Below are 55,931 nucleotides of genomic sequence, written 5' to 3' on the forward strand. Positions count from 1 at the left end.
GTGGGCGTATAATTCATCAATGATGTCAGAGTGTTCCTCGCTGTTGCCCAGATCCGTCAACTCTTGTGGGTCACCCTCAAGATCAAAGAGCATTGGGCGAAAACCGCCTTCGGCATGGATCAATTTCCATCGCTCTGTGACCACCATAAACAGCCGGCAATTACGCGGTGCCAATCCGAGCTGAGTGGCTTTACCAGACGTCGAAAAGTCATATTCGCTGATCGCAAATTCGCGCCAATCCACGGTGTCGCCGCGCAGAAGCGGCAAAAGCGAACGGCCTTCGAGAATGTGGTCCGCCACTTCTCCGCCAGCCATCTCAACAAAGGTGGCGGCTAGGTCGATTTGTTCCACCAAGGCTTGTGATACCGTGCCGCGCGTGGCATCCGCAATCGGGCGTGGGTCCGCGATGATCAGCGGCACGCGCACAGAGGGATCGTGAAAGAAATCCTTTTCGCCCATCCAATGATCGCCCATGTAATCGCCGTGATCCGAGGTCAGCACAATCACCGTATTGTCCGACTGTCCGGTGGCATCCAGATGGTCCAAAAGCCGCCCCAAATGGTCGTCACATTGCTTGATCAGCCCCATATAGGCCGGGATCACCGTTTCGCGCACTTCGTCACGGGAAAAGGCACCCGACAGTTTGCCCGCCAGATAGGCGTCATAAATCGGGTGGGCCGTGTCACGCTCGGACTGGCTGCGGACCACCGGCTGAATGTCGTCTTTTGCGTACATATTGTGATAGGGGGCGGGCACGATATAGGGCCAATGCGGCTTGATATAACTGACATGCGCGCACCATGGTTTGTTTGGGGGTTGATCCGCTTTTTGCGCGTCGATGAAATCAATGGTGCGGTCGGTCAGCCACGGGGTTTCGCTGTCCTCTTCACGGACATTTGCGGGCTTATCCGCGTGCATCATCAAGAAGCCAGAGGCAATGTCGCCGCCGTCATCAATGCCCGCATTGGCATGATCGTGCCAAGGGTTGTGATCGGTGTAACCTTTTGATTTTAAATACTCGTTATAGGGGGAGCGCTTTTGGTCGTAAAACCCCTTCGGTCCCTCGGCCCACAGCCCATCATCGCGGATCCACACATCAAAACCGCATTCGCCAATACGCGTGCCAATCACGCTGTCGGGGGCCAGCCCCAGGCGTTCCATCCCTGCCGCATCCGCCTTCATATGGGTCTTGCCAATCAGCCAACAGTCCATGCCAGCGGCACGCAAATGATCACCCATGGTGTGTTCGCCAACCTTCAGGGGAAAGTTGTTAAACGCCGCCCCATGCGAGGACACATAGCGCCCGGTATAGGTGCTCATCCGGCTGGATCCACAGACAGGCGACTGGCAATAGGCGCGATCAAACCGCACGCCCCGCGCCGCCACCCGGTCAAAGTTTGGGGTTTCAAGCGTCTTGTGCCCGGCGCAGCTGAGGTAATCAAACCGCAGCTGATCATACATGATGAACAGGATGTTGGGGGCAGATCGGCGCATGTGCAGGCTTCCTCGTTTCAAGTGAAATGAGTGAAGCATGGCGCGGGGCACACGAAAAGCAGTTTTGGATCCAATCTGAAATTTTTTCTGAACAGCTCAAGACGCTCTTGATAAATCCCCTGACGTCGATCGGGATTTACGGGGTGCTAAGGTCGCATTCCGTGGCGGGCGCGAAAACGGGCCAGCTCGCGTTCGGTTGGGGCGTGGCCTGCAAACAGCTTGATATAGGCCGGGATGCGCGCGACCCGAAGCTTGGTGTCCTCTGTGACCTCCATCGAGATATAGCCAACCTGGGTGTAAAGGATCGCCATTGTGCGGATTTGGGCGTCTTCCGCAGGATAGCCAAACCGTTCAAACATCGCCTGAATGGCCGCTTTTCGCGTGGCATCTGCGGCGTCCACACGGGGTTGCAACTGCACATCATGACGCGCCCAATTGCGGATGGCATGATCCAGTTTGGCGTCAAAAAGGCCCGTGTCCAGCCAGCAATCCTGAAGGTTCAGCATCGCCTCGGTGATGGTCTCGCTGTAGGCTTGGGTTTGGGTGACGAGGTTGCCGGTGTTCTTGGCCTCCCACCGGGCAATCAGCGCCTCTAACAAGGCTTCGCGCCCGTCGAAATGATGGTAAAACCCGGTGCGCGTCAGCCCAAGGCGCTTGGCCAGCGGCATGACTTTCACCGCCTCAACCCCGCCCTCAATCAGCAAATCAAACGCCGCATCCAGCCAAAGATCCACGGATCCTTTTGGCTTGGCGCAGGGTTTTAACTGTTCTGTTTGCGACATCATAAGGGTGTTTTAGCGAACTTGACACAGGTGTCAAATGAAATGACGCTAGTGTCAATTCAAGCGAGTCGCACTTCAGGGAGATGAGGATGAGCCAACGCAGACGCCGGTCCAAAGGGAAAACCCGTGACGCAACACCCGGGCAAAATCCCCATCTGGAACGCCCCTATATTCAGCGTGGCATCCCCACCTATGACATTCTCAGCGAAGAGAACTTGGTCGAGATCGAGGCGACAGCGGATCGCATTCTGGCCGAAATTGGCATGGAGTTTCGCGAAGACCCAGAGGCTGTGCGCTTGTTTCGCGAGGCCGGGGCAGAGGTCACCGAACTGGGGTCCGATCGTTGGAACCTGAAATTTGCCCCCGGCATGATCCGAGGCATTTTGAAATCCGCCCCGTCTGAATTCACCCAACACGCGCGCAACCCCGCCAACAACGTGCAAATCGGTGGCAACAACGTGGTGTTTGCCCCCAGTTATGGCTCGCCCTTCGTGATGGATCTGGACCGGGGCCGGCGGTACGGCACGATGGAGGATTTTCAGAACTTCGTGAAACTGGCGCAATCGACCCCGTGGTTGCACCATTCCGGCGGCACGGTGTGTGAGCCAACAGATGTGGCGGTGAACAAACGCCACCTTGATATGGTGATGTCGCATATTCAGTACTCGGACCGACCCTTTTTGGGATCCGTCACGGCCCCCGAACGTGCAGCGGATAGTGTCGAGATGACCCGGATGCTGTTTGGCAAGGACTTCGTTGACCAAAACTGTGTGATCATGGGCAATTTCAACACAACTTCGCCTTTGGTTCTGGATGGAATCACCACCGGGGGCATCCGCGAATATGCGTCGGCCAACCAAGGTTCGATCCATTTGCCCTTCCTGTTGGGCGGGGCTGTGTCGCCGTTGACCATGGCGGGATCGGTGGCGCAATGTCTGGCGGAAAGCATGACCTCTTGTGCGCTGGCGCAATTGGTCCGGCCCGGCGCACCCGTGGTGCTTGCCTCATTCCAGTCGTCGATGGCGATGCGGTCGGGATCGCCCACATTTGGCACGCCGGAACCGGCGCTGGGCTCGCTTGTTTACGGGCAGCTTGCGCGCCGTTTGAACCTGCCGCTGCGCTGTGCGGGCAACTTCACCACCTCGAAGCTGCCGGATGCGCAGGCGATGTCACAGGCGATGATGTCGATGATGTCGGCGGTGCATTGTGGGGCCAATTTCCTTTTGCATTCCGCGGGGTTCCTCGATGGGCTTTTGTCGATGTCCTATGAGAAATTCATGCTGGATGTGGACGTTTGCGGCGCATTGCATGCCTATTTGGACGGGGTTCCGGTCAATGAGGACACGCTTGGGTATGACGCCTTGGCCGAAAAGGGCCCGGGCGAGCATTTGTTTGAAAGCGCGCACACCATGCGCCACTATAAAACCGCCTATTACGACAGTGCATTGGACGACAATCAGCCGTGGGAAACCTGGGACGAGGCGGGCTGTGTTGACATGTCCGCGCGCGCCAATGCAGCGTGGAAAAAGAGCTTGGCCGACTATCAGGCACCCGCCTTGGATGACGGCATTCGCGACGGCTTAAACGATTACATCAACGAGAAGAAAACCTCGATTGAAGACATGTGGTACTGAGGAGAAACGCAAAATGAGCCAGCCCAAAATGAGCCCGTCAAACGATCCCCTTTTGCAACCCTATCAGCTAAAGCATCTGACGCTGAAAAACCGCATTATGACCACCAGCCACGAACCGGCGTATCCCGAAGAGGGCATGCCCAAAGCGCGCTATCGTCTATATCACGCAGAGCGCGCCAAGGCGGGGGTGGCGATGACCATGACAGCCGGGTCGGCTGCCGTGTCAAAAGACAGCCCGCCGGTGTTCAACAACATTCTCGCCTATAAAGACGAGGTGGTGCCGTGGATCCGCGAGTTGACCGATGCGGTGCATGAACATGGCGCGGCCTGCATGATCCAGATGACCCATTTGGGGCGGCGCACCGGCTGGAACAAAGGCGATTGGTTGCCGCCGGTCTGTTCCACCCCGCACCGCGAACCGGCGCACCATGCGTTTCCGAAGCTGGCCGAAGACTGGGACATCGCGCGGGTGATTTCTGACTTTGCCGATGCGGCGGAGCGCATGAAAGCCGGTGGCATGGACGGGATCGAAATTATGACCCACGGGCATCTTCTTGATCAATTCATCTCGCCTTTGACCAACCATCTGGACGGGCCGTATGGTGGCGATCTGGCGGGCCGGATGAAGCTGACGATGGATATTATTGATGCGGTGCGTAAGCGGGTGGGCGACGCATTTGTGCTCGGCGTGCGCTTTGCCCCGGATGAGGCGGAAGAGGGGGGAATTGACCCCGACATGGGCATGGATATCGCCCGGATGTTTCGGGATTGCGGCCAAATTGACTATCTCAATATCAACCGGGGCCGCATCCACACCGACCCCGCGATGACCGATATGATCCCGGTTCAAGGCATGCGGTCCGCCCCGCATTTGGACTTTGCGGGCCGCGTGCGGGCCGAGATCGGAATGCCAACCTTTCACGCCTCGCGCATCCCCGATGTGGCGACCGCGCGGCACGCTGTGGCCTCGGGGCAGCTTGACATGGTTGGCATGACCCGCGCGCATATGGCGGACCCGCATGTGGTCAAGAAAATCATCGAAGGACGCGAGGATGATATCCGCCCCTGTGTTGGGGCAACCTATTGTCTGGACAGGATTTATCAGGCGGGTGAGGCGCTGTGCATTCACAACCCTTCGACGGGTCGCGAAGTCACTATGCCCCATGATATTCCACCCGCTGAGGTGAAGAAAAAGGTCGTGGTTGTGGGCGCTGGTCCCGGCGGGCTTGAGGCCGCGCGCGTGGCCGCCGAACGGGGCCATGAGGTGACGGTGTTTGAGGCGCAACCCGACCCCGGTGGGCAGGTTTTATTGTCCGCACAACTGCCGCGCCGTCGCGAGATGATCGGGATCATTGATTGGCGTATGGCGCAATGTGCGGCGCGCGATGTGACGTTCAAATTCAATACATGGGCCGAGGCCGAGGACATCACCGCGTTGCGCCCCGATATCGTGATTATTGCCTCCGGTGGCCTGCCCAATCTGACGCTCTTTGAAACCAAAGGCGAGATGGCGAATGTGGTCAGCGCGTGGGATATCATCTCGGGTGACGTGAAACCGGCAGACGACATTCTGATCTATGACGAAAGCGGCGATCACCCCGGCCTGATGGCGGCGGAAATCGCGGCCGAAGCCGGGGCAAAGGTCGAAGTGATGACCCCGGATCGCAGTTTCGCACCAGACATTATGGCGATGAACCTTGTGCCCTATATGCGTGCATTGCAGCCCAAAGGCGTGCGGTTCACGGTGGCGGAACGATTGAAAAATGTCGCAAAGGATGGCAACCGGATGGTGGTGACATTGGGCACCGACTATTCCGACCTCACCCGCGAGGCGCATTATGATCAGGTGGTGGTGAACTATGGCACCATGCCCAATTGCGACCTCTATTTTGATCTGAAAGAGCTGTCGGTGAACCGGGGCGAATTGGATCAGGCGGCGTTTATCGAAGGGCGTCCGCAAGCGGTGAACACCAACCCGGATGGGGCGTTTCAGCTGTTTCGGATTGGCGATGCCGTGACGTCGCGCAACACCCATGCGGCGATCTATGATGCGCTGCGCCTTGTAAAGGATCTGTGATGCGGATTGGCGTGATTGGATGCGGCACCATTGCCAGTGCTTTGGTGCCTCGTCTGGCCCGTGATGGACACGATATTGTGGTGTCAGAGCGCAGTCACGCGCACTCATCCGCCCTGTCTTTGGCGCATGAAAACGTGAGCGTGGCGGACAATCAAGGCGTCGTAGATCGGGCTGATCTGATCTTTGTTGCGGTGATGGCAGAGGCGGCTGAGGGTGTTTTAACGAACCTTGAGTTTCGTTCCGACCAATCGGTGATCAGCATGATGGCCGGGGCCAGTTTGGCGGATCTAAACCTGTGGGTTTCCCCGGCCAACGCCCCCGCCATTTTGCTTCCATTTCCAAATGTCGCCACCCCCGGTGCGCCGGTCATTGCGATGGGGGATGTGATGGCATTGCGCGGGATGTTGGAACCAGACAACCTAATCTACACCGTCAAAAATCAGGCGGAACTGGACGCCGCTTTGGCCGCGCAGGCTGTGTTGTCCCCCGCTGTTGCCATGGTTGAGGTTGCCAGCATGTGGCTGGGCGACCGGGTGGCAGATCCCGCCGCTGGCGAGGCTTTTCTGCGCGCGTTGGTCGGCAGCAATTTAATGGCGGGCCCCTGTGCGCCGCTATTGGATGCGCTAAATACCACCGGCGGCTACAACCAGCGTTTGCGCCAGCATATGCAGGGGGGTGGCACGCTTGACCACCTCACCGAGGGGCTGAACACGCTGGGGGGATCAATCAGGGGGTGAAGCCCGTGGATTTGTGATATAGATCTTGCGCAACCTATTCATAAGACCTGTTACAAATCCTGGGGGCTGACAATGAAATGGATCGCAGTAGAGGTGGAAGGCAATATCTTGCGCCTGTGGCCTGAGGGCGGCGATGAAATTCGGCGCGAGCTTGAGGCGGGCGTGACGCTTGCATCCTTAATTCCTGAAATTGAACATACGGTGTCGATCACGGCAGACACACAAATCTTGGCCTCTGGAATGTGTCACGAATTGTGCAGCGGCGCGGTGATGCCGGTGCCTTGCCGCCCGCCAAAAGCGCGTCATCTTGTGCCGAAAACGATGCAAATTGATCCGCGCGTTGCCCTTGTGCCCCCGGTGATGCAGGACCACCCCACAGGCGTGATGCACCACGAAGTGTCGCGCATCGCTGGGCTGATTGCCAAGGACCCCAACTTTGACGGCGTGGCCTGTCTTGTGGGCACCAACACTGTTTGGGCGCATATTAGTGCGGAAGAAATCGTCAGTTTTCAATCCGCCTCGACAGGTCAGATGATGCATGCGCTGTGCGGCGGGTGCTTGCGGGTGGGCGATGGGTTTGACGATGCCCTGTCTGATATGATGAGCCGCCCACAGGCGCTCTCTGCCCGCTTGGCCAGCCTGCAAGCCGCGCTTGATTTGGGGCGTCTTGGTGAAGACGATCTGACGGCGCAAATGTCTGGCCTTTTGGTCGGGGCCGAGCTTGCCGCGATGCGACCTTATTGGCTAGGGCAACGCGTGGCGGTGATTGGTGAGGCGGATGCGATTGCCCCCTATCAACACGGGTTAACCGCGCAGGGTGTGATGATTGAACCGATGTCCGGAGCGTCCCTTGCGCTTGCTGGTTTGGCAACATCACGGGCTGACGGCTAACGGCTGGACCTGCTGGGCATTTCCAGTAGGGTTGGCGCAGGACCTCACCCCCAGACAAAGGATGTTCCATGCCGCTGATCAATGAATTGCGCGCCGCCATTGGCACCAAACATGTGCTGCAAGATGACGACATGGCGCGGTGGCGTCATGACTGGATCGGCAAGTATGAAAACACCCCCCTTGCTGTGCTGCGACCAGCCAATACGGCAGAGGTTTCGGCCTGTGTGAAACTGGCCCATGACAGTGGCACGCCAGTGGTGCCTGTGTCGGGAAACACCGGTTTGGCGGGGGGCGCACATGCCCCGAAAGACAGCTTAATGCTGTCGCTTGATCGCATGAACAAGATTCGCGATATCCGCCCGGATGCGCGCCTTGCGATAGTCGAAGGCGGTGTGGTGCTTGAGACGTTACATGATGCGGTGGGCGCGCAAGGGCTGAGCTTTCCAATGACGTTTGGCGCCAAAGGGTCCGCAATGATTGCGGGTATGTTGTCCACCAATGCAGGCGGATCGAATGTGCTGAGATACGGCAACACGCGGGACCTGTGCTTGGGGATTGAGGTGGTTCTGCCGGACGGAGAAGTGCTTGATTTAATGAGTGAACTTCACAAAGACAACTCTGGCTACGACCTGCGCGACCTGTTCGTCGGGGCCGAGGGCACCTTGGGTATCATCACCGGGGCCGTGTTGAAATTGGTCCCCACGCCCGGTGCCTTTGCAACCGCGATGGTGGCGGTGCCAAACCTATCCGACGCGCTTTCACTGCTCAACAAATTGCAAAAGATCACCGGCGGCGCGGTCGAAGCGTTTGAATATATGCCCGCCGAATATATGGCCGGACTGCACAGGCTTTTCCCTGATACACGGCGCGTTTTTGACGAAGATTACGGGGTGAATATCCTGCTGGAAATCGGTGCCACGGCCCCGCGCGACGTGGCCGTTGGCGAGGATGGAGCCTTGCCAATTGTGAGCTACCTCGAAGAGGTGCTGGGTGACATGCTGGAACGTGAAACAGTGCTGGACGCGGTGATTGCCCAAAATGAAACCCAGCGCGCGGAAATGTGGGCCCGGCGCGAGGCGGCGGCAGAGGTTTCCCTGTCGCGCACGCCTGCGGTCAACAATGACATTGCCTTGCCGCTGGATAAAATTGATGTGTTTTTCACGCAAATGGCAGATGTGCTTAACGGGCTGGACGCAAAGGCCGAAACCCTGTCTGTTGCCCATCTGGGGGACGGGAACATCCATTATATGGTCTACCCGTCCGACGCCGCCCTTTGTGACGCGGTGATGGAGGTGGTCGAAGAAAACGTGCTGTCCCTTGGTGGGAGTTTTTCGGCCGAGCACGGCATTGGTCTGTCCAAGCTGCCGTCCATGAAACGCCGTAAGAACCCCGTGGCCCTGCGGGTGATGCGACAATTGAAGGCCGCAATGGATCCAAAGGGGATTATGAACCCGGGGAAGCTTATTCCATGAGGAAGAGCCGGGTGGCACAGGCGTCTGTGACTAGGATTTCTTGCCTTCGGCGAGGATATTTGGAACAAGAAAAAGGCGCTGCTTTTTATTTTTCCTTGCCTTAAATATCTCGGGGTGAGGCCCCTTGAAAAGGGGACGAGGGGCAGCGCCCCTTATCCCCCTCTGTTATCTAAGACCTCAGGCGTTAATAGCTATAATCAGCGTAGATCCGTTTCAGATCACCATTCCAGTCGCCGTGATAACGCTCCAAAAGCTCATCCGCCGGGGTTTTGCCCTCTTCCACACTGTCTTGCAGCGCATTGAGGAAGTGACGCTCATCTGGCACCATCCCGCCAATGCCGGGGCGGGCGCGGTTTTTCAGGCCAAGCTTGGCGATCTCAATGGTTTCGCGGGCCACATCAAGGATTTTCACGCCGTTTGCTTCGCCTTGAAGGGCATCAACGGACGCCGCAACACGCAAGGCTTCGCGGGTTTCCGCGTCCCATCCCTTGGCCAGATCCCACGCCGCATCCAGGCTTTCCTGGCAGTACATCAGACCCACCCAATAGGCCGGCAGGGCGCAAAGGCGCCGCCACGGGCCGCCATCCGCGCCGCGCATTTCCATATACTGCTTGATCCGCGCTTCGGGGAAGGCTGTTGTCAGGTGATCCGCCCAATCGGACAGGGTTGGTGTTTCACCGGGCAGGGCGGGCAATTTGCCTTGCATAAAGTCGCGAAAGGACATGCCCAGCGCGTTGATATATTCACCATTTCGATAGACAAAATACATCGGCACATCGAGCGCATATTGCACATAACGCTCAAACCCCATGCCCTCTTCAAACACAAACGGCAACATGCCGGTGCGCGATGCATCAAGATCGCGCCAGATGCGCGAACGCCATGATTTATGGCCGTTTGGTTTGCCCTCAAAAAACGGCGAGTTTGCAAACAGTGCGGTGGCAATCGGTTGCAGCGCGAGCGCCACGCGGAACTTTTGCACCATGTCCGCCTCGGACCCGAAATCGAGGTTCACTTGCACCGTGCAGGTCCGGTACATCATCTGTTTTCCGTGCGTGCCAACGTGGTCCATATAGTCGGTCATCAGCTTGTAACGCCCTTTGGGCATCACGGGCATCTCATCGTGTGTCCATTCCGGCGCCGCCCCGAGGCCAATGAATCGCGCCCCGATTTTATCCGCGATTTCATGTACTTCACGCAGATGTTCGTTCACCTCGTCACAGGTTTGGTGGATGCTGTCGAGCGGCGCACCGGACAGTTCAAACTGTCCGCCGGGTTCCAGCGAGATATTTGCGCCATTGCGTTCCAACCCAATCAGGTTGCCCGCCTCGCGTACTTCGGTCCAACCAAAGCCATCCCGCAACCCTTCCAGCATATGCAGGATCGACCGGTCGCCCTCATAAGGCAGCGGTTTAAACGTGTCCTGACAATAGCCGAACTTCTCATGCTCGGTGCCGATCTTCCACGCCTCTCGCGGTTTGCAACCGTCTTCCAGAAACTGGGCCAATTGTTTGTGGTCGGTGATTGGGCCGCCGCCGGATTGTGGGATGGACATGGGCTTCTCCTGAAAACTCTGAAGGCTATTAGGTGGGCGAAGTGCAGGGCAGTGTCAATGACTTGAAATGCCCCTTTGGGTTCGCGCCGGGTGATGCCCCTTTGGGTCAATGTAAATTGACCACCTTACGGGACCAGATCACGGTTCTGTCAGGACCGGCCTTGTCAGAGGCGGCATTTACCGCGCGAATTGCGGCGGCGATGTCGATGCCGGGCAAAACGGTGAGCGCGTCAAACAGCGCCTCGGACCCTTCGGCAGATGTTGGGATGGTCAAAAGCTCGGCCCCGGTGCGAAAACGCCAGACCGGAAGCCCGGCAAAGTCGCGGGCGATGGTGATGTCTTGCACCAGATCGAGCGAGGAAAACCCACCGCCAACAGGCGCCAGATAAATCACTTGTCGTTCGTCAATTTGCACAACCCCTACGCCACCGGTGCCAACCCGGATCCGTGCGCGCATCAGGCCTTGCCAAGCAACGGCAGCCCCCAAAAGCGCCAGCGCAATGCCCATCCATTTGATCAATCCCAGCGATCCCAACGCCCACCATAGGCCAAGCCCGGCAATGATCCCACCAAGGATGGCCTCGCGAAATCGTAGTATTTGCGCGCGGGCATCTGGGCGGATCATGGGCGGGCTCCGATTGTGACAGGGTTGGACAGGATGGCGAGCGTATACTCCCCAATCCGTTCAAACCCGATGGCTTCATAGGCGCGGCAGGCGGCGTCCCCGCTGGCAAAGAGAATGGCGGTTTTCACCCCCTGTGCGCGCACCTCTTTCAGATGGGCGGCGACCACCCGACGTGCAAGGCCTTGGCCTCGGCTTTCTGGCGGCGTGTAGACCCCACCGATTTGCACCATGTCCGGCAGTTGCGCGTTAAAGGCGGTCATCGCAACGGGTGCGCCGTCTTGGATCATCAGGCGCACGTTGCCTGTGGCAATGGTCTGATCGACCCGCGCGGCAATGATTTTGGTCAGCGCGTCATCGTCCTCTGCCCCAAGGGCCTCAATATGATAGGCGCGAAACCAAGCGGTCAGGGTGTGGGTGTCTTCTTTTGTCGGGGGACGTATCTGGATCTTTTTTGATCCGGTTGGGTCGGGCTCAACCATGTTGTCCAAGGCCAAGCGGTACAGCGGTTCAATGCGGTGCAAATCATACGCCGCATCTTCTAACGACAGCGTCAGGCGCATGGCCTCGGCCATATCTGCTGCGCCATTTACGCCAGAGATGGAGTGCCCTTGCATGGCGTCGAAAAACCCCCGCCAAAACACGCTCCCCTCGCCGCAGGCGTTCACAAACCCCGCGTTGGATCGGGCGAATACGCCAGTGATCTTCCCCGCGGTCTCTTCAACCCAGAATGTGTTGGCATGGGGGTGATCTGACCCAGACAGGCCAAACCGCGCCAGACCCGCGCGCATGAACATGGTGGTTTCGGCGCGAGCGGAAAGAAAGCGTGCGATTGCGGGGGCATCAGCGGATTGGGCAGGGCGGATGGTGGGCATCATTCGCGGTCCATCAACGTGCAAAGGTCGTGCAACAGGATCTTCGCGCGGGCGATATTTTCCTGTCGACGCAGCGGTTTTTTTGAGGCCGGAAACAGGCTCTCTAGCTGCCGCGCAATTAAGAAGAATGGTATTGTGACGTTTTTCTCGTCAGGTCTTTATTGCACCGCAGCTGTCAGCGCATCAATGTCGCAGGCGCGCGTACCAAAAAGAGGGGGGATGAGGCCGGAGATCGCGAGCAGGGGGAATGCATCGCTTCCCAACCCAGAAAATTCCCAAGCATTTTTGCGGCGGGTTGCTGCCGGTATGCTTCGACATCAATCGCCCAAAGCGCGGCGTCCGTCCAAATGAAGTTTTGTGCGTGGAAGTCATCATGCCCGCCGCACAGGCGCATGTCTGTTCCGCGGTGCAATCTGCCAAATCTTGTTAATGCGTGGAACAAGGACTGCAGGATAGCGCGTTCTTCTGCGGGATAGCTGTCATACGGTAGGCCGGCGAGTTGCGATAGGGTCCAGTCTGGCGAAAATACCGTGCTGTCCGGCCCTTCCGTGCGGATTGTCGCGGCTTGCTCCAGCCAGCCGCCAAGGCGTGTTAAGATGCGGTTGCGGTGCTTACCGCTCGCGGATTGCAATTCTTCGTGCAATGTTCGGCCATCGACGAATTCGGTGATGATCAGCCCCTGACCCGGCAGCGTTGCGAGGCATCTGCTGACGCGATAAGGGTCATGTCCAAGGGCGCGATCAAAGCAAGCGAGCGCGGCTTTTGTGTTTTGCACAACTGTCGCGGCGCCGGGCTTTTGGATCTTTTTTATAATCACCTTCTGGCCGCGAAAAAGAGCGGAAAAAACCACCCCCCAACTGCGCGCGCGCAGAAGTTCTTTCAATTCGACTTGCCCTGATCCAAACCTTTTGTCGCACACCCGCTGGATGTCTTGGGACAATTCCAATGCGTCCCAAAGGTGGTAAGACGTCGTTTCAGCCACGCCAATCGCCCAATTGTTGTTGCCAGATGGTCATCGCGGCGACGGCGGCAGTGTCTGCACGCAGGATACGTGGGCCGAGGGATACCGCGTGGCCCATTTTGCGCAGTTTTTCGCGCTCGGTTTCCGAAAATCCCCCCTCGGGCCCGATGAAAATGGCCCATTTGTCACCGCCCGCATCCCCCAGCGCCTGTTTGGCGCCGACAAGGGCTTCGTCGCAGAACATGATCTTTCGATCCTCGGGCCAAGTGGCGAGGAGTTTATCCAAGCGTACCAAATCGCGCACTTCCGGCACATAAGTTCCGCCACATTGCTCGGCCGCTTCCACCGCATGGGCCTGAAGCCGGTCGCGGCGGATGCGTTCAGAATTGGTAAAAGCGGTGTGCATCGGCTGGATCACATTTGCGCCCATTTCGGCCGCTTTCTCAACGATGAAATCGGTGCGCGCCTTTTTGATCGGTGCAAAACACAGCCACAGATCGGGGGGCAATTGCAGCGGTTTGGATTGGCGCTGACACAGCAAGATGCCTTTGCGCTTGCCCGCTTGCACAATCTCTGCGGTATATTCCCCATCACGCCCGTTAAAAAGTGCTACAAAATCGCCCGCTTCCATGCGCATCACGCCAAAAAGGTAATGGGCTTGGTCACGATCAATCAAAACGGTTTGCCCATTGCCTAGGGGCTGCTCTACAAAGAGCCGAACTTTTGCCTGTTTCATACGCGATCCACCTTCGTGTCCCAAGTGACCTGACTATAAGAGCAACCTATGACCCAACCAGACGAACTACCAGACCCCAATGGACAGGTTTCCGATGCTTATTCGGGCAATTGGGTGGATCATTATGCCCCTGCGTGGTCGCGCCCTTATTTGCGGCTGTCACGCGCGGATCGGCCAATTGGGACGTGGCTATTGCTGTTGCCGTGCTGGTGGGGGCTATTGCTCGCATCCGGGCAAAGCGGACGGTTTGGGCTTTATGATCTGTGGATTGCCGTTGGCTGTGCGCTGGGCGCGTGGTTGATGCGCGGGGCGGGCTGTACCTGGAATGACATCACCGACCGAAATTTTGATGGTCAGGTGGAACGCACCAAAAGCCGCCCGATCCCTTCGGGGCAGGTTTCCGTGCGCGGGGCTGTGATCTGGATGGGCCTACAGGCGTTGATTTCCTTGGGGATTTTGCTGACGTTCAACACGGCGGCCATCCTGATGGGGTTCATCGCCATCATCCCGGTGCTGGTCTATCCCTTTGCCAAGCGTTTCACTTGGTGGCCGCAGGTGTTTCTGGGCATTGCCTTTAACTGGGGCGCGCTTCTGGCATGGGTGGCACATACCGGGCGACTCGAGTGGCCCGCCGTGGCGCTTTACTTGGCTGGGATCAGCTGGACGCTGTTTTACGATACGATCTATGCCCATCAGGACAAAGACGATGACGCGATGATTGGGGTGAAATCCACCGCTCGCCTGTTTGGCGCACGCACCCGGCAGTGGCTGTCGTTTTTCATGATCCTCACTTTGGTGATGCTGTCGATGGCGATCATTCAGGCGATGGGCGCACGCAATGCCATCGCGATGACCGTTGCCCTGGGCGGTGCTTGGGTCATGGGGTGGCATCTGGCGTGGCAATTGCGTGTGCTTGATATTGATAACCCGGACATTTGCCTGCGACTTTTTCGCGCAAATCGCAATACCGGTTTGATCCCCGTGCTGTTTCTTGCCGTATCGCTATTGCTTTGATTGCGCCTGCCCACGCAAGGGCTTAAGACAAGTGAAATCACCCTTTTTGACCACACCGCGGAACCGATAAATGCGTATTTCCACATCAATTTTGGCCCCCGGCCTTTTTGCTTTTGCGGCTTTGCTTGCGCTATTAGGGGCCCGGATTTCGGTTGGTGTGATTGAACGTATTTCGGTCGATTACGTTCAGGATGCCCTTGTGTTGCAAGGGTATGAATGGGCCTCGACCGAGGCCGATGGGTTGCAGGTTGTCCTGTCCGGCACTGCCCCGAGCGAAATCGCGCGTTTCCGGGCCTTGGCCACGGCCGGCACCGTCGTTGATGCTGCCCGCGTGATTGACAATATGAACGTACCCGCCGCCGAAGCAATCCAGCCGCCGCACTTTTCTATTGAGATTTTGCGCAACGACGAGGGGATTTCGCTGATTGGTCTGATCCCCGCGGATGTGGACCGGGCGGCGCTGACCAAAGAAATCAAGAATATCGCGGGATCGACCCATATCACCGATCTGATGGGGATTGCCGACCACCCGGTGCCAAAAAACTGGGATGATGCGCTGAAATTTGCAATGACGGCGCTGGGCACATTGCCGCGTTCCAAAATCTCGATGGATGCGGATCGGGTCGCGATCACGGCGATTTCTGACAGTTCGGAGCAAAAATCCCGATGGGAACGTGAACTGAAACGCGCTGCACCCCGCAGTGTTTTGCTTTCAATGAATATTTCGGCCCCACGCCCAGTCATCACCCCGTTCACGCTCCGGTTTTTGATTGATGAAGATGGTGCGCGGTTTGATGCCTGCTCGGCCCATGACACGGTTGGGCGTGCGCGCATTCTGTCTGCGGCGGCCGAAGTGGGGTTGGATGGCAGTTTTGACTGCACAATCGGGCTTGGGGTGCCGTCACCGGATTGGGCCGACGCGGTTGTCGCGGCCATTCGTAAACTTGGCGAGCTGAAGGGCGGGTCGGTCACGTTTTCCGATGCGGATGTGACCTTTGTTGCGGCACCCGGCACCACGCAATCAATGTTTGATCGGGCCGTGGGCGAGCTGGAATCAGACCTGCCAGACCTTTACTCGGTCCATGGTATCTTGCCTGAAGTTGTGAAAATCGACGGGTCTGGCGAAGGCGACGGCCCGCCGGAATTCGTGGCCACGCTCAGTCCCGAAGGGCAAATGCAATTGCGCGGACGCCTGACCAACGACCTGCAACGCGAGGCGGCGGAAAGCTATGCGCGGGCGCGTTTTGGGGTGGGGAATGTCTATGCGGCGACGCGTCTTGATCCGGAGCTGCCGGCCGGTTGGCCCACCCGCGTCCTGGTGGCGCTGGAGGCTTTGGGGCATCTGAGCAACGGTGCCATTGTGGTGCAGCCGGACGTGGTGGATGTGCGTGGCAACACTGGCGATCCGGATGCTGGTGCCACCATCTCGCGTATTTTGTCGGAAAAGCTGGGGGCGTCGCAGAATTTTCAGGTGGATGTCACCTATCAAAAGGCGCTGGATCCGGTCTTGGGCCTGCCAACGCCGCAGGAATGTGTGGCCCAGATCAATGAGATCCTTGCGATCAGCAAAATCACCTTTGCGCCGGGGTCCGCGAATATCGAAGCGTCGGCAGGCGAAACCGTTGATAAGATCGCGGAGCTTTTGAAAAAATGTGACGACGTGCGCATGGAAGTTGCCGGGTACACCGACAGTCAGGGCCGCGAAGAAATGAACCGCGCTTTGTCGCAAACCCGTGCGCAGGCTGTTTTGACAGCGCTTTTGTCGCGTCGGGTGCTGACGTCAAATCTGGTGGCCAAAGGCTATGGCGAGGAAGATCCGATTGCGGACAATGGTTCGGAAGAGGGGCGCGAGGCCAATCGGCGGATTGAGTTCCGCTTGCTTGATGCGGTGGACCGTGCCGAAGCGCTGGGGGCTGTGACAGAGGATACAGCGCCAGACCAGCCCACGCCCGATGGTGCGCAGCCAGATGCTGAAGCCGCCGCGAGTGACGCTTTGTCGTCGGAGGAACAGGCGGCAAAGGCTGAGGGCGCGCCCCAAGATGGCGCCTCGATTGAGCAGAATGCAGCGTTGGATCCCGCCGCGGAAAACCCATCGGCGCAAGAACCGACCCAAGAGGGTGATGCGCAAGCCGCTGCAGAGCCCAGTGCCACACAAACCTCTGGTGATATAGACACGCCCGCAGCCTTGGTTTCTGGGGCAGGATCAGAGGCAGAAGGCGGCGTTGAACCGGATGCCCCGTCTGACACCGTACCGGGCGTCATCGCACGTACACCCGGCGAGGGGGATCCACGTCCTGCGCCCCGTCCCGAACCAAGCCCAGAACAAAATGACCAGACCGCAACCCCAACTGACAGCGCCACGCAGTAAGGATATTACCGATGAACCGCACCGAATTCATTATCGTCACCGCGATCATCCTTTTCGTCGCATTTGCGCTGGGCTGGTTTGCACATTGGATGATCCATAGATTTGCAAAAGTCGCGAGCAATGAAATGGGCGAGATTGACCGTATGGCACAATCGTTGCACGACGCAGAAGAGACGCGGGATCAGGCGATCACCTATCTGCAAAATCGCGAAGCAGAGATGTCAAATCAGATGCAGCAGACCGAAGCAGAATTGCGCGCCGCGATGGACGGGTTGCGCGATGCCCGCCAAGAGGCTGAGGAACTGCGCGCCTATATTGAGCGGAACCTGCAAGCCAACGGCTAAGGCGGTTCTGTTCGCGTCATCCACCGCTACCGTCTGTAACGTCCGGAACATCTTCTGGGCGTACGGTGCGATAAATCCCTTCGGGTAAATCCAAAGCTGCAATTAAATCAGTGAGTTGGGTCATGGACAGGGTGATTTTATGCACCTGATCCGTGCGTGGATCCCATTGATCAACGGTGATACAGCTGGCGAAGGCCGTGATGGTCACATCTTCCCGAAACGGGGTGTCACCTTCATCGACGAGTGTGATGACCGAGGCGTCAAAGTCGTGTTCGATGGTAAACATACCCTTATCATAGCCCGGTCAAAACGCGCTGCCAATGGGGCTTTATGTCGGCCAAGGTGCGCGGGCTGATCCCGCCGCATATAGGTGCTGGGGTGAAGGTGCTGACGCTGTTGATAAACACGGGTTTTCCCATCACGCCGTCCCTGTGACGCCGTCCCTGTGGCAAGCCTGGCAGGGATGGGAGTGCGTGGCTGGGACATGGGATCCGTGCCGGGCGGTCAGGTGCGCGGAGAAGGCGCCCGTTTTCCCCCTGAAATCAGCCAAACCGGGGGCTCTTTTATCAGCTTGGCTAGCGGGGCAGGCGCGCGCCGCCTATAAGGGATCTATGGCGCAGATGAAGATGACACAATTTACCGGATTTCTCACCGATCGCGGATCAAAATACGCGGTCACCGGGGGGGTGGTATCCTCGCGCGATGAGGTGCGCAGCTTTCTTAAGCAATTGACCCGAGACAAGAAATTCGCGAAGGCGACCCATAACACCTGGGGTGTTTTGTTTGAGGATGGTCCGCAAAAGGGCGATGATGGGGAAAGCGGTGCTGGGCTGGTGATCACCCGCATGTTGGAACGCGCCGATCTTAGAAACCACATTGTTGTCGTGACGCGCTGGTATGGCGGCGTCAAGCTGGGCGGTGATCGGTTTCGCCGGGTGCAGGATGCGGTTGAACATTATCTGACCCAAAAGGATGCTTGAGATGTTGAAACGGGAATGGGCGCGCTTTGCAGATCGCTGTCGTTGGTCTTGGGCCGGATGGTTGGACGGGTGGCGCAATGAAAAGTCAGTGCGCCAATGGGTTTACGCTTGGTTAGCTTCTGCCGCACTCGCCTTCACGTTGGATTTAAGCCCGGTTGAACGCGCGGTGATTCTCTCGCTTGGGGGCTTTGTGATCGCGGCGGAACTGGTCAACACGGCGATTGAACGCACGGTCGATCTGGTCACAAAAGAGCATCATGATTTGGCGGGACGAGCCAAAGACGCCGCCAGCGCCTTTGTTGGGCTGACGGCGATTTCTGTTGGGATTGCCTGGGGGATTATCCTGTTTGGATAACGCTCAGAAGGGTCAAACCTTAGCCTGATTCTTCTTCCAGATGCAGTTTCATATCGATCAAAACATGCTGCAAAGACAGGGTCTCGCGCAGCAGGCGTTTGGCTTCGTTGATGGTGATAATCCCATCCTCTATGGATTGCTGATATTCGGCCATCAACATTGCAAACCGTTGAGAAAGCGCAATAACATCCGCATTCACGCCGCCAGAGGCGGTGTTCTTACGCTCTGCATCATAGGACATTGTGATGCCCTTAAGTTCCGCCAATGCGCTGGTGACATGCGGATAACTTGATGCCTCTTCCAATGCTGCCACAGCATCAATTGGCATGAACCGATCCGAATGCTCGTCACTGTCCGAATAATACCGGCCCAAGGTGGCCTTGGACTTGCCGGTCAGCTCGCAAGCCGCCTCAAGACCAACATCCTTAACCAATGCTTCGGTGTGTTTCTTTAAATAGCTACCAATGCCCGCCATATTCATAACCTTTTTCGTGGGTCCAATACGCGGACCACGGGGAATTCCATAATCCTTTTCCCATTTATCTCACCGTAATGGAATGGTTTTTATGATCACAGAGTGTTCAAGAGTGTCCGGTTTCAGCGCCCCCAGCGCTGAATCAGGTGGGGGCCCGTTTTTTGGGCGGGGGAAGGTCCGGTTTTTTATCCGGGGAAAAGTGAAACAAAGAACGCGTGTGAGTGATGAGGTCTGTTCCATCCCCAAGGCAATTTATTGCCGCGGACCTCGGGTGTTTGTGTTCGGCGTTTCGCCCCCATTCTGCAAATTTGTGCAGAGGGGTCGGCATGAGTGGTCGACCCCATCCTTACCTCCCAAGTTGCGGCGAATTGATGGTTGATCCCTTGGCGCGGGCAACGTAATTCTCTCGCATGGCGAAACTTTACTTCCACTACTCAACGATGAACGCGGGGAAATCGACCCTGCTGCTTCAGGCGTCTTACAATTACAATGAACGCAATATGCGGACCTATCTGATGACCGCAAAGCTGGATCATCGGGCGGGTGCCGCGCGGATTGGGTCGCGGATCGGGATTGACGCAGAAGCCGATACATTTGAGGCCGGCGAAGACCTGTTTGCCAAGATTGAGACGCGTTTGAATCAAGGGCCCTGTGCCTGTATTTTCATTGATGAAGCACAATTTCTGGAACACGAACAGGTGTGGCAGTTGGCCCGCGCGGTCGATGATCTGGGCGTGCCGATTATGTGTTATGGGCTGCGGGTGGATTTTCAGGGCAACCTGTTTCCGGGGTCCGCGACATTGCTGGCGCTGGCGGATGAAATGCGCGAGGCGCGCACCATTTGCCATTGCGGTAAAAAGGCCAGCATGGTGATCCGTCAGGACGATCAGGGCCGCACATTGGTCGACGGCGCGCAGGTTCAGATTGGCGGGAACGAGTCCTATGTGTCCCTCTGCCGCAAGCATTGGCGCGAGGCGGTCGGGGACTGTGGTTAAGCAAACCGGGGGCTAGCCAAACGGCATCTGATCAAACAGGCGTCACCAACCCCTCGCCGCGCGCAAAGCGTTCCACATTGTCCATCGCGAGCATCCCCATATCGGTGCGCACCTCATGGGTTGCGGTGCCCAGATGCGGCAACAGCGTCACGTTTTCCATTTGGATCAGCGCGTCTGGCACCTTCGGTTCAAACTCATACACATCCAGCCCCGCCCCGGCGATCTGACCAGAGCGTAAGGCAGTGATCAAAGCGGTCTCATCCACAATCTCACCGCGCGCGATGTTGATCAAAAAGGCGTGGGATTGCATGGCGTTAAATGTGCCTGCGTTGATCAAATGGGTGGTGTCGGCCCCGCCGGGTGTGGCGATCACCATGATGTCACAGCTGGCGGCGACCTCATTGATGCTATCCATTTGCGTGGCCGCGAAATCGACGTCTTTTTGCGAGCGGTTAAAGAACACCACCTTCATGCCAAAGCCAAAGTGACAGCGCCGCGCAATGGCTTGTCCGATGCGCCCCATGCCGATGATCCCTACGGTTTTTCCGGTGACATGCAGGCCAAGCATTTGGGTCGGATGCCAGCCCGCCCATTGACCTGCACGCAGCATGCGCTCGCCTTCGCCCGCACGTCGCGCGGTCATCAGGATCAGGGTCATTGCGGTGTCTGCCGTGGCATCGGTCACCGCGCCGGGGGTGTTTGAGACAACAAGCCCACGGGCCTTGGCAGCATCCACATCAATATGGTTATATCCCACGCCAAAATTGGCGAGCGCTTTGGCCCGAATGTCACCAGCCTGCGCAAAAACATCCGCAGAATAAAGATCCCCCAGCGTGGGCAAAACCACGTCATAATCGGTGAGCGACGTGATCATTTCCGGCATGGTCATCGCCGTGGTTTTGCTGCGGATGGTCACATCGAACCCCGCCTTTGCACGGTCCAAAACGGGCGCAGGCAAGGGGCGAGAGATAAAGAGCTTCATCAACACATCCGCGCGCCATTGGGGACAGATTTGTCAGGGGTGATCAGCCCGACATGTCCGTTTTCATCATAAAGCCCCAGCACAAGAACCTCGCTCATCACAGGGCCGATTTGCCGGGGGGGAAAGTTCACGACACCCATGACCTCTTTGCCGACCAGATCCTCGGGGGTGTAATGTTCGGTGATCTGGGCCGAGGATTTGCGCTCGCCAATCTCAGGTCCAAAATCCACCCAGATTTTAATCGCCGGTTTGCGCGCCTCAGGAAAGGGTTCCGCGCGCAGGATGGTGCCTTTGCGGATATCGACTTTCATAAAGTCATCAAAGGTGATTTCCGGGGTGATGTCAGCCATTTGCCAACTCCTTTGAGCGGTCCGCAGCGGCTTTTACCGCGCGGTTGAGAAGGGGGGGGAAACCGGTTGCCTCATCCATCAAAACCTCAAGTGCGGCGGCGGTGGTGCCGGCGGGCGAGGTGACATTGATGCGCAATTGGCTGGGGGTCTCATCCGCGGCTTCGGCCAAAGCACCAGCCCCTGCGACGGTGGCTTTGGCAAGCTGCAAGGCAAGATCCGCGGGCAGGCCCTGGGCCTCGCCTGCGGCGGCCATTGTTTCAATGAGATGAAAGACATAGGCAGGGCCAGATCCGGACACGGCGGTGACCGCATCCATCTGATGTTCGCCGTCCAACCGGACCACCTGACCCACAGCGCGAAGCAAGCTTTCCGCCAGATCCATGTGGCCTGTGCTGGCGTTTTTATTGCCGCAAATGGCCGTGATCCCGCGTGAAATCGCGGCGGGCGTGTTGGGCATTGCGCGGATGATCGGGCTTTGATCGCCTAAGATCGCCTCAAACGCGGAAATGGGCGTGCCGGCGGCAACCGAGACAAACAGGGTTTCACCATTTCCAAGGGCTGCAATTGCGGGCAGGGCGTCGCCCATCATCTGTGGTTTGACCGCAATCAGAACGATGGCGGGATTTTCCGGCAGGTCCGCGTTTAGGTTCAAGTCTTCAAGCCCGTTAAGCCAATCAGAGGGATAGGGATCATTCACCCAGACCGACCCTGCGGGCAACCCTTGGCTCAGCCAACCTTTGAGCATCGCCGACCCCATTTTACCGCACCCGAGCAGCACCAAGCCGCGCGATTTCAGATCATCCATTGTCATGTGATGTCCCCCTTCGTTTGGCCAAAGACTAGGCGGGGGATCGCGGGGGTGCAACGGTGAGTTTTGCTTTTTCGGCCCAGTCTAAGCCGGCTAAGCCGCGCGCAATCGACGTGCGACCAGCCATAAAATCAAATTGCCCACGAGCCAAAGAAGAAACAGGATCTGAACAGTAAATGTCGGGGTGAAAGGCAAGACCGGCGGGGCCGGGCCAATGATGCCCATCGTGGTTAGCGCTTCAAAGGTGGTCCAGCCGAAAATGGCAATGTTGAAAAGGCTGACGACCCAAATCATCGCTTATGCCCGACCATAGGCCTCGGCGATGGCCATTTGCATCGCGTCTTCGATGCTTTGATCGCCCCAAGCCACCAGTTGAAACGCCGGATAGAACCGTTCAGCGGTGGCGACCGCGTTGGCGATCAGATGGTCGATCTGTTCGGGTCCGGCAAATTGCCCCCCGGTCAGCGCCAGCCCGTAGCGCCACACCATCAGGCGCTGTTCGTTCCAATAGGTGAACGCGCCTTTCCAACACTGATCGTTGATCGCATTCAGCGCCTCATAAATCTTGGGCAGCTTGTCTTGCGGGGGTTCCATTTCAAAGGTGCAAATCAGGCGCAGCGTTTCATCGTAATCAGACCAAGCCAGCGTGATCGAATAGGTCCGCCATTGCCCCTCAACCGCCATCGCGATTTGATCGTCGGCCACGCGGTTAAATTCCCACGCGTGGTGTTCCGCGATATGTTCAACAATGTCGATCGGATGCAGGTCTTCTGCTTCGAGATAGTGCTCGGTGGCAGCCATGGCACGTTACCTTTCGCGGTTTGATCCCGGTGAAAACCCGCCCTTTGGTGGTCCACTAGGATTTGTTGCCTGTACTAGGTCCGGCGGTCTTTGCGCCTTTTCCTTACTAGATATGGTGCCTGCGCTCTGCTAACCTGTAAAGAGGAACTTGTGAAATAACCTCACTTGTCCACAGAAATCTGTGGCTTCTCCACAGTGCGAAGGTGGCTTATCCACCGGCCATAATCTCTGCGCGCTAAATGGCTGGCGCGGATGTCGCCTGCTTGACCTTGGCACGCGAAACCCCCAGTTTGCCTGAAAACAAAACCGGAGCAGCCCCTTGGCCCGAACCGCCCCTTATTCGCGTCCCGCGCCCTTCTCAAAATACGAATGGATGATCGCGTGGCGATACCTGCGCGCGCGCCGCACCGAAGGCGGTGTCAGCACGATGACGTGGATCAGCCTGATCGGGATTACACTTGCGGTGGCGGCGCTGATCATCACGCTTGCCGTGCGCACCGGGTTTCGCGAAGAATTTGTCGACACGATCCTTGGCGCCAATTCCCACGTCAGTTTGCACGCCCAGACCCATGTGAATGACATCGGTCAGGTCACCCGCGAAATCCGCGATTTCGATGGCTGGGTGGAGCGCATTTCTACCGTGCCCGGCGTCACCCGCGCAGCCCCGCTGATCAAAGGTCAGGTGATGGGCAACAAAGGGCAACGCAACGCAGGCGTCGAAGTGTTCGGCATCCGCTATGATGACCTGTTAACCATCCCCCGCATCGCCAATCCCGAAAGCAAACAGGGGGATATTTCCCGATTTAACGAGGGCATCGCCATTGGGTCCGGTGTGGCGGCGGAATTGGGCGTGACCACGGGCGACAAGATCAAAATCATCTCGCCCAATGGGGTGAAAACGGCGTTCGGCACCAGCCCTCGGGTGAATGCCTATGAGGTCACCTATATCTTCACCGCAGGCCGTTGGGACATCGACCGCACCCGCGTCTATCTGCCCTTCGCCGAGGCGCAGGCGTTCTTTAACCGCGAAGGCACCGCCGATGAGATCGAGGTGATGGTGAAAGAGCCCGAAGAGGTGGATGAGCTGTTGCTGCCACTGATGCAGGCGGCCGAAGAACCCTCAACCACATGGACGTGGCGCGACCGGTCCGGCGCCTTCCTAAGTGCATTGGATATGGAGGATAACGTTATGTTCATCATCCTGTCCGTGCTTGTGCTGATCGCCTCAATGAACATCACATCAGGGCTGATCATGCTGGTGAAAAACAAAGGCCGCGACATTGGTATCCTGCGCACGATGGGCCTGACCGAAGGGGCAATACTTCGGGTGTTTTTCCTTTGCGGCTCGCTGACCGGTGTGGTTGGCACCATCGCGGGCGTGATCATTGGCTGCCTGTTTGCGTGGAACATCGACAATGTCTTTGCGCTGGTGAACTGGTTCTCTGGCGGCGAGGCATGGGATCCTTCGGTGCGTGGCATTTACCGCCTGCCGGCCAAGCTCGAGTTCTGGGACGTGACCTCCGCCGTCGGCCTGTCCCTTGGGCTTTCGTTCCTTGTCACCCTTTTCCCCGCCCGCAAAGCCGCGCGCATGAACCCGGTAGAGGCCCTTCGATATGAGTGATCCTGTCCTTACGCTTTCAGGCATTGAAAAGACCTTTAACCCCGGCACCCCCGGCGAAATCTGCGTGTTGCGCGGGGCTGACGTGACCCTTGCGCGCGGCGAGGTTGTGGCGCTGGTGGCCCCCTCCGGATCGGGCAAATCCACGCTTTTGCACATTGCGGGGCTGCTGGATGGGGCCGACGCGGGAAACGTGCAAATCAACGGGAAAGACATGGGGGCGCAAAGTGACCGCACCCGCACCGAAATCCGCCGTGAACAGGTGGGGTTTGTCTATCAATTCCACCACCTGCTGCCGGAATTCTCGGCCCTTGAAAACATCGTGCTGCCCCAGCTTGCCGCAGGTGTGCCCGACCGCATCGCCCGCGCCCATGCGCTGGAATTGATGAAGCGCGTGAAGGTCGCAGATCGCGCCAGCCACCGCCCGGCGGAACTGTCTGGTGGCGAACAACAGCGCGTTGCCTTTTGCCGCGCCTTGGCCAATAAGCCCGCGCTTTTGCTGGCGGATGAACCGACCGGCAACCTTGATCCCGGCACGTCTGACACGGTGTTTGAGGCGTTGGTGGAGCTGGTGCGCGACACCGGGCTTTCCGCCCTCATCGCGACGCACAACATGGAGCTTGCGGCCCGCATGGACCGGATTTTGCACTTGGACAACGGGTTGATCACCTGACATCCTCTGACGTTTGCGTGAACCCCGCGCGAGGTGGTTGAACGGTGTTCTTGGCCTGATATGCCAAGGGTATGATGAAACATGTTTTGATTGCCCTTGTGCTGCTGACCGCCCCTGCCAACGCCGGGCCGATCAGCTTTGCCGACTGGAAGACCCATTGGTTTGCCTCGTTCTTCTCACGCGTCAGCTTTGATGGCACGCCGGGTCGGATGGGGGTGGTGGCGGATGGCTCTGTGTCGATCACCTATAAGATCTTGCCAACGTCCGAATGGGACGCGCAGGGTGCCAAATGGACGTGGCAAGTGGACCGTTCGGTGCCCGCCACGGACCTGCGCCAAAAGGGCGGGGACGACCGGAACCTGGCGCTGTATTTTGCGTTTCTGCCCAAGGATCAAGCGGCGGAGGCGGGGCGGTCCTCATTACGGAAGCTTTTGAAAAATCCAGATGGCCGCGTGTTGGTATATGTGCATGGCGGCGCGCATAAGCGCGGCGACCTGCTGGCCTCGCCTTACCTCGGCGCGCGGGGAAAAACTGTGGTTTTGCGCCCATCGGGGAGTGGTCGCCACGCGGAAAATATCAACCTTGTCGCTGATTATAAACGTGCGTTTGGCGCGGAGCCGGGGGCCTTGGTGGCACTTGCATTGTCAGCGGACAGTGATGATACGGATGTGGAGATGGTTGGGGCGATTGAGGGGTTGTCGCTGAACTAAGCGCAACCGAGGGTCACGCCAGACCCTGGGTGGGCGTCACGAATCGTTTTCGTGTGGCACCCCCTTACAAAATCCAAACCATATCGTATGCTGAACCGTCGCAAAACGCCCTCCCGTGGGGAGGGTCGGGCGTGGCCCGTGCTGGGTTAATCTATGTAACTACTCCAAACAGCCAAGCGGAAATAGCCGCGGGGAAAAACACAGCGCAGCTAGAAATGGCAAGCGCTGCTCCAAATTCAACAAACGCAGAAATGGTTATCAAGGTGCCGGTTGCTAGTTTTGTTCGAATAGAACTCATGCGCTCAATTTTGTTCGCATATTTATAATGCTGACGCCAGTATGGCTCGTCGTATCCACTGTCTGCATCCGCGCTATGTGGATTTGGATCGACATCAGCACTATGTGCGTTGTCATAAGATTGTTGGACTTTTCCCTCGGCTCTCTCAGTTAGGTAGGCGTTAATGCTTGCAATGGAACGTGAAAAAATAAATCCGAAAAAAATCATAAAAAAGTATGTGCTAATCAGCCATGAAGTTTGTGCAATGTTTTGTTGAGAAAGGTGGAACGTAAGCCCCAATATTTGCAATCCGTCACCACTGGTCTGTAGTTGTGGGATTGCCAAAGTTATGAAGGATGACGCCAATGCGGCCCTTCTCGCACTCTTTAAGTTGTGATGGTCTAATAGAATTGCCAGCAATTAACCGCACCTAGACTAAAACATATCTCAAACATCCAAATCCTCAGCGAACTTGGCGTTCTCCTGAATATACTGGAACCGCAGCTCGGGTTTTTTGCCCATCAGTTGTTCTACCAATGTCGCGGTTTCGCCCGGTTCGTCCTCGTCAATTGTCACCCTGATCAAGGTGCGCGAGGTGGGATCCATCGTGGTTTCTTTCAGATCCTTGGCGTCCATTTCTCCAAGCCCCTTGAAGCGGCTCACGTCGATTTTGCCTTTGCCACCAATGCCTTTTTCAAGCCATTCGTCGCGCTCTGCCTCGTCAATGCAATAAATCCGCTTGGCCCCTTGGGTCAGGCGAAACAGCGGCGGGCAGGCCAAGTATAAGTGGCCCGCATCAATCATCGGGCGCATTTGGGTGAAGAAAAACGTCATCAAAAGCGCGGCGATATGCGCGCCGTCAACATCCGCATCGGTCATGATGATGACCTTTTCATAACGCAGGTCATCGACGTTAAACCGGGTGCCCAGCCCCACGCCAAGCGCTTGGGTCAGGTCGCTGATCTCGGCGTTTGTACCCAATTTGGACGACGCCGCCCCCAGCACGTTGAGGATTTTACCGCGCAGCGGCAACAGCGCCTGTGTCTTGCGGTTTCGCGCCATTTTGGCGGAGCCACCAGCCGAGTCGCCCTCGACGATGAACAGCTCGGTCCCCTCGCGGTTGGTTGCGGAACAATCGACCAGCTTACCGGGCAGGCGCAGCTTTTTCGTGGCGGTTTTACGCTGGGTTTCTTTTTCCTGACGACGTTTCAGGCGTTCCTCGGCGCGCAGCACGAGAAAGTCCAGGATGGCGCCCGCGGATTTTGTGTCAGAGGCCAGCCAGTTGTCGAAATGGTCGCGGACCGAGTTTTCCACCATGCGCTGGGCTTCGGTGGTGGCCAGCCTGTCTTTGGTCTGGCCAACAAATTCCGGCTCGCGAATGAAGCAGCTGACCAAAGCGCCCGCGCCTGTGGACAGGTCTTCGCGGGTGATGGTGGTGGCTTTTTTGTTGTTCACCAGCTCGCCATACGCCTTGATGCCCTTTAAGATGGCGGCCCAAAATCCGGCCTCATGGGTGCCGCCTTCGGGGGTGGGCACGGTGTTGCAATAGGACTGGATGAACCCGTCGCGGGTTGGGGTCCAGTTGATCGCCCATTCGACTTTGCCCGGCGCGTTAAATTTTTCAAACGACACGGATCCGGTGAAGGGGTGGTCGGCATAGGTGGTCGCGCCGGACATGACCTCTGTCAGATAGTCGGCAAGACCGCCGGGAAAGTGAAACTTTGCCTCAGTCGGGGTTTCGCCATCGCTGATGCCGGTTTTCCAGCGGATTTCGACGCCCGAAAACAGATACGCCTTGGAGCGCGCCATTTTAAACAGACGTGCGGGTTTTAGTTTCAGTGAACCAAAGATTTCCGGGTCCGGGTGAAAGGTGACGGCGGTGCCACGCCGGTTGGGGGCCGCGCCGATTTTTTCCAGCTTGCCTTGTGGTACGCCGCGGGCAAATTCCAGCGCGAACAGTTCTTTATTACGGGCCACTTCGACGCGCAGGTGATCCGACAGCGCGTTCACAACGGAGGAGCCAACACCGTGCAAACCACCAGATGTTTGATAGCTGTCGCCCGAAAATTTACCGCCCGCATTCAGCGTGCAAAAAATGATTTCCAGCGCGGATTTGCTGGGGTCTTTGGGGTGGGGGTCCGTGGGAATGCCACGCCCATTGTCGCGCACTGACACATGGCCGTTTTCATGCAGCTCAATCTCAATCCAAGTGGCATAGCCGGCCACCGCTTCGTCCATCGAGTTGTCGACGATTTCGGCCACCATGTGATGCAGCGCGCGGTCGTCTTTGCCGCCGATATACATGCCGGGGCGCAGGCGGACATGTTCCATATCCTCCAACACTTCGATAGAGGATGCATCATAGGTGTCTTGGCCGTGACCTGCCAAAAGATCTTCGCTCATGTATATGCCGCCCTGAAACTGCTGCTCTTGCTCTTTGGTGACACATTATGGCCGAGGCGCGGGGCAGGGGGAAGCCCCCACGCTCAATTACCTGTGCATAACTTTGCGCGTTGATAGGAAGGCGAGAGGACTATTTCGTTGTGTGGCGCGTGGGGATGGGTAATGTGGGGTAAATCATGAACATTACGCGTGGGGGCATGCCGTGGCCGAGAGTTTTAGTTTGAAAGATCAATTGATCAATGCTGACAAGGTGCGGTTGTTGGCCGGGTGGCTTGCCCCCGTCGTGCCGGGGTTTGATGCGGATCAGTTTCAACGCGATGTGATGGCACGCCTGTTGGAATTGGAGCTGAAGGCGCGAATTTCCTGGATTGCCGAGGTAATGGCGCGCCATTTGCCCGACGATTTCGAAACCTCCGCCGCGCTGATCCATCAAGCGCTGCCGCCGGCTTTGGATCCGACGCTCACCGATGATGATTTCGGTGATTTTATCATCGACCCCTTTGGGCAATATGTGGCGAGCCATGGGCTGGATCGGCTGGATCTCTCCCCCCCGCTGTTACATGCGCTGACCCAACGATTTTCGATGGAGTTCGCGATCCGCCCGTTTTTGATAGAGCATAAAGATCATATGTTTGACGTGCTGATGGGCTGGGCGCGGGACGAAAATTATCATGTGCGCCGCTTGGCCAGCGAAGGGTCGCGTCCATTGGTGCCGTGGGGCGAACGGATCCGCTGGGCTGTTGCTGACACGATCCCGATCTTGGATCAACTCTACGCCGACAAAACCCGCTATGTGACCCGGTCGGTGGCCAACCATCTGAATGATATCGCGAAATCCGACCCGGATCTGGTGGTCAGCACCCTGCGCCGTTGGCAAAAAGAGGGGCGGCAAGACACCAAAGAAATGGCATGGATGACCCGCCACGCCTGTCGCACATTGGTCAAACAAGGCCACGCTGGCGCGTTGGAGCTGTTGGGCTTTCGCGCCGACGCCAAGGTCAGTATCGGCCCCATTGCGATCACCCCCACGGACGGGAAAGTGGCGATTGATACAAAGCTGGAGTTTGCCTTTGACGTCACCGCCGAACGGGATGAGGCGCTGATCATTGACTATGTGATCCAGTTTCAGCGATCTGGCGGAAAACTGTCGGAGAAAGTCTTTAAGATCAAACAGGCTGACTTGAAAGCAGGCCAAACCCTCCGCATTACCAAAGCGCATCTTTTCAAAGGAAACGCCACCACGTTCCGGCTGTATCCGGGGGCGCATCAGCTGACGGTTCAAATCAATGGCCGGGCGATGGGGCAGGTGGGGTTTGAGCTGGTTTGATTGGCGAAAGTGGGCGTGGAACCCGTCAGTTTTTGGGGATTGAACGTCCTTAAGTTCGCTCAGCCGACATTTAGATCGCCATACAAAACTCAGCCGACCTTACTCCCCATCCCGCACGAACGGATCATCCGGATAGGTCACACCCGCAAGGTACAACCCGTGTGGCGGACAAACAGGGCCGCAGGCGGCGCGGCTGCGCGCTTCAAGCGCTTTGGTCACGTCATCCGGGGTCATCGCCCCGGTGCCAACCCGTTCAAGCGTGCCAACAAAAGACCGGACTTGGTTGTGCAAAAACGACCGCGCGCGGACATGGAACCGAAACTCGGTCTCATTGGGGCGGGTGATTTCCTCAATCCGCAACTCATCCAGCGTTTTCACCGGGCTTTGCGCCTGACAAATGGTGGATCGGAAGGTGGTGAAATCATGTTGGCCAATCAGGCGATCCGCGCCGTCCTGCATCAACTGCGCATCCAGTGGATATTTCACATGCCACGCCAATCCCAGATCATGGGTCAACGGTGCGCGGCGGCTGATCAGGCGAAACATATACCGGCGTTCCCGTGCAGAAAACCGCGCGTGAAACTCATCCGGGGCCTGCACACAATCAACAATGCCCACACGGTCTTCGCGCAGATGAAAATTCAACGCTTCTGACAGGCGAAAGGGCGTCCAATCCCGCTCCATATCGCAATGGGCCACTTGGGCAAAGGCATGCACGCCCGCATCCGTGCGCCCGGCGGCGGCGATATTATGCGCGCGCGGTTCCAGTTTGGCCAAAGCCGCCTCAATCGCGCCCTGCACCGAGGGGCGATCATTTTGGCGTTGCCAACCGGCAAGTCCGGCACCGTGATAGTCGATTTTCAATGCGTATCTGGGCATAGCGCCGCAATAGCGAATGTGCGCGTGCGCGACAAGGGGGGACACAAGGGAGGGGGAGAGGGGACCCGCGCGCGGTCTCTCCCCGCAAGGAAAGCGCGCATCCCCCCTAGCGAAACCCGCCGCGCGCCCATATCTTCACCGTAGAAAAAAGGAGAGCACCGTGGGGCTTGGCGACATCGCAGACAGTATCTCGCGTCAGATAGAGGCGATGGGCGACGCCACCAGCGAGGCGTTGTTTGAACCTGTGATCCGCCTGGGCGTGACCGGGCTGTCGCGTGCGGGCAAAACGGTGTTTATCACCTCGCTTGTGGCGAACCTGATGAACCGGGGGCGGATGCCGTCGCTGATTGCCGCCAGCGATGGGCGCATCCAAACCGCGTTTTTGCAGCCCCAGCCTGACGATACCGTGCCGCGTTTCGACTATGAAACCCATCTGGCGGCCATGACTGGTCCGAACCCGAAATGGCCCGCCTCAACCCGCGCCACATCTGAATTGCGCCTGTCGTTTCGGGTGCAACCGGGCGGGATGCTTGGCGGGCTGCGCGGCCCGCGCACGGTGCATTTGGACATCGTGGATTACCCCGGCGAATGGCTTTTGGACCTTGGTTTGCTTGATTTGTCTTATGCGGATTGGGCGCGTGACACGCTGGCCCGCATCGAAGATCGTGATCAGGCTAAGGCGTTTTTGGAACAGGCGCGTCACGTCGACAGCACGGAAAAACTGGACGAACCCGTGGCGAAATCGCTGGCTGCGGGCTTTGCCGAGTATTTGAAAGCGGCGCGTGAAGATGGCTATTCCGATTGCACGCCGGGGCGGTTTTTGCTGCCCGGCGATATGGAGGGCAGCCCCGCGCTGACCTTCGCGCCGCTTCCCGAACCCGAGAAGAACCTGCGCGGGTCATTGTACCGCGAATTTGAACGCCGGTTTGAGGCCTATAAATCACGCGTGGTGAAACCGTTTTTCCGCAATCACTTCGCAAAAATCGACCGGCAGGTGGTGCTTGTCGATGTGCTTGGGGCCATTCACGCGGGGCCAGCCGCGCTTGAGGATCTGCGCCGCGCGATGGCGGAAATCCTTACCGCCTTTCGACCCGGATCAAACGCCTTTCTCAGCCAGATATTTTTGGGAAAACGGGTCGAGCGGATCTTGTTTGCCGCCACCAAAGCCGACCATTTGCACCATACCCAACACGGCCGCCTGACCGCCATCACCGAGGCCCTTTTGCGCGATGCCCGCGACCGTGCGGATTTCGCCGGGGCCAAGACGGCGGCCATGTCGATTGCGTCCTTGCGCACCACGGTTGAGGAAACAATTGATCACAACAGAGGCGCGCTTGATTGCGTGCGGGGTCGGTTGCGTGACAGCGGAAAGTCAGCGGCCTTTTACCCCGGTGATCTGCCCGAAGACCCGGCGCGGCTGTTGTCGCCTGCGCGAAATGGGGACGCGAACTGGTTGGATGCTGATTATCAAATCATGCGCTTTGCGCCCGCAGATGTCAGCCTGAAACCGGGCGAGGGGCCACCGCATATCCGGCTGGATAAAGCGGCGGAATTTCTGATCGGAGATCGGTTATGAAAGTTGAGGCGGCGACCCAAAATGATGTCAGTGCCATTGCCAATATCTTAAGCCATTGGAATGCGGCAACACCTTGGATGCCCCGCGTGCATTCGCGCGCAGCAGAGAAGTATTTTGCCCGCATGATGGTGTCGCGCGGCTGGGTCACTGTGGCCCGTCAAGGCTCGCGGTTGGTGGGGTTCTTGGCACGCGATGGTGGCGAGGTTCACGCGCTTTATGTCGCGGTTGGGATGCGGCGTTATGGGGTTGGGAAGCTGCTTTTGGATGCGGCGAAATCTGACACTCAGGCGCTGGGTTTATATACATTTGTCGCCAATGAAGATGCGCAAAGGTTTTATCTGCGCGAAGGATTTCTTGAGCGGGGACGTACCAATGGCGCGGGCAACGACGAGGGTCTGCCAGATATCCGATATGAATGGAGCTTCGAGCAATGACGGATCTTAACGCACCCGCAAAGGGCCCGGTATTGTTTGAGCTGGAGGATGAGAAAGCCGCTAATCCAGCGGATGCACCACCTGTGCCGGAACTGGACCAGCCGACGCCCACCGGGGCCGCGATGCAAAGCGTTGTGGCCATCACCGCGCGGCGCCCTTCACGGTTGGGGCGTTGGTTCTGGGGGCTTCTGGTGTCTCTGGCGGGATTTGTCCTGTCGGTCGCGGCGTATGATTTTGTGACCGGGCTGATCGCGCGCAATCCCTATCTTGGCATGGGGGCTATGGCGCTTTTGGGTGCGTTTTTGCTGGTGCTTCTGGCGCTTGCGCTGAAGGAAGCCTTTGCGCTTTTGCGCCTGCGCCGTGTGGACGGGCTGCAACGCGAGGTGACACGGGCGTTGACCCACCAAGATCTGGGCGAAGCGCGGTCGGTTGTGGCAAAGGTTGAACGGTTTTACGCCGGTCGGGCGGAATTGAAATGGGGCCTGACCCGCCTTGCCGAACGCAAGCCAGATGCCTTTGACGCGGATGCGCTCCTGGGAATGGCCGAGGGGGAATTGATGGTCCCCTTGGATCAAGCGGCGCTGCGCGAGGTTGAGGCCGCAGCGCGTCAGGTGGCCACAGTTACGGCCATTGTGCCCATCGCGCTGGCCGATGTGGCCGCGGCGCTGACGTCAAACATCCGAATGATCCGCCGGGTGGCGGAAATTTACGGCGGCCGCGCAGGCACCTTTGGCAGCTGGCGATTGATGCGCGCTGTGATGACACATCTTGTGGCGACGGGGGCCGTGGCGGTGGGTGATGATCTGTTGGGATCATTGGCCGGCGGCGGTGTCCTTTCAAAACTGTCGCGCCGGTTCGGCGAAGGCGTGGTGAACGGTGCGTTGACCGCGCGCGTTGGCGTTGCGGCGATCGAAGTGTGTCGCCCGATCCCCTTTGTGGCCACCTCTCGCCCCTCGGTCACGCAGATCGTCAAGCGGGCGCTGACCGGATTGTTTGGCGCAAAGGACTGATACTTCCGGCGCGGAAAAAGGGTCAGGTATTCCCCTATGGCCTTTCCCGTCCATCTGCGCATACTCTGCTGCAAGTCGTGTTAGGAGTGGATGATGGATGCGTTTTTGGTATTGTTGGCGGGGCTTTACGGATTGGGTCTGCCGATCGGCGTCATCTATTTGTTGATCCAAGGGGGCAATCAAAAGCGCGACCTTGATGGGGTGAAACGCCGATTGTCGGACGCAGAAGCCCGACTGGCCTCAGGTGAGCGGATATCGTCGCCGGCTGAACCTGATGCAGCGGCAGGCGCAACTCGGCGTACCGAGGCAGAGGCCAAGGATGCCCGGCCCAAGGAGACGAAGACGCCGAATGCGCGCGCTTTGGCCCCTGCGAGTAATCCATGGCAATCAAGCCCCTCTTCCAACGCCACAACATCAACACCGACAAAGACCCCTCCTGCCAAAACCCCCACGGCGCCCACACCGCGTGCCGTGAAAACCGAGTTGCCCTTTGACAAATTTGTCGCCTGGATTGTGCAAAACTGGGTCTATGCCGTGGCCGCTGTGTCCTTGGCTTTGGCCGGAATTTTCATGGTACAATACGGCATCGAAAACGGTCTGTTGCCACCATTTGCGCGGGTGCTGGCCTCGCTCGCGTTTGGGGCCGCCTTGGTCGGGGGCGGCGAATATATGCGCAAACGTTGGGGCGATGATGAAAACAGCCCGGTTGCGTTTTTGCCGTCGGTCTTTTCTGGCGCCGGCATCGTCACGCTGTTTGCGGGCATCTTGGCCGCGCGCCATATGTACGGGCTGATCGGGCCGACAACGACATTTGCCGGGCTTTTATGTGTGGCGGGTGGTGCCATTGTGCTTGGTTGGCTGACCGGGCCCTTGTTGGCGGCTGTCGGGATCGTTGGCGCCTTTGTGACGCCGTTTTTGCTGGGTGGAAACAGCGATGCGTCGCCGGTGGTGGGCTATCTTGCCATTATCACGCTGGTTGGGCTGGCGATTGATACGTATCGGCAATGGAAATGGCTGTCTGTGCTGTCGCTCGGGCTGGGATATATCCTGATTGCACCGCTTGTTGTCGTGGCGGATGCCCGTGTGGAGTGGGTGATTGCCTTTGCGCTGATCATGCCGTTTGCGGCCCTGATTGTGATGGGCTGGCGGTTGGTCCCCGCGTTGCCGGGGCGCGGATTGATGGACAGCATTGCGCAGCGCGTTGATCCCAAAAACTGGCCACGCCGCATGATGCTGTTGCACGCCGCAATGGCGGGGTCCGTGCTGTGGCTTTTGGCCAGCTCGCAAGAGGGTGCGGCGGCGTTTTGGTTATCTGCCTTTGCCATGACAGCGCTGTCCGCGGGCATGGCAATCTGGGCCAAATCTTCGGACGCGATGGAGGATTTGCCGCTGCTCCCCTCTTTGGGTCTCATTGCGCTGATCTGGGTTGAGGCGACCAATTACGGCAGTGTTTATCGACTGTCGGATGTGGATGCGATTGAGGGCAGTGGGAACACGCAATTCTGGACCCCTGTCTGGTTGGTCGGCATGGCCGCACTGCTTGGTGTGATCGCCACATGGCGCAGCCTGACATCAGCCAAACACCCACGGGTCTGGGCCTTGGCGGCGGCGCTTATGGCGCCTGCTGCAATGATCGCGCTCGATATCTTCTGGATGCCATCCAGCTTTATGGGCGATTTTGAATGGGCCGTTGTGGCCATTGCTTTGGCCGCGCTGATGGTGGTCAAAGTCGAACGCTTTGCGCGAGCAAATGATGCGGACCGGATGCGCCTGTCTTTGGTGCTGATCTCTGCGCTTGGGTTGATCAGCTATGCGATGGCGCTGGTGTTGCCGAGCTCTGGCCTGACGGTGGCTTTGGCGTTGACGGTGCTGGCCTCGGTGGTGATTGACCGCCGGTTTGATCTGCCTTTGCTCAGCTGGTTCGCCGTCGTCGGCACCATCTTGGTGTCGGGCACGCTGTTGTTCATTCTGGGCGTGACATGGCATGAATATGGTCCGCTGCTTGAGGTTGTCGCCACCTATGGTGTCACCTTGGGCGCGCTGGCCGCCGCGTGGGTTTTGGGGCAAGATCGCAACCGCAAAAACGCCCTGATCACACTGGAAAGCGCGGTGGTGTCGCTGTTTGCTGTGTTTGTGATGATGATGCTGCGCCGGTGGTTGGACACGCTGAATGTGAGCGGTGACACCCATTGGAATGTGACGTTGATTGCGATGGTTTGGCTGCTGTCCGCTTCGGTTCAGGCGTGGCGGATGAAACTGCCGGGCTTTATGCGCAAGGTACGTATGGCGCTGGGCGGGCTGTTTGCCTTGGGCGGTGTTGGCACCCTGTTGGTCGCCTTGATCCTTGGCTTCCCCTTGGTGGATTACAACGCGCAAATTCTGGGTTGGCCGCTGGTGAACACACTGGCGATTGCTTATCTTTTGCCTGCGGCCTTGTTCGGCGCGGTGGCATGGAAAATGCCACATCTGCCAGCAAAACTGCGCCTTGGTTTGGGCGGTGCTGCGGCGGGTCTGTCGCTTTTGTGGGGCATCACCAGCATCGCGCATTTCTGGCGCGGCGCTTATCTTGCGCGCGAGCCGATGCTGCAGCCAGAGCTTTACACCTACACCGTGGCCATGTTGGCCTTGGGGGCGGCGCTTCTTTATCAAGCCATTGCACGCCGATCTGATCTTTTGCGCCGCGTTGCGATGGGGGCGATTGCGCTGACGGTCGCCAAGGTGTTCTTGGTGGATATTTCCGGCCTTGATGGGCTGATGCGCGTGTTCTCTTTCCTTGCTCTGGGCCTGTCGCTTGCGGGGCTGGCGTGGCTCAATCGTTGGGCCGCGATGCAGTCACAGACGGGGAGAACGGATCAAGGCAAGACCCCATGAAACGGGTTCTGGTTCTGGGCGCCTACGGGCTGATCGGGGCCGAGGTCGTGCGTGATCTGCTGGCGTGCGGGCATGAGGTTACCGGGCTCGGCCGGGATCGCGCCACCGCCTTGCGCGCCTTTCCGGATCTGGTGTGGCAGATCAAAGACCTGCGTGACCTGACCGCAGCACCCGCGTGGCAGCCGTTGTTGCAAGATATTGACGCCGTGGTGAATTGCGCAGGCGCGTTGCAGGATGGCGACGCGGATGATCTGAATGCCGTACATCACGATATGCTGGCGGCCCTGTCCGAACACGCGGCGAAACGTGATGTTAGCATCGTCCAAATCTCAGCTGCCGGGGTCTCAGCGGATGCAAACACCGCGTTTTTCCGGTCAAAAGCGGCGGGGGACGCGGCGCTTTTGGCCTCTGGTGCGCCCGTGTGGATCTTGCGACCCGGATTGGTGATCGCACAGCAAGCTTACGGCGGCACGGCCCTGATCCGGCAATTGGCGGCGGTGCCATTTGTGCAACCCATTGCGATGGGAAACGCCCAAATTCAAACGCTCGCCGCGACAGATCTGGCCCGTGTGGTGCATGAGGCCTTGGACGGAACATTACCGCCTGGCCGTGCGTTTGACCTTGTCGAAGATACCCCGCACAGCCTGTCAAACGTGGTCGCCGCCCATCGCATGTGGCTAGGGTTTGCGCCCGCCCGCTTTACCATCCCAATGCCGCGCGTTCTGTTGCCTCTTGTGGGCAAAATGGCCGATGGATTGGGACAGCTTGGGTGGCGATCTCCGCTGCGCTCATCCGCGATCAAAGTGCTGGCGGAAGGCGTGCGTGGTGATCCGAAACCCTATGCGGAGTTTGGCAAGCCCTTGATGGGAATTGCCGCGACCCTGGCGTCGCTTCCTGCGGGGGCAGAGCATAGATTGCAGGCGCGCGCGGGCCTGCTGATGCCCCTTATGGTGCTGGGGTTGGCGCTTTTTTGGATCGCCTCTGGGCTGATCGGTATGTGGTCTTTAACACCTGCCTCTGAGGTGTTGATCCAAGTTGGGTGGCCCAAAGGGTTGGCGCTGGCGTCGGTGCTGTTTTGGGCCGTTGTGGACATCATTTTGGGACTGGCTGTGATGTGGCGTATATGGGCAAGACCCGCCTGTCTGGGCATGATTTCCGTCAGCGTGATGTATCTTGTCTCTGCCAGCGTTGTGACCCCCGCTCTTTGGCTCGATCCCCTTGGGCCGCTTGTGAAAATCCTGCCAGCGACCCTCGCGGCCCTTGCCCTTCACATGATATTGGAGCGTCGCTGATGGAGTGGTTATTGGTCCTGCGCTGGGCGCATATCCTGGGCGCAACCGTGTTGATGGGCACGGGGGCAGGCATCGCGTTTTTCATGGTGATGGCGCAACGCTCGCGCAACCCGGCGGTGATCGCGCATGTGGCTGGAATTGTGGTGATTGCCGATACGCTGTTCACCGCTACCGCCGCCATTGTCCAACCCATGATCGGGGTACTTTTGGCGTTGGAAATAGGTTGGGATCTGAGTGAGAGCTGGATCCTGACGGGGATTGCGCTTTACGTCTTTGTTGGTGTGTTTTGGCTTCCGGTGGTCTGGATCCAAATTCAACTGCGGGATTTGGCGCGTATCGCAACCATTGAGAACACCCCCCTTCCGCCCCGTTATCACCGCCTTTACCGGATCTGGTTTGCCTTCGGCTTTCCGGCTTTTGCGGCGATGCTGGCGATTTTTTGGGTGATGATTGCCCGTCCTGAGATTTGGTAAGGGGCGCTGCCCCTCGCGAGACAAGCTCGCTCACCCGGGGATATTTCTGGAAAGAGGAAGGTCAAATGCGCTTTTCCTCTTTCCGAAAATATCCCCGCCGGAGGCAAAAATACTAAAAGAGCTTAGGCACCTCAGTGGCGGGGCGGCGCATGTCGTCCATCTGCATCTGAAACCCGCGCCCAATGCGCTGGGCGAGGGCAAGCCAACTGTCCGCAATCTCCGGCGAAAGCTCGGCAAGCAGCACCTCTTCGAACATGCCAAGCCACGGGGCGAAGTGGTTGGTCTTGATGTCGGGGGCGTTCACATGCACGCGCATTGGATTGCCGTCATAGACCCGTTCGCGCAGGATCGCATTGCGCCAGAAGCGGTTGATTTTCTCAATATGCTCGGCCCATTCGGTGTCGGTTGTGCCGATATGTGCGTTAAACACCGGGCCTAATTCCGGGTGATGGCGCACGCGGGTGTAAAACACGTCCAGCACGCGCGTGATTTGATCAGGCGTGATGGCAAAGCGTTGCATTGGGTTGGGTTGCGGGTCGGGAATTGACATAGGGCACCTCTTTCCTGACCTAATTAGTCAGGGACGTATGGTTTTGCCAAGGGACATTTGGGCGCAGTTTGGCCGCTCCCTGACGTCTCTCACCACTTTACCTCGCGCGCGCACCTGCTATAACGCCCATATGATGCATTTTGCCGCCATCATTATTCGAATTATCTACCCGGCGCTCCACGCTTGAGCTGCCGGGAAAAGGCGCTTGGATCACCGGTGCCGACCTTTTGCCCTAACACTCCGAAGACCTTCCGAAAAGGACCGGACACATGTGTGCCGACACCCCCGAAAACACCCCCGAAAACACCACCGACAATACCCCTGAATACAAACATACGCTGACGCTTCCTGTCACCGATTTCCCGATGCGCGCAGGCCTGCCCAAACGCGAGCCGAGCTGGTTGGAGCGTTGGGAAAAGATCGGCGTTTATGACCGCCTGCGCGAAAAACCCGGCCGCACGCCGTTTATCCTGCATGATGGCCCCCCCTATGCCAACGGGCATTTGCACATCGGTCACGCGCTGAACAAAACTATCAAAGACATGATCGTGCGCAGCCATCAGATGATGGGATTTGATGCGCGGTATGTGCCCGGTTGGGATTGCCACGGTCTGCCGATCGAATGGAAAATCGAAGAGCAGTATCGCAAGAAGGGCAGAAACAAAGACGACGTTCCGGTGATTGATTTCCGTCAGGAATGTCGCAAGTTTGCCGAAGGCTGGGTGGACATCCAGCGCGAGGAATTCAAGCGCATCGGCATCACCGGCAAATGGGATGATCCCTATCTGACCATGAACTATCACGCCGAGGCCGTGATCGCCGAGGAATTCATGAAGTTCCTGATGAACGGCACGCTGTATCAAGGGTCCAAACCCGTGATGTGGTCGCCGGTCGAAAAGACCGCGCTGGCTGAGGCCGAGATCGAGTATCACGATCACAAGTCGCACACGATCTGGGTGCCGTTTGACGTTGCGAATGCTAACGGTGATTTGGCTGACGCCCGCGTTGTGATCTGGACCACCACACCTTGGACGATCCCGTCCAACAAGGCCGTGGCTTACAATGACAAGATTGCGTACGGCCTTTACCGCGTGGATGCGACCGAAGAGGAAAGCTGGACCGCCCCCGGTGAGCTTTACCTCTTTGCTGACACGCTGGCCGCCGATGCGTTGGGCAAATCCCGCGTGACCGAGTTTACCCGCGTGCGCGATGTGGAGGCGTCGGAGTTTTCAGGCATGATCCTGAAACACCCATTCAATGGCATGGACGGCGCAAATGGGTTCTGGGACTACGAAGTCCCGATGATTGACGGGGACCATGTGACTGACGATGCGGGCACAGGCTTTGTGCACACCGCGCCCAGCCACGGTGCCGACGACTATGAATGTTTCGTCAAGCGCAACTGGATTGATCGGATGACCCACAATGTGGGCGAAGCATCCGAATTCCTGCCGCATGTGCCGTTTTTCGCAGGGCTTGAGGTGTTTGACCGCAAGGGCAAAGAGGGCAAAGCCAACACCGCTGTGATCGCCAAACTGGTCGAAGCCGGGGGTATCATCGCGCGCGGCCGGGTCACGCACAGCTATCCTCACAGCTGGCGCTCAAAGGCGCCGATTGTGTTCCGCAACACGCCACAATGGTTTGCCGCCGTTGATAAAGAGGTGGGCGACGGGCAGGATGAGATGGGCACCACCATCCGCACCCGTGCGCTGAATTCCATCGACAAGCTGGTGAAATGGTGGCCGCAAACCGGTCGCAACCGCCTGTATTCGATGATCGAAGCGCGCCCGGATTGGGTGCTGTCGCGCCAGCGTGCCTGGGGTGTGCCGCTGACCTGTTTCGTGAAAAAGGGCCTGTTGCCCACCGACGAAGGGTTCTTGTTGCGCGACCCTGCCGTGAACGCTCGGATTTCTGAGGCGTTTGAGGTGGAAGGCGCGGATTGTTGGTATGCGGCTGGCGCCAAGGAACGCTTCTTGGGCGCGGATCACAACGCGGATGAGTGGGAGCAGGTCTATGATGTGCTCGACGTTTGGTTTGACAGCGGGTCAACCCATTCCTTTGTGCTGCGCGACCGCGAAGATGGTTCGCCGGATGGGATTGCGGATGTTTATATGGAAGGCACCGACCAACACCGGGGCTGGTTCCATTCATCATTGTTGCAAGCTTGCGGGACCAAAGGTCGTGCGCCTTATAAAAACGTTGTGACACATGGGTTTACGCTGGATGAAAAGGGCATGAAGATGTCCAAATCCTTGGGCAACACCATCGTTCCAGAGGCAGTGATCAAACAATATGGCGCGGATATTCTGCGCCTGTGGGTCGCGCAAACCGACTATATGGTGGATCAGCGGATCGGGCCAGAAATCCTGAAAGGGGTGGCTGACAGCTATCGTCGTTTGCGCAATACCATGCGATTTATGCTGGGCAATCTGGCCGATTTTGACGAGGCGGAAAAGCTGGATCTGGCGGAAATGCCAGAGCTGGAGCGTTGGGTGCTGCACCGTTTGGCCGAACTCGATCACACCGTGCGCGAAGGCTATAAAACCTTCGATTTCCAAGGTGTGTTTTCGGCCGTGTTCAACTTTGCCACCGTTGATTTGTCGAGCTTTTATTTCGATATCCGCAAAGACGCGCTTTATTGTGATGGGGCCGACAGCCAAGCCCGCCGGGCCGCGCGCACGGTTCTGGATATCCTCTATCATCGTCTGACCACATGGTTGGCGCCGATTTTGGTGTTCACTATGGAAGAAGTGTGGCTAGAGCGGTTCCCAGGCGACGACAGCTCGGTTCACATGATCGACTTCCCGGACACGCCCGCCGATTGGTTGGACGAGCCGTTGGCCGCAAAATGGGCCGGCATCCGTCAAACCCGCCGTGTGGTAACCGCAGCGCTTGAAATCCAGCGCCGCGACAAGGTGATTGGCGCCTCACTAGAGGCCGCCCCCGTGGTGCATGTGCGCGACGAAGAGGTTCTGACGGCCCTTCGGTCGGTGGATTTTGCCGATGTGGTGATCACGTCAAACGTGGTCCTGTCCAATGATCCGCTGCCGTCTGAGGCTTTCCGCCTGCCGGACGTTGAAGGGGTTGGGGTCGTGTTTGAAAAAGCCTCTGGCGAGAAATGCCAGCGCTGTTGGAAAATCCTGCCAGACGTGGGCAAGCACAAACACGAAGGCACCTGTGGTCGTTGTGACGATGCGTTGAGCTAACTAGAACATTTTAAAGAATAAAAAAGGCGCTCTGGGTAAGGGCGCCTTTTTCTTTTCTATCGCTTAGGCCCCAGCAAAAAGAGACTGGGTTTCGGAATAGAGCGTTTCGATGATCGAATTATCGACCGTTGTGCTGTCTTCACTGGTGTCAATGGCGTCGAACAAAGCCGTCACCAAAGATTCCGCATCGGCACCACCGCCGCCGCCGCCCGGAGGGGGAGGGGGTCGGGCACCATCATCAGGCCGCATTGATTGGCCAAACGTATTCAGCTCGCTTGACGTCAAAATTCCGTCTTCATCGGCGTCGATGTCGCTAAACTGTTCGATCAGTTTGGCGGACATATCCTCAGTCGACAATTCATCGAGGGATAGACCACCGCTCGAGTCCGCATCAAAGGCGGTCATGAGGTCTTCTGAGTTCGGAGGTTTGGGCGGAGGTCCAGATTGCATTTTCTGCATCTGGTTCATGCTCGTCATGCCCATCGAGATGTTCATCTTGTTACTCCTTAACTATGCGCGCAGATGCAGCATGGGCCTAATGTCTGGAAATTGGGTAAATGCTGCAGCGCACGCAGACCGAAAATGGTTCAAATCGTAATTGCCCTTTGGGCTTGCGTCGTTTCGACTTGCGCCGCACGATGCCGACATGTCCGTTGCAAGCTTCCCATCCCCGTTTGGTCCGATTTCCCTGCGCGAGGAGGGTGGATTTTTGACCGAGCTCATCTGGTCCGAAGTGATCGAAGGGCAAATGACCGATCTACTTGCTGTAGCGGGCAAACAGCTCTCCGAATATTTCGCGGGCCAACGGCGCGACTTTGACCTGCCATTGCGGGTGAGCGGCTCTGATTTTCAACGCGCTGTTTGTGATGCGATGTCGGCCATTCCCTATGGGGACACGGCGACCTACGGCGAGATTGCGGCGCTGACCGGCAATTCAGCCCAAGCGGTTGGCAATGCCTGTGGCGGAAACCCCATTCCGGTGATCATCCCCTGTCACCGCGTGATGGGTGCGGGTGGTAAATTGGTTGGGTTTTCCGGGGCGGGCGGGGTTGAGACAAAAGTTCGGCTTTTGCGTCTTGAAGGCGCGGCGGGGCTGCTTATCTAGAAGCTCTGGCCCAATCAAATTGCGCGACATTATGGACGCAATCCGCCAGAGGGGAAGACAGGAGATATCATGGGTGACATCCTAACAGTCGAAGGACTGACCAAAACCTATGCCGGTGGGCATCAGGCGCTTAAAAAGGTTGATCTGTCGATCAATGAAGGTGAAATCCTTGCGCTTCTGGGGCCAAATGGCGCTGGGAAAACCACATTAATTTCAATTATTTGCGGCATTTCTACGGCGACATCCGGCACAATTACTGTGGGCGGATTTGATCATGCGCGCGATTTTCGTGCGGCTCGTGATTTGATCGGATTGGTCCCACAGGAAATCAACTTGGAACCGTTTGAAACGGTGATGAACTCGGTTCGGTTTTCGCGTGGGCTGTTTGGCAAACCCAAAGATGACGCGCGGATTGAGGAAATCCTGAAACTTCTCAGTCTGCATGACAAGAAAGACAGCCGGATTATGACATTGTCTGGCGGGATGAAACGCCGGGTGTTGATCGCCAAGGCGCTGTGCCACGAGCCGCGGATCCTGTTTCTGGATGAACCCACCGCGGGCGTGGATGTTGAGCTGCGCAAAGACATGTGGGAGATCGTGGCCCGTCTGAAGGAAACCGGCGTGACCGTGATCCTGACCACGCATTATATTGAGGAAGCCGAAGCGATGGCGGATCGGATTGGCGTGATTTCCAACGGTGAGATCCTGCTGATCGAAGAAAAAGACGCGCTGATCAAACGCTTGGGGCAAAAAGAGCTGTTCATTGAACTGTCTGAACAGATTGAGACCGTGCCTGCCGGGCTGAACGCCGACGGGCTGCGTGTTGAAAATGGCGGGCTTGTTTACGCCTATGACACCCAAGGCGATAGCACCGGGATCACCGGATTGCTGGCCGATCTGCGCGAAGCGGGGCTGCAGTTGGTGGATCTTTCCACCCGCCAAAGCTCGCTTGAGGATATTTTTGTGGACCTCGTGAAGGAGGACGCCCAATGAACTGGAACGCAATTAAAGCCATCTACCGCTTTGAAATGGCACGCACTTTCCGCACGTTGCTGCAATCAATCATCTCACCTGTACTGTCGACCTCGCTTTACTTCATCGTCTTTGGCGCCGCCATCGGGTCGCGCATTGATCAGGTTGAGGGCGTCAGCTATGGCGCCTTCATCGTGCCCGGTCTGATCATGTTGACGGTCCTGACCCAAGCGACGTCAAACGCCAGTTTCGGGATCTATTTCCCGAAGTTCATTGGCACGGTTTATGAGCTTCTCTCAGCGCCAATATCGTTCATTGAGATTGTGATCGGATATGTGGGCGCGGCGGCGACCAAGGCATTTATGATCGGGATGATCATCTTTGTGACCGCGCATTTCTTTGTGGATCTTGAGATCGCCCATCCGGTCTGGATGATGGTGTTTCTGGTGATGACCTGCCTGAGTTTTGCGCTTTTGGGGTTTATCATCGGCATCTGGGCGGGCAATTTTGAACAGCTGCAATTGGTGCCTTTGCTGGTGATCACACCGCTGGTTTTTCTGGGCGGCTCGTTCTACTCGATCTCGATGCTGCCGCCGGTTTGGCAGACGATCACGCTGTTTAACCCGGTGGTCTATCTGATCTCGGGTTTTCGCTGGGCATTTTTCGACGTGGCGGATGTGTCGCTGGTCTGGTCGGTTGTGGCAATTCTTGGCTTTATGGGGGCCTGTTTGGCGGCCATTGGCTGGATTTTCCGCACCGGATGGCGCTTGCGCAGCTAAGGTGACGTAATGACAAAACGGTCAGGGGGGAAGATTGCCCCCTTGGCACCCTTGTGGCAAAGCCCGGCGGAGACTACATCATTCTCATGCAAAACTGGATCCCTTCTTTAAAACGCCCCCCCACTGTGGCGGTCATCCGATTGTCAGGTGTGATCGCAACCGGTGGTCGTGGGCAGTTGAACGATGCGGGCCTTGCGTCCGCGATTGAACGCGCGTTTCGCAAAGGCAAACCCAAAGTGGTGGCCTTGGTGATCAACTCGCCAGGCGGAAGCCCGGTGCAATCGAGCCTGATTGCCGCGCGTATTCGCCGGTTGTCGGCGGAAAAAGACATCCCCGTCACGGCCTTTGTCGAGGATGTGGCCGCGTCAGGTGGCTATTGGTTGGCGACGGCGGCGGATGAGATTATTGTCGACGAAAGCTCGGTCGTGGGGTCGATTGGCGTCATTTCGGCGGGCTTTGGCATGACGGGTCTGATGGAAAAGATCGGCGTGGACCGGCGCGTTTACACCGCCGGGAAATCGAAATCCCAACTGGACCCGTTTCGTGCGGAAAACCCCGAGGACGTTGAACGTTTGAAAGGGCTGCTGGAAGACATTCACACCAGTTTCAAAACCCAAGTTGAGACACGCCGCGCTGGCAAGCTGCCGGAAGGTGAAGATCTGTTCACCGGCGAGATTTGGTTGGGTCGCAAAGCCATCGAAAAAGGGCTGGCGGATGGCATTGGCCATTTGGTCCCAACGATGAAAGAGCGCTACGGTGACAAGGTGCGTTTTCGCGTCTTTGGCCCGCGTCGGGGATTGTTGTCGCGCTTTGGCGTGCGCCTGATGTCGGATGCGATTGAAAACATTGAGGAGCGCGCAGAGTTTGCGCGTTTTGGGCTGTAAATGGTCATCAAAGTTGTTGTCCTGTTTCTGGTTGCGATGGGTGTGATGGCCATGTTTGGCAAGTTGCGCTATCCCGGCCAGTCACGTATTGCCGCGATGAAATGTCCGCGTTGTGGGAAATTTCTGATCGGGAAATCCACATGTGAGTGTAAGCGAAAGGGCTAGTCCTTGGATCTGTTTTTTGCGGCCCTTGGCCTGATCATACTGCTTTTGGCCGGCGACAGTCTGGTACGTGGCGCGGTGAATCTGTCACTGCGTCTTGGGGTGCCGGCGTTGATTGTTTCGCTGACGATTGTGGCGTTTGGCACCTCGGCCCCCGAGCTTCTGATCTCCGTGCGCGCCATCCTTGACGGGGTGCCTGGGTTGGCTATGGGCAATGTGGTGGGGTCCAATACCGCGAATATCCTGTTGGTTCTGGGCGTGCCTGCGTTGATGAAGGGGCTGTCCACGGGCGGCTGTGACACGCGCAAAAGCTATCTGCAAATGTTGGCGGCAACGGTGCTGTTTACGGTGCTGTGCATGGGCGGGGTGATCACTTGGGTGCAAGGCCTGGCGCTGCTGGCGGCCCTTGCCCTGATGCTGTCCTCGGCCTTTAAAGTTGCGTTGTGTCACCGCCGCGATTGTCGCGATGCCGAAGCCGCCTGTGCGGATGAGGACGAAGAAGAGGTCGAAGGTGCGGACCCGAATATGCCATGGTGGAAAGTCATCATGTTCTTGCTTCTGGGCCTGATCGGATTGCCCCTTGGGGCAGATCTTTTGGTGGATGCCTCAACCAATATTGCCCGCCATTTTGGCGTATCTGAAACGGTGATTGGCCTGACACTTGTGGCGCTTGGCACTTCGCTGCCGGAACTTGCCACAACCGTAATGGCCGCCCTGCGCAATCAGGCCGAGGTGGCGTTGGGCAATGTTATCGGGTCGAATATGTTCAACCTGCTTGCCATCATCGGCATCTCATCCATGGTTGGGCCGATCCCCGTGGATCCGGGTATCTTGCAATTTGACCTTTGGGTCATGCTGGGCGCATCGGCGTTGCTGATCCCCTTTGTGTTCCTGAAGTGGCATATGGGCCGAATTTGGGGCGCCATTCTCAGTGCGCTTTATCTGATCTATATCTTTGCGGTCCTGGTGAACTGATATGGAAAAGTGTGCTCTTGTCACAGGATCGGGTGCGCGGCTGGGCCGGGCGATGGCGCTGGAACTGGCCTCGCATGGTTATGACATCGCGGTGCATTATGCCCGTTCCGCAGAGGGGGCAGAAGAAACCGCAGCTGAGATCCGCGCAATGGGACGCAAGGCCGTCACACTTCAAGCGGATCTGTTGGATATGACTGCGGCCGAAGCATTGGTGCCCGACGCCGCAAATGCCCTTGGTGGGCCGCTCACGGTGCTGGTCAACAATGCCTCGGTTTTTGAATATGACAACATCCGCACCGCCACGCAGGACGCGTGGGATCGCCACATGAATTCCAACCTGCGCGCGCCGTTTTTCATGATCCAATCTTTTGCGGCACAGGCCCCCAAAGCGGTGATGGACGACACGGGCGAACCCAAGGCGCAGGCCCTTGTGGTGAATATGGTAGATCAAAGGGTTAAAAAGCTGACCCCGGAATTTGCGACCTATACTTTGGCCAAAATGGGCCTGTGGACGTTGACACAAACCGCTGCCCAAGGGCTGGCGCCGGACGTGCGGGTGAACGCGATTGCACCGGGGCCAACCCTCATTGGTCACCGACAGTCCAAGGCCCATTTCGCGGGTCAGCGGGCAGGCACAGTCTTGGGGCGCGGCGCCAACGCCGAGGACGTGACCGCCGCGCTGTCTTACTTCCTGAATGCCCCTTCTGTAACCGGTCAGGTGATTGCCGTGGACGGCGGCCAGCACCTTGGCTGGCAAACGCCGGACATTCGCGGGGTCGAGTGATTTCCCCCGTAAAATGGTGGATCTTCTGCGCGCTCTGCGACAAGTTGTACACCTGTTCAATTCTTACCCAGGGGAAACCATAATTTTTGCAATGAAATCATTGGTTTACAATTTGTTCATATTTAAAGTGTTTAAAATCAAGGGGTTGAAATAGTGCCTAAAAATTAGGCAAAGTGACGAAGCAGGCTGAAAACAAGGGAATTTCCATGGCTGGACAGATAAATCCTCAGACTTATCCACAGTTTCTGTGGGCATGTTTTCTCTTGCCTCAAACCCGGTAAGATTGCAGCCATGTTGAGAATCGCAAGGATATTCAATGACCAGTGACGCGCCCGCACAAGATGCGACGCCCGTGCCCGCCGGGCATGAGGTGATTCAGTCTTATCTGCGCCTTTTGGACGGCTCGCCGGGGGTGTACCGGATGCTCGATGAAAAGGGGCGGGTGCTTTATGTAGGCAAGGCGCGCAACCTGAAAAAGCGCGTCTCAAACTATGCCAAACCCACCGGGCATACGGCGCGGATTGCGCGCATGATCAGCCAGACCACCAGCATGATGTTTCTGACCACAAAGACAGAAACAGAGGCGCTGCTTCTGGAGCAGAACCTGATCAAACAGCTAAAGCCGCACTTCAATGTGTTATTGCGCGACGATAAGGCGTTTCCTCAGATCTTGTTGACGAACCACGAGTTTCCACAGATCAAAAAACATCGCGGGGCGCGTAAGGAAAAAGGTCAATATTTTGGCCCCTTCGCCAGTGCCGATGCGGTGAACCGCACGCTGAACCAGCTGCAAAAAGTGTTTCTTTTGCGCAATTGCACCGATCCGATGTTTGAAAGCCGCACGCGCCCCTGTTTGCAGTTTCAGATCAAACGCTGTGCGGGGCCTTGCGTGGGTAAACTGAGCAATGATGATTATGGCGAACTGGTGTCAGAGGCGGTGAATTTCCTGTCCGGCCGCACCACCAAGATGCAAGAAGAACTGGCCGCGGAAATGCAGGCGGCATCTGAGGCGATGGCCTTTGAACGGGCCGCCATGTTGCGTGACCGGATCAAGGCCTTGACCCAAGTGCAGCAATCCCAAGGCATCAACCCGCGCACCGTGGGCGAGGCGGATGTGGTGGCGCTGCATATGGAAGGCGGGCAGGCCTGCGTTCAGGTCTTTTTCATCCGCGCCCATCAAAACTGGGGCAACCGCGATTTCTATCCGCGTGTGGGCAACGGCAAAGATCCGGTCAGTGCGGGCGAAGTGCTGCAGGCCTTTGTTGGCCAGTTTTATGACCAGAAAGAACCGCCGCGGCTGATCCTTGTCTCGGATCCATTGGATGATCAGGATTTGATGGAGGAGGCGCTGTCGGATCGTTTGGGCCGCAAGGTTGAAATCGCGGTGCCGCTGCGCGGTGAGAAATCGGAACTGGTCGCAAATGCCCACCGGAATGCCCGCGAAAGTCTGGCCCGTAAAATGTCAGAAACCGCAACACAGGCGCGGCTTTTGAAAGGCGTGGCCGAGGCGTTTGCGCTTAAGGCCCCGCCCAACCGGATCGAGGTCTATGACAACTCGCACATCCAAGGCGCACACGCCGTGGGTGGGATGATCGTGGCCGGCCCCGAAGGGTTCCTGAAAAGCCAATACCGCAAGTTTAACATCAAGGGCGATGACCTGACGCCCGGCGATGATTTCGGCATGATGAAAGAGGTGCTGAAACGCCGCTTTAAACGGTTGATCAAAGAGGATCCCACCCGCGAAGAGGGCCATTGGCCGGATCTGTTGCTCATCGATGGTGGCGCAGGGCAGGTCAGCGCGGTGCATGAGATCATGGTGGAAATGGGCGTGACCGACATTCCCATGGTTGGGGTCGCCAAAGGGGTCGACCGGGATCACGGAAAAGAAGAATTTCACCGACGGAACCAACGCCCCTTTGCGTTACAAAGAAATGACCCAGTTCTTTATTTCATCCAACGGATGCGCGACGAAGCCCACCGCTTTGCCATCGGCACCCACCGCGCCAAACGCGCCAAGGCCCAAGGCGCCACGCCATTGGACGAGGTGCCGGGCGTGGGCGCCACGCGAAAACGCGCGCTGTTGCAGCATTTCGGCTCCGCCAAGGCCGTCAGCCGCGCGGGGCTTGAAGACCTCAAAGCCGTTGATGGCATTTCGGAAAGTCTCGCGGAAACCATCTATGGCTTCTTCCATGATCGCGCATGACATTGTAAGGATAGCGATATGAGATGGACACTTCCTAATATTCTGACCATCGCCCGGCTGCTTGCCGCGCCCATGGTCGCCGTGATGTTTCTGTACTTTGCCCGTCCGTGGGCGGATTGGTACGCTTTTATCCTGTTTATTGTGGCGTCGATCACCGACTATCTTGATGGCTATCTTGCGCGCGCATGGAAGCTGGAAAGCCTGTTTGGTGCGGCGATGGATCCGATTGCGGATAAGGCGATGGTGCTGATCGCGCTGTTGGTGATCAATGGATATGCGGGCGTGACACCGTGGATCTTGCTGCCCTCGGCCCTGATCATCTACCGCGAGGTGTTTGTGTCGGGCTTGCGCGAAACCTTGGGCGACAAAGCCCGCGCGCTGAAGGTGACCAATCTGGCGAAATGGAAAACCACCGTCCAGATGGTGGCCATCGCGGTTCTGTTTTCCACCGGCATCTTCGAACATTCGATGTTAAACCGGTCGCAAGGCATGGACGCAGAGCTGATCGAAAGCATCTATAATGGGATGATCCCGGATGAGGTGGGCCTGAATTTCTATACAACCGGTTTGATCTGGTCGACTTACGTTGGCGTCGCCCTTTTGTGGATCGCCGGCATCCTGACAATGGTGACCGGTTGGGATTACTTCCGAAAGGCAATGCCTTTCCTGCGAGAGGAACCTGAAAATGGTTGATGTGATGTATTTTGCCTGGGTGCGCGAACGCATTGGCGCGCCGCGCGAACAGGTTGAAACAAATGCCAGCACCGTGGCGGATTTGGTGGAAGAGCTGCGAGCGCGTGAACCACGCTATGCCGAAGCCTTCAAAGACCTCTCCGCCTTGCGTGTCGCGCTGGACCAAGAACTCTCAGATTTTGATGCGCCTCTGAAAGGCGTGCGCGAAGTGGCGTTTTTCCCCCCGATGACGGGCGGTTAAGATGTCCGCGCGCAATCATACCCGTGTGCAAGCCGACGAGTTTGACCCAAGTGCTGAGCTGCAAGGTTTTGGCCGTGGTCGCAAGAATGTCGGCGCTGTGGTCAGCTTTACCGGCGTTGTGCGCGACGATGATGGCTCGCTTGACCGGATGGAGATCGAACACTACCCCGGCATGACGCAAAAAGCGGTCGGCGCTATTGTGGATAAGGCGATCACCCGGTGGGATCTGGCCCAATGCCTGGTCATCCACCGCTATGGCCCCATGCGCCCGGGCGATCAGATCATGATGGTGGCCACCGCCGCCAAACACCGCGTCGCTGCCTTTGAAGCGGCAGAATATCTGATGGATTACCTGAAATCCCGCGCGCCCTTTTGGAAAAAAGAATTCACCAAAACGGGCAAAACCGCCTGGGTGGAAGCCAAGGTGAATGATGAAGATGCGTTATCGCGCTGGGAAGAAAACGGCCTGGCCTAGGGACCAGCATAGATTTCCCCACAGGATTTTATTTTTTGCCAGATGCGTTGTGCACCAACCGCAATGTTGCGCATCGTTCCCGTTCTAATATCGGTTCTGCGTCCAGTGCCCGAATGGGGCTGTCATCGTCGGGGATTTCACCTTTTTGCAACAAATCGAGATACCGACCACAACAGACCATCAAAAACGAGGTAAAGCTGCCTTCGGTATGATCGGCGGCAGTGGCTTCAAAATACAATGTGCTGACCAATTCTTCCGTGCTCAACTGATCCCGGCGAGCAATGCGATCAAGAATGGTCCAGTAAAAATTTTCAATAGGCAACGCGACGGTGACGCCGTCAACACGATAGGTCCGTGTGGTTTTTGCCCAGAAATTTGGGTCCGCTCCGACAAATAGACGGCACATGGGATCCTCCCGTATTCTGTTAATAATGTCTGGGAGTCCACACGGATAGATTGCGCGTTGCAAGCGGATTCAACAATTTTGCGTGGAAAAAGTCGGGAATTTCACGCCGATCTTATGAGGCGCAGCCCATGTTCGCGCTTACGCGAGCTTTCTTTCAGGCACAATTTGTTGCGCAACTCCAGCCGAAAGCAAATAGATCGAGGTCACCACCAACCCCCAATGCGCCCAGCTTTCGGGGTGAAAATCGACCCAGGCCGCCCAGCCCGCAAAGAATGTCCACGCCAGGGCCATTGGAAAACTCAGCATTCGCCAGCGCATCGTGCGGGTGGGGTGAATGAATTTCAACGGAAAGAACATCCCGGCGGCAAGCACGATGATCAACGCCAGCATGACCCAGAAATTAGGCTCTGTTGCAAACAACACAAGGATCAGCATATTCCAGCATCCCGGAAAACCGGAAAATGAATTATCTTTTGTTTTCATGCGTGTATCGGCAAAATACACCACCGAGGCAAAGGTGATCACAATGATCGCCACCCAACCGGTCCAACCGGGCATCAGGCCGGATTTAAACAGCGCATAGGCCGGGATGAACACATAGGTCAGATAGTCGATGATCAAGTCCATCAACACACCATCATACTGCGGGGCGTTGATTTTGACGTGGTAATGTCGCGCCAATGGCCCGTCGACACCGTCCACCGCAAAGGCGACAACCAACCACAAAAACATCAGCCCCCATTTTTCATCTACGGCCGCCAGCATGGCCAGCATCGCGAAAACCGCACCGGTTGCGGTCAAAAGATGCACGAGAAGGGCTTTGGTCTGAATATTCATGGGCGCCTTGTGCCGCAAATGTGCTTTGGAAGAAAGGGAAAATCTAAGATTTGCTTAAGTTGCGCGGTTTGCCCGTGGGTGCGTGGCCTCATAAACGTCCATCAATCGGGCGGTGTCGACGGCGGTATAGGCCTGAGTGGTCGACAGGCTGGCATGGCCCAAAAGTTCCTGAATCGCACGCAAATCTCCACCTGCATTCAACAAATGCGTCGCAAAAGAATGGCGCATCGCATGGGGGGTGGCGCTGGACGGCAGGCCCAGTTGCAAACGGGTTTGTTCCATCACCTTCTGCACGGCGCGCGGGTTCAACGCCCCGCCGCGGACCCCCCGAAACAGCGGCGCCGTCGGCGTTTCCCGGTGCGGAGATTGTCGGCGATAGGTTTCAACCGCGCGGCGCGCCACATCCAGCACGGGCACGATGCGTTCCTTGCCGCCCTTCCCGGTGATGCGAAGCACCTCTGGCAGGGGGGCATCGGCGCAGGTCAACGAAAGCGCCTCGGAAATACGCAAGCCGCAACCGTAAAGCAAGGTGACCACCGCAATGTCACGCGCACCCGCCCAATCCTGTCGCGCCTGATCCCCAACCAAACCCAACACAGCCTTCGCCGCATCTGGCGCCAAGGGCCGGGGGAGTTTTTTGGTGAATTTCGGGCTGCGCACGGACAAAACGGCGGTGGCGTCAAAATCGTCGCGTTCACTGAGCCAGTTGTAAAAGCTTTTTACCGCGGATAAGGCCCGTGCCAAAGACCGTGTCGCCACGCCGCGTGCCCGTTCATGGGCCATCCAAGCCCGCATATCTGACAGCGTAACCTCTGCCAAAGCGGCCCGCCCTTGGGGGCCGCCCAAATGCTGCGCCATAAAGGCCAGAAAGCCGGAAAGATCGGTTTGATACGCGGTTAGGGTATTGTCTGCAGCCCCACCAAGGGCACGCAGATGATCAAGCCAGGTCTCCAGCGCGTCGCGCGCGCCGGGAGAGATTGCAAGAGAATTGCCCCCGGTCACGACAACCAGCGGCGCATGGCGCGTTCAAACACCCCGCCGAAAAACTGAAGCAAATCTGTGCCTTGCCCCGGTTTGAACTGATGCGGATCTTCGGCCCCCATCACCAACATGCCGGGCAGGCGACCACGGCCCAGATCAAGGCGAATGCAGGCCTCGGACCGGACCCAAAACCCGCTGTCGCCATAAATTGTAGCATCCTGTTCCTGAATTTGCCGCAAAAACACCGAGCGCGCATTTTGGTCGCGTGGCCCACCAAGATAGTTGTCGATGAACCCCGGTTGCGCGGTGGCCAGCACGCTGCCCAGTTTTTGCACAGCGGGATTTTTGTCGCTTTGCACGGTTTCCAGCACCAGACGCACAGCGTCTACGCGCAAAATTTCGGCCACTTCGCCGCCCAAATCTTTCATGAAGTCTTCGAATTCGGCGGGATCCAACATACGCAAAACCGCGCGGTGGATCAGGTTCATTCCGGCCAGATTTTCGTAAGCGGCCGCAATCACAGAGCGGTGGGTGTCTTCAAGCCGGTCAAGGCGCGCCTCAAGCCGGTCCATGGCGATACCGCGCAGATCAACGATATTGGTGCCCATCGCGCGTTCGTTTGCCGCGATCAACGCATGCATAAGCCCTTGATCATCAAGAATGACTTCAGGTTGCGAGATCAACGCGTCGCGCAGGTCATCTGCAATAGAAACGGAGTTGCTCATAACTGCCTCAGTGCTTGTTTAGCGTGTTTGTCTGTTCTTATTTTTATACGTTGCCCGCATTTATACACGAGCTTGGCGGCAATTACCGCATGTTTTTGGTTAAGATACCGTAAACGCGGCAAGGCCGTGACCTTGCCGCGACATTTTTCACGCAGACGCGGTTACAGAATTTTGATGTCTGCCGCGGCGATGTCCGCCAAAAACGCGTCCAAACCTTTGTCGGTCAGCGCGTGGGAGGCCATTGCTTTGATGACCGAAGGGGGGGCCGTGATCACGTCTGCGCCCACAATCGCGCAATCTTTTACGTGGTTCACGTTGCGGATTGAGGCGGCCAGGATTTCGGTCTCATAGCCATAGTTGTCATAGATGGTGCGGATGTCAGCAATCAGCTCCATCCCATCCAGCGCGATGTCGTCCAAACGGCCAATGAAAGGCGAGATGAATGTCGCCCCTGCTTTGGCCGCGAGCAGCGCTTGGTTGGGCGAAAAGCAAAGGGTCACATTGACCATGCTGCCTTCGTCCGACAGGGTTTTACAGGCTTTCAGCCCGTCCCATGTCAGGGGCACTTTTACCGCGATATTGTCGGCGATTTTGGCCAGTTTACGCCCCTCGGCGATCATGGTTTCCGCGTCAACGGCGGTGACTTCGGCGGACACGGGGCCATCCACGATCGAACAAATCTCTTTGGTGACTTCAATGATGTCACGGCCCGATTTTTTGATGATCGAAGGGTTGGTCGTCACGCCGTCCACCATGCCAAATGCGGCAAGGTCTTTAATGGCGTCGATGTCGGCGGTATCTGCAAAGAATTTCATATGCGCGTTCCTATCCAGGTTTGGCAGCTTGTTCTTGGCGTTCTCATAGCGCAAAAAGAACCCAGACTGAAACCCCTGATGAGCTGAGACCCCGGATGCCTGCGCGCCAAATGAAAATGTCCAATGCCGGGTCCGATGTCGCGCGCCGATTTGGCGCGGGTGAACGGGTGGCTGTGATGACCACCCAGCCGCTGGACCGCATCCTGACTTATAAAGCACCTGAGGGTGGCTGTGTGCAGGGCGATTACGTCGAAGCGCCCTTGGGGCCGCGCAAAGTGTTGGGCGTC

The 55,931-nt window shown here is 57.5% G+C and carries 58 protein-coding genes (2 of these 58 only partly in view); 34 read left to right on the plus strand and 24 right to left on the minus strand.

The genetic code is table 11. From position 1 onward, the window contains the following. On the minus strand, positions 1-1,494 hold the 5' portion of the coding sequence (locus KKW20_RS00345; RefSeq protein ID WP_214565144.1) for a sulfatase-like hydrolase/transferase. The gene continues 183 nt to the left of window position 1, outside the view; the window shows 1,494 of its 1,677 coding nt (coding positions 1-1,494); its start codon is at positions 1,492-1,494; the stop codon falls past the left edge of the window. A 146-nt stretch (positions 1,495-1,640) separates the two neighbouring features. After that, positions 1,641-2,279: a TetR/AcrR family transcriptional regulator gene (locus KKW20_RS00350; protein ID WP_343207537.1), complete on the minus strand. Its 639-nt coding sequence runs from the start codon at positions 2,277-2,279 to the stop codon at positions 1,641-1,643. 86 nt (positions 2,280-2,365) lie between these two features. Here KKW20_RS00350 and KKW20_RS00355 point away from each other — a divergent pair, with 86 nt between their 5' ends. The 5 genes from KKW20_RS00355 (at position 2,366) to KKW20_RS00375 (ending at position 9,087) form a co-directional block, all read left to right on the plus strand. After that, positions 2,366-3,910, plus strand: a complete 1,545-nt coding sequence (locus tag KKW20_RS00355; protein ID WP_246534368.1) for a trimethylamine methyltransferase family protein — start codon at positions 2,366-2,368, stop codon at positions 3,908-3,910. A gap of 13 nt (positions 3,911-3,923) precedes the next feature. Next, the gene (locus tag KKW20_RS00360) at positions 3,924-5,987 is read left to right on the plus strand and encodes an NADH:flavin oxidoreductase (protein ID WP_246534369.1); all 2,064 of its coding nucleotides are present in this window, start codon (positions 3,924-3,926) and stop codon (positions 5,985-5,987) included. Further along, on the plus strand, positions 5,987-6,724 hold the full coding sequence (locus tag KKW20_RS00365; protein ID WP_214565146.1) for an NAD(P)-binding domain-containing protein: 738 nt from the start codon (positions 5,987-5,989) through the stop codon (positions 6,722-6,724). The genes KKW20_RS00360 and KKW20_RS00365 overlap by 1 nt, the downstream gene beginning before the upstream one ends. 72 nt (positions 6,725-6,796) lie before the next feature. Continuing rightward, entirely contained in the window at positions 6,797-7,615 is an 819-nt protein-coding gene (locus KKW20_RS00370; RefSeq protein ID WP_214565147.1) for a 2-dehydro-3-deoxygalactonokinase, read from the plus strand. Positions 7,616-7,683: 68 nt separating this feature from the next. After that, a complete protein-coding gene (locus KKW20_RS00375) occupies positions 7,684-9,087 on the plus strand; it encodes an FAD-binding oxidoreductase (RefSeq protein ID WP_214565148.1) in 1,404 nt (467 codons plus the stop codon). Positions 9,088-9,271: 184 nt separating this feature from the next. Here the strand turns inward: KKW20_RS00375 and KKW20_RS00380 are convergent, their stop codons facing one another. The 5 genes from KKW20_RS00380 to KKW20_RS00400 form a co-directional block, all read right to left on the minus strand. Next, a complete protein-coding gene (locus KKW20_RS00380; protein WP_214565149.1) occupies positions 9,272-10,642 on the minus strand; it encodes a glutamate--cysteine ligase in 1,371 nt (456 codons plus the stop codon). Between the two features lie 106 nt (positions 10,643-10,748). Next, positions 10,749-11,267, minus strand: coding sequence for a hypothetical protein (locus KKW20_RS00385; protein ID WP_214565151.1), 519 nt, complete (start codon positions 11,265-11,267; stop codon positions 10,749-10,751). Further along, entirely contained in the window at positions 11,264-12,139 is an 876-nt protein-coding gene (locus KKW20_RS00390) for a GNAT family N-acetyltransferase (RefSeq protein ID WP_246534370.1), read from the minus strand. Before KKW20_RS00390 ends, KKW20_RS00385 begins: the two co-directional genes overlap by 4 nt. A gap of 175 nt (positions 12,140-12,314) precedes the next feature. Next, positions 12,315-13,121 (minus strand): phosphotransferase, encoded by an 807-nt coding sequence (locus KKW20_RS00395; RefSeq protein ID WP_214565155.1) that lies wholly within the window; start codon positions 13,119-13,121, stop codon positions 12,315-12,317. Continuing rightward, positions 13,114-13,836 (minus strand): 16S rRNA (uracil(1498)-N(3))-methyltransferase, encoded by a 723-nt coding sequence (locus KKW20_RS00400; protein ID WP_214565157.1) that lies wholly within the window; start codon positions 13,834-13,836, stop codon positions 13,114-13,116. Before KKW20_RS00400 ends, KKW20_RS00395 begins: the two co-directional genes overlap by 8 nt. A 48-nt stretch (positions 13,837-13,884) precedes the next feature. Between KKW20_RS00400 and ubiA the strand changes: the two genes are divergently transcribed. The 3 genes from ubiA to KKW20_RS00415 all read left to right on the plus strand — a co-directional run bounded on the left by ubiA (position 13,885) and on the right by KKW20_RS00415 (position 17,562). Then, complete coding sequence (gene ubiA / locus KKW20_RS00405; RefSeq protein WP_214565158.1) at positions 13,885-14,850, plus strand: 4-hydroxybenzoate octaprenyltransferase; 966 nt, start codon at positions 13,885-13,887, stop codon at positions 14,848-14,850. Between the two features lie 70 nt (positions 14,851-14,920). Continuing rightward, positions 14,921-17,218 carry an OmpA family protein gene (locus KKW20_RS00410; RefSeq protein ID WP_214565160.1) on the plus strand — a complete coding sequence of 766 codons (2,298 nt, stop codon included), beginning with the start codon at positions 14,921-14,923 and terminating at the stop codon, positions 17,216-17,218. 11 nt (positions 17,219-17,229) lie between these two features. Beyond that, positions 17,230-17,562 carry a hypothetical protein gene (locus KKW20_RS00415; RefSeq protein WP_214565161.1) on the plus strand — a complete coding sequence of 111 codons (333 nt, stop codon included), beginning with the start codon at positions 17,230-17,232 and terminating at the stop codon, positions 17,560-17,562. 16 nt (positions 17,563-17,578) lie between these two features. Here KKW20_RS00415 and KKW20_RS00420 read toward each other — a convergent pair whose 3' ends face one another. Next, complete coding sequence (locus tag KKW20_RS00420; RefSeq protein WP_214565162.1) at positions 17,579-17,848, minus strand: hypothetical protein; 270 nt, start codon at positions 17,846-17,848, stop codon at positions 17,579-17,581. 340 nt (positions 17,849-18,188) lie between these two features. Here KKW20_RS00420 and KKW20_RS00425 point away from each other — a divergent pair, with 340 nt between their 5' ends. Together KKW20_RS00425 and KKW20_RS00430 are read left to right on the plus strand one after the other, a co-directional pair. Further along, positions 18,189-18,542 carry a YigZ family protein gene (locus tag KKW20_RS00425; RefSeq protein ID WP_214565997.1) on the plus strand — a complete coding sequence of 118 codons (354 nt, stop codon included), beginning with the start codon at positions 18,189-18,191 and terminating at the stop codon, positions 18,540-18,542. 1 nt (position 18,543) lies between these two features. Next, positions 18,544-18,897 carry a diacylglycerol kinase gene (locus KKW20_RS00430; protein WP_214565164.1) on the plus strand — a complete coding sequence of 118 codons (354 nt, stop codon included), beginning with the start codon at positions 18,544-18,546 and terminating at the stop codon, positions 18,895-18,897. Between the two features lie 19 nt (positions 18,898-18,916). Here the strand turns inward: KKW20_RS00430 and KKW20_RS00435 are convergent, their stop codons facing one another. Continuing rightward, the gene (locus KKW20_RS00435) at positions 18,917-19,372 is read right to left on the minus strand and encodes a hypothetical protein (protein ID WP_214565166.1); all 456 of its coding nucleotides are present in this window, start codon (positions 19,370-19,372) and stop codon (positions 18,917-18,919) included. Between the two features lie 410 nt (positions 19,373-19,782). Between KKW20_RS00435 and KKW20_RS00440 the strand changes: the two genes are divergently transcribed. Then, entirely contained in the window at positions 19,783-20,367 is a 585-nt protein-coding gene (locus tag KKW20_RS00440; RefSeq protein WP_214565167.1) for a thymidine kinase, read from the plus strand. Between the two features lie 31 nt (positions 20,368-20,398). Here KKW20_RS00440 and KKW20_RS00445 read toward each other — a convergent pair whose 3' ends face one another. From KKW20_RS00445 to KKW20_RS00465, 5 genes are all read right to left on the minus strand, one after another. Beyond that, positions 20,399-21,349 carry a 2-hydroxyacid dehydrogenase gene (locus KKW20_RS00445; RefSeq protein WP_214565168.1) on the minus strand — a complete coding sequence of 317 codons (951 nt, stop codon included), beginning with the start codon at positions 21,347-21,349 and terminating at the stop codon, positions 20,399-20,401. Beyond that, the gene (locus KKW20_RS00450; RefSeq protein ID WP_214565169.1) at positions 21,349-21,699 is read right to left on the minus strand and encodes a tRNA-binding protein; all 351 of its coding nucleotides are present in this window, start codon (positions 21,697-21,699) and stop codon (positions 21,349-21,351) included. The genes KKW20_RS00445 and KKW20_RS00450 overlap by 1 nt, the downstream gene beginning before the upstream one ends. Next, the gene (proC, locus tag KKW20_RS00455; RefSeq protein ID WP_214565170.1) at positions 21,692-22,510 is read right to left on the minus strand and encodes a pyrroline-5-carboxylate reductase; all 819 of its coding nucleotides are present in this window, start codon (positions 22,508-22,510) and stop codon (positions 21,692-21,694) included. The genes KKW20_RS00450 and proC overlap by 8 nt, the downstream gene beginning before the upstream one ends. A gap of 90 nt (positions 22,511-22,600) precedes the next feature. After that, on the minus strand, positions 22,601-22,801 hold the full coding sequence (locus KKW20_RS00460) for a hypothetical protein (protein ID WP_214565171.1): 201 nt from the start codon (positions 22,799-22,801) through the stop codon (positions 22,601-22,603). 3 nt (positions 22,802-22,804) lie between these two features. Next, positions 22,805-23,308 (minus strand): type III secretion system chaperone family protein, encoded by a 504-nt coding sequence (locus tag KKW20_RS00465; RefSeq protein WP_214565172.1) that lies wholly within the window; start codon positions 23,306-23,308, stop codon positions 22,805-22,807. Positions 23,309-23,681: 373 nt separating this feature from the next. Between KKW20_RS00465 and KKW20_RS00470 the strand changes: the two genes are divergently transcribed. From KKW20_RS00470 to KKW20_RS00480, 3 genes are all read left to right on the plus strand, one after another. Further along, entirely contained in the window at positions 23,682-24,929 is a 1,248-nt protein-coding gene (locus KKW20_RS00470) for a lipoprotein-releasing ABC transporter permease subunit (protein WP_214565998.1), read from the plus strand. Further along, the gene (locus KKW20_RS00475; RefSeq protein ID WP_214565173.1) at positions 24,922-25,599 is read left to right on the plus strand and encodes an ABC transporter ATP-binding protein; all 678 of its coding nucleotides are present in this window, start codon (positions 24,922-24,924) and stop codon (positions 25,597-25,599) included. Before KKW20_RS00470 ends, KKW20_RS00475 begins: the two co-directional genes overlap by 8 nt. Positions 25,600-25,670: 71 nt before the next feature. Beyond that, positions 25,671-26,309 carry a DUF3047 domain-containing protein gene (locus tag KKW20_RS00480; protein ID WP_246534371.1) on the plus strand — a complete coding sequence of 213 codons (639 nt, stop codon included), beginning with the start codon at positions 25,671-25,673 and terminating at the stop codon, positions 26,307-26,309. 151 nt (positions 26,310-26,460) lie between these two features. Here KKW20_RS00480 and KKW20_RS00485 read toward each other — a convergent pair whose 3' ends face one another. After that, positions 26,461-27,006, minus strand: coding sequence for a hypothetical protein (locus KKW20_RS00485; RefSeq protein WP_214565175.1), 546 nt, complete (start codon positions 27,004-27,006; stop codon positions 26,461-26,463). A gap of 27 nt (positions 27,007-27,033) precedes the next feature. Then, positions 27,034-28,989 carry a DNA topoisomerase IV subunit B gene (parE, locus tag KKW20_RS00490; RefSeq protein ID WP_214565177.1) on the minus strand — a complete coding sequence of 652 codons (1,956 nt, stop codon included), beginning with the start codon at positions 28,987-28,989 and terminating at the stop codon, positions 27,034-27,036. Between the two features lie 202 nt (positions 28,990-29,191). On the opposite strand from parE, the gene KKW20_RS00495 reads away from it, so the two are divergent. Then, the gene (locus tag KKW20_RS00495; protein WP_214565179.1) at positions 29,192-30,316 is read left to right on the plus strand and encodes a DNA alkylation repair protein; all 1,125 of its coding nucleotides are present in this window, start codon (positions 29,192-29,194) and stop codon (positions 30,314-30,316) included. Between the two features lie 99 nt (positions 30,317-30,415). Here the strand turns inward: KKW20_RS00495 and truA are convergent, their stop codons facing one another. Then, complete coding sequence (gene truA, locus KKW20_RS00500) at positions 30,416-31,195, minus strand: tRNA pseudouridine(38-40) synthase TruA (RefSeq protein WP_214565181.1); 780 nt, start codon at positions 31,193-31,195, stop codon at positions 30,416-30,418. A 160-nt stretch (positions 31,196-31,355) separates the two neighbouring features. Here truA and KKW20_RS00505 point away from each other — a divergent pair, with 160 nt between their 5' ends. The 6 genes from KKW20_RS00505 to KKW20_RS00530 all read left to right on the plus strand — a co-directional run bounded on the left by KKW20_RS00505 (position 31,356) and on the right by KKW20_RS00530 (position 38,851). Continuing rightward, complete coding sequence (locus KKW20_RS00505; RefSeq protein WP_214565183.1) at positions 31,356-32,771, plus strand: YcjX family GTP-binding protein; 1,416 nt, start codon at positions 31,356-31,358, stop codon at positions 32,769-32,771. Next, complete coding sequence (locus KKW20_RS00510) at positions 32,768-33,205, plus strand: GNAT family N-acetyltransferase (RefSeq protein WP_214565184.1); 438 nt, start codon at positions 32,768-32,770, stop codon at positions 33,203-33,205. Before KKW20_RS00505 ends, KKW20_RS00510 begins: the two co-directional genes overlap by 4 nt. Further along, on the plus strand, positions 33,202-34,215 hold the full coding sequence (locus tag KKW20_RS00515; protein WP_214565186.1) for a YcjF family protein: 1,014 nt from the start codon (positions 33,202-33,204) through the stop codon (positions 34,213-34,215). Before KKW20_RS00510 ends, KKW20_RS00515 begins: the two co-directional genes overlap by 4 nt. 93 nt (positions 34,216-34,308) lie before the next feature. Next, positions 34,309-37,086: a DUF2339 domain-containing protein gene (locus KKW20_RS00520; RefSeq protein ID WP_214565188.1), complete on the plus strand. Its 2,778-nt coding sequence runs from the start codon at positions 34,309-34,311 to the stop codon at positions 37,084-37,086. After that, a complete protein-coding gene (locus KKW20_RS00525; RefSeq protein WP_214565190.1) occupies positions 37,083-38,378 on the plus strand; it encodes an SDR family oxidoreductase in 1,296 nt (431 codons plus the stop codon). The genes KKW20_RS00520 and KKW20_RS00525 overlap by 4 nt, the downstream gene beginning before the upstream one ends. Next, complete coding sequence (locus tag KKW20_RS00530) at positions 38,378-38,851, plus strand: DUF2269 family protein (RefSeq protein WP_214565193.1); 474 nt, start codon at positions 38,378-38,380, stop codon at positions 38,849-38,851. The genes KKW20_RS00525 and KKW20_RS00530 overlap by 1 nt, the downstream gene beginning before the upstream one ends. Before the next feature lie 112 nt (positions 38,852-38,963). Here KKW20_RS00530 and KKW20_RS00535 read toward each other — a convergent pair whose 3' ends face one another. After that, on the minus strand, positions 38,964-39,401 hold the full coding sequence (locus KKW20_RS00535) for a group III truncated hemoglobin (RefSeq protein WP_214565195.1): 438 nt from the start codon (positions 39,399-39,401) through the stop codon (positions 38,964-38,966). Between the two features lie 269 nt (positions 39,402-39,670). Between KKW20_RS00535 and ileS the strand changes: the two genes are divergently transcribed. Next, positions 39,671-42,607 (plus strand): isoleucine--tRNA ligase, encoded by a 2,937-nt coding sequence (gene ileS / locus KKW20_RS00540; protein WP_214565197.1) that lies wholly within the window; start codon positions 39,671-39,673, stop codon positions 42,605-42,607. Positions 42,608-42,670: 63 nt separating this feature from the next. On the opposite strand, the gene KKW20_RS00545 is transcribed toward ileS, so the two are convergent. Then, complete coding sequence (locus tag KKW20_RS00545; RefSeq protein ID WP_214565199.1) at positions 42,671-43,102, minus strand: EF-hand domain-containing protein; 432 nt, start codon at positions 43,100-43,102, stop codon at positions 42,671-42,673. A gap of 151 nt (positions 43,103-43,253) precedes the next feature. Here KKW20_RS00545 and KKW20_RS00550 point away from each other — a divergent pair, with 151 nt between their 5' ends. The 11 genes from KKW20_RS00550 to KKW20_RS00600 all read left to right on the plus strand — a co-directional run bounded on the left by KKW20_RS00550 (position 43,254) and on the right by KKW20_RS00600 (position 51,880). After that, positions 43,254-43,712, plus strand: a complete 459-nt coding sequence (locus KKW20_RS00550; RefSeq protein ID WP_214565200.1) for a methylated-DNA--[protein]-cysteine S-methyltransferase — start codon at positions 43,254-43,256, stop codon at positions 43,710-43,712. 69 nt (positions 43,713-43,781) lie between these two features. Continuing rightward, positions 43,782-44,705 carry an ABC transporter ATP-binding protein gene (locus tag KKW20_RS00555; protein ID WP_214565201.1) on the plus strand — a complete coding sequence of 308 codons (924 nt, stop codon included), beginning with the start codon at positions 43,782-43,784 and terminating at the stop codon, positions 44,703-44,705. After that, entirely contained in the window at positions 44,702-45,463 is a 762-nt protein-coding gene (locus KKW20_RS00560) for an ABC transporter permease (RefSeq protein WP_214565202.1), read from the plus strand. The genes KKW20_RS00555 and KKW20_RS00560 overlap by 4 nt, the downstream gene beginning before the upstream one ends. 86 nt (positions 45,464-45,549) lie before the next feature. Then, positions 45,550-46,347 carry a S49 family peptidase gene (locus KKW20_RS00565; protein WP_214565203.1) on the plus strand — a complete coding sequence of 266 codons (798 nt, stop codon included), beginning with the start codon at positions 45,550-45,552 and terminating at the stop codon, positions 46,345-46,347. Continuing rightward, a complete protein-coding gene (locus KKW20_RS00570) occupies positions 46,348-46,512 on the plus strand; it encodes a hypothetical protein (protein WP_214565204.1) in 165 nt (54 codons plus the stop codon). A 3-nt stretch (positions 46,513-46,515) separates the two neighbouring features. After that, positions 46,516-47,484 (plus strand): calcium/sodium antiporter, encoded by a 969-nt coding sequence (locus tag KKW20_RS00575; protein ID WP_214565205.1) that lies wholly within the window; start codon positions 46,516-46,518, stop codon positions 47,482-47,484. A 1-nt stretch (position 47,485) separates the two neighbouring features. Further along, positions 47,486-48,268 (plus strand): SDR family oxidoreductase, encoded by a 783-nt coding sequence (locus KKW20_RS00580; protein WP_214565206.1) that lies wholly within the window; start codon positions 47,486-47,488, stop codon positions 48,266-48,268. A gap of 316 nt (positions 48,269-48,584) precedes the next feature. After that, positions 48,585-50,471, plus strand: a complete 1,887-nt coding sequence (uvrC, locus tag KKW20_RS00585) for an excinuclease ABC subunit UvrC (RefSeq protein ID WP_214565208.1) — start codon at positions 48,585-48,587, stop codon at positions 50,469-50,471. Between the two features lie 18 nt (positions 50,472-50,489). Further along, positions 50,490-51,164, plus strand: a complete 675-nt coding sequence (gene pgsA / locus KKW20_RS00590; protein ID WP_214565210.1) for a CDP-diacylglycerol--glycerol-3-phosphate 3-phosphatidyltransferase — start codon at positions 50,490-50,492, stop codon at positions 51,162-51,164. Beyond that, positions 51,157-51,405, plus strand: coding sequence for a molybdopterin converting factor subunit 1 (gene moaD / locus KKW20_RS00595; protein WP_214565211.1), 249 nt, complete (start codon positions 51,157-51,159; stop codon positions 51,403-51,405). Before pgsA ends, moaD begins: the two co-directional genes overlap by 8 nt. A gap of 1 nt (position 51,406) precedes the next feature. Next, entirely contained in the window at positions 51,407-51,880 is a 474-nt protein-coding gene (locus KKW20_RS00600; RefSeq protein ID WP_214565212.1) for a molybdenum cofactor biosynthesis protein MoaE, read from the plus strand. 28 nt (positions 51,881-51,908) lie between these two features. Here KKW20_RS00600 and KKW20_RS00605 read toward each other — a convergent pair whose 3' ends face one another. The 5 genes from KKW20_RS00605 to fsa all read right to left on the minus strand — a co-directional run bounded on the left by KKW20_RS00605 (position 51,909) and on the right by fsa (position 55,644). Then, complete coding sequence (locus KKW20_RS00605) at positions 51,909-52,286, minus strand: ribbon-helix-helix domain-containing protein (RefSeq protein WP_214565213.1); 378 nt, start codon at positions 52,284-52,286, stop codon at positions 51,909-51,911. A gap of 138 nt (positions 52,287-52,424) precedes the next feature. Beyond that, complete coding sequence (locus KKW20_RS00610; protein ID WP_214565214.1) at positions 52,425-53,123, minus strand: CDP-alcohol phosphatidyltransferase family protein; 699 nt, start codon at positions 53,121-53,123, stop codon at positions 52,425-52,427. A gap of 54 nt (positions 53,124-53,177) precedes the next feature. Beyond that, a complete protein-coding gene (locus KKW20_RS00615) occupies positions 53,178-54,125 on the minus strand; it encodes a tyrosine recombinase XerC (protein WP_214565215.1) in 948 nt (315 codons plus the stop codon). Then, positions 54,122-54,829 (minus strand): DUF484 family protein, encoded by a 708-nt coding sequence (locus KKW20_RS00620; RefSeq protein ID WP_214565216.1) that lies wholly within the window; start codon positions 54,827-54,829, stop codon positions 54,122-54,124. The genes KKW20_RS00615 and KKW20_RS00620 overlap by 4 nt, the downstream gene beginning before the upstream one ends. 161 nt (positions 54,830-54,990) lie before the next feature. Then, on the minus strand, positions 54,991-55,644 hold the full coding sequence (gene fsa / locus KKW20_RS00625; RefSeq protein WP_214565218.1) for a fructose-6-phosphate aldolase: 654 nt from the start codon (positions 55,642-55,644) through the stop codon (positions 54,991-54,993). A gap of 116 nt (positions 55,645-55,760) precedes the next feature. On the opposite strand from fsa, the gene KKW20_RS00630 reads away from it, so the two are divergent. Next, positions 55,761-55,931: the beginning of a primosomal protein N' gene (locus KKW20_RS00630; protein WP_214566000.1), read on the plus strand. Its footprint extends 2,040 nt past the window's final position; 171 of the gene's 2,211 nt are visible here — the first part of the coding sequence; its start codon is at positions 55,761-55,763; the stop codon falls past the right edge of the window.

The sequence above is a fragment of the Aliiroseovarius lamellibrachiae genome (genome assembly GCF_018599245.1).
GTDB lineage: Bacteria > Pseudomonadota > Alphaproteobacteria > Rhodobacterales > Rhodobacteraceae > Aliiroseovarius > Aliiroseovarius lamellibrachiae.

Bases quoted from the DNA above. Each gene is read 5' to 3' on its own strand.
- KKW20_RS00350 (WP_343207537.1), bottom strand. From the start codon at position 2,279: ATGATGTCGCAAACAGAACAGTTAAAACCCTGCGCCAAGCCAAAAGGA.
- KKW20_RS00355 (WP_246534368.1), top strand. From the start codon at position 2,366: ATGAGCCAACGCAGACGCCGGTCCAAAGGGAAAACCCGTGACGCAACA.
- KKW20_RS00360 (WP_246534369.1), top strand. From the start codon at position 3,924: ATGAGCCAGCCCAAAATGAGCCCGTCAAACGATCCCCTTTTGCAACCC.
- KKW20_RS00365 (WP_214565146.1), top strand. From the start codon at position 5,987: ATGCGGATTGGCGTGATTGGATGCGGCACCATTGCCAGTGCTTTGGTG.
- KKW20_RS00370 (WP_214565147.1), top strand. From the start codon at position 6,797: ATGAAATGGATCGCAGTAGAGGTGGAAGGCAATATCTTGCGCCTGTGG.
- KKW20_RS00375 (WP_214565148.1), top strand. From the start codon at position 7,684: ATGCCGCTGATCAATGAATTGCGCGCCGCCATTGGCACCAAACATGTG.
- KKW20_RS00380 (WP_214565149.1), bottom strand. From the start codon at position 10,642: ATGTCCATCCCACAATCCGGCGGCGGCCCAATCACCGACCACAAACAA.
- KKW20_RS00385 (WP_214565151.1), bottom strand. From the start codon at position 11,267: ATGATCCGCCCAGATGCCCGCGCGCAAATACTACGATTTCGCGAGGCC.
- KKW20_RS00390 (WP_246534370.1), bottom strand. From the start codon at position 12,139: ATGCCCACCATCCGCCCTGCCCAATCCGCTGATGCCCCCGCAATCGCA.
- KKW20_RS00400 (WP_214565157.1), bottom strand. From the start codon at position 13,836: ATGAAACAGGCAAAAGTTCGGCTCTTTGTAGAGCAGCCCCTAGGCAAT.
- ubiA (WP_214565158.1), top strand. From the start codon at position 13,885: ATGACCCAACCAGACGAACTACCAGACCCCAATGGACAGGTTTCCGAT.
- KKW20_RS00410 (WP_214565160.1), top strand. From the start codon at position 14,921: ATGCGTATTTCCACATCAATTTTGGCCCCCGGCCTTTTTGCTTTTGCG.
- KKW20_RS00415 (WP_214565161.1), top strand. From the start codon at position 17,230: ATGAACCGCACCGAATTCATTATCGTCACCGCGATCATCCTTTTCGTC.
- KKW20_RS00420 (WP_214565162.1), bottom strand. From the start codon at position 17,848: ATGTTTACCATCGAACACGACTTTGACGCCTCGGTCATCACACTCGTC.
- KKW20_RS00425 (WP_214565997.1), top strand. From the start codon at position 18,189: ATGACACAATTTACCGGATTTCTCACCGATCGCGGATCAAAATACGCG.
- KKW20_RS00430 (WP_214565164.1), top strand. From the start codon at position 18,544: ATGTTGAAACGGGAATGGGCGCGCTTTGCAGATCGCTGTCGTTGGTCT.
- KKW20_RS00435 (WP_214565166.1), bottom strand. From the start codon at position 19,372: ATGGCGGGCATTGGTAGCTATTTAAAGAAACACACCGAAGCATTGGTT.
- KKW20_RS00440 (WP_214565167.1), top strand. From the start codon at position 19,783: ATGGCGAAACTTTACTTCCACTACTCAACGATGAACGCGGGGAAATCG.
- KKW20_RS00445 (WP_214565168.1), bottom strand. From the start codon at position 21,349: ATGAAGCTCTTTATCTCTCGCCCCTTGCCTGCGCCCGTTTTGGACCGT.
- KKW20_RS00450 (WP_214565169.1), bottom strand. From the start codon at position 21,699: ATGGCTGACATCACCCCGGAAATCACCTTTGATGACTTTATGAAAGTC.
- proC (WP_214565170.1), bottom strand. From the start codon at position 22,510: ATGACAATGGATGATCTGAAATCGCGCGGCTTGGTGCTGCTCGGGTGC.
- KKW20_RS00460 (WP_214565171.1), bottom strand. From the start codon at position 22,801: ATGATTTGGGTCGTCAGCCTTTTCAACATTGCCATTTTCGGCTGGACC.
- KKW20_RS00465 (WP_214565172.1), bottom strand. From the start codon at position 23,308: ATGGCTGCCACCGAGCACTATCTCGAAGCAGAAGACCTGCATCCGATC.
- KKW20_RS00470 (WP_214565998.1), top strand. From the start codon at position 23,682: ATGATCGCGTGGCGATACCTGCGCGCGCGCCGCACCGAAGGCGGTGTC.
- KKW20_RS00475 (WP_214565173.1), top strand. From the start codon at position 24,922: ATGAGTGATCCTGTCCTTACGCTTTCAGGCATTGAAAAGACCTTTAAC.
- KKW20_RS00480 (WP_246534371.1), top strand. From the start codon at position 25,671: ATGATGAAACATGTTTTGATTGCCCTTGTGCTGCTGACCGCCCCTGCC.
- parE (WP_214565177.1), bottom strand. From the start codon at position 28,989: ATGAGCGAAGATCTTTTGGCAGGTCACGGCCAAGACACCTATGATGCA.
- truA (WP_214565181.1), bottom strand. From the start codon at position 31,195: ATGCCCAGATACGCATTGAAAATCGACTATCACGGTGCCGGACTTGCC.
- KKW20_RS00510 (WP_214565184.1), top strand. From the start codon at position 32,768: ATGAAAGTTGAGGCGGCGACCCAAAATGATGTCAGTGCCATTGCCAAT.
- KKW20_RS00515 (WP_214565186.1), top strand. From the start codon at position 33,202: ATGACGGATCTTAACGCACCCGCAAAGGGCCCGGTATTGTTTGAGCTG.
- KKW20_RS00520 (WP_214565188.1), top strand. From the start codon at position 34,309: ATGGATGCGTTTTTGGTATTGTTGGCGGGGCTTTACGGATTGGGTCTG.
- KKW20_RS00525 (WP_214565190.1), top strand. From the start codon at position 37,083: ATGAAACGGGTTCTGGTTCTGGGCGCCTACGGGCTGATCGGGGCCGAG.
- KKW20_RS00530 (WP_214565193.1), top strand. From the start codon at position 38,378: ATGGAGTGGTTATTGGTCCTGCGCTGGGCGCATATCCTGGGCGCAACC.
- KKW20_RS00535 (WP_214565195.1), bottom strand. From the start codon at position 39,401: ATGTCAATTCCCGACCCGCAACCCAACCCAATGCAACGCTTTGCCATC.
- ileS (WP_214565197.1), top strand. From the start codon at position 39,671: ATGTGTGCCGACACCCCCGAAAACACCCCCGAAAACACCACCGACAAT.
- KKW20_RS00545 (WP_214565199.1), bottom strand. From the start codon at position 43,102: ATGAACATCTCGATGGGCATGACGAGCATGAACCAGATGCAGAAAATG.
- KKW20_RS00550 (WP_214565200.1), top strand. From the start codon at position 43,254: ATGTCCGTTGCAAGCTTCCCATCCCCGTTTGGTCCGATTTCCCTGCGC.
- KKW20_RS00555 (WP_214565201.1), top strand. From the start codon at position 43,782: ATGGGTGACATCCTAACAGTCGAAGGACTGACCAAAACCTATGCCGGT.
- KKW20_RS00560 (WP_214565202.1), top strand. From the start codon at position 44,702: ATGAACTGGAACGCAATTAAAGCCATCTACCGCTTTGAAATGGCACGC.
- KKW20_RS00565 (WP_214565203.1), top strand. From the start codon at position 45,550: ATGCAAAACTGGATCCCTTCTTTAAAACGCCCCCCCACTGTGGCGGTC.
- KKW20_RS00570 (WP_214565204.1), top strand. From the start codon at position 46,348: ATGGTCATCAAAGTTGTTGTCCTGTTTCTGGTTGCGATGGGTGTGATG.
- KKW20_RS00580 (WP_214565206.1), top strand. From the start codon at position 47,486: ATGGAAAAGTGTGCTCTTGTCACAGGATCGGGTGCGCGGCTGGGCCGG.
- uvrC (WP_214565208.1), top strand. From the start codon at position 48,585: ATGACCAGTGACGCGCCCGCACAAGATGCGACGCCCGTGCCCGCCGGG.
- pgsA (WP_214565210.1), top strand. From the start codon at position 50,490: ATGAGATGGACACTTCCTAATATTCTGACCATCGCCCGGCTGCTTGCC.
- moaD (WP_214565211.1), top strand. From the start codon at position 51,157: ATGGTTGATGTGATGTATTTTGCCTGGGTGCGCGAACGCATTGGCGCG.
- KKW20_RS00600 (WP_214565212.1), top strand. From the start codon at position 51,407: ATGTCCGCGCGCAATCATACCCGTGTGCAAGCCGACGAGTTTGACCCA.
- KKW20_RS00605 (WP_214565213.1), bottom strand. From the start codon at position 52,286: ATGTGCCGTCTATTTGTCGGAGCGGACCCAAATTTCTGGGCAAAAACC.
- KKW20_RS00610 (WP_214565214.1), bottom strand. From the start codon at position 53,123: ATGAATATTCAGACCAAAGCCCTTCTCGTGCATCTTTTGACCGCAACC.
- KKW20_RS00620 (WP_214565216.1), bottom strand. From the start codon at position 54,829: ATGAGCAACTCCGTTTCTATTGCAGATGACCTGCGCGACGCGTTGATC.
- fsa (WP_214565218.1), bottom strand. From the start codon at position 55,644: ATGAAATTCTTTGCAGATACCGCCGACATCGACGCCATTAAAGACCTT.